General features: G+C 53.9%; 50 protein-coding genes (1 of these 50 running past the window's edge). 19 read left to right on the forward strand and 31 right to left on the reverse strand.

Translation table 11 applies throughout. The annotated features are described in order from the left end of the window. Positions 1-267: 267 nt before the first annotated feature. From JF44_RS19870 to JF44_RS19875, 3 genes are all read right to left on the reverse strand, one after another. Positions 268-1,050 carry a COG3904 family protein gene (locus JF44_RS19870; protein ID WP_156111607.1) on the reverse strand — a complete coding sequence of 261 codons (783 nt, stop codon included), beginning with the start codon at positions 1,048-1,050 and terminating at the stop codon, positions 268-270. Between the two features lie 290 nt (positions 1,051-1,340). Beyond that, positions 1,341-2,771, reverse strand: coding sequence for a hypothetical protein (locus JF44_RS0105440; protein ID WP_033067965.1), 1,431 nt, complete (start codon positions 2,769-2,771; stop codon positions 1,341-1,343). 251 nt (positions 2,772-3,022) lie between these two features. Beyond that, complete coding sequence (locus tag JF44_RS19875) at positions 3,023-5,014, reverse strand: methyl-accepting chemotaxis protein (protein WP_052065475.1); 1,992 nt, start codon at positions 5,012-5,014, stop codon at positions 3,023-3,025. 253 nt (positions 5,015-5,267) lie between these two features. Here JF44_RS19875 and JF44_RS0105450 point away from each other — a divergent pair, with 253 nt between their 5' ends. Beyond that, entirely contained in the window at positions 5,268-6,245 is a 978-nt protein-coding gene (locus JF44_RS0105450; RefSeq protein WP_033067966.1) for an MBL fold metallo-hydrolase, read from the forward strand. Between the two features lie 73 nt (positions 6,246-6,318). On the opposite strand, the gene JF44_RS0105455 is transcribed toward JF44_RS0105450, so the two are convergent. The 4 genes from JF44_RS0105455 to JF44_RS0105470 all read right to left on the reverse strand — a co-directional run bounded on the left by JF44_RS0105455 (position 6,319) and on the right by JF44_RS0105470 (position 11,573). Beyond that, a complete protein-coding gene (locus JF44_RS0105455; RefSeq protein ID WP_033067967.1) occupies positions 6,319-8,880 on the reverse strand; it encodes a GcvT family protein in 2,562 nt (853 codons plus the stop codon). A gap of 94 nt (positions 8,881-8,974) precedes the next feature. Next, positions 8,975-9,832 carry a formyltetrahydrofolate deformylase gene (gene purU / locus JF44_RS0105460; RefSeq protein WP_033067968.1) on the reverse strand — a complete coding sequence of 286 codons (858 nt, stop codon included), beginning with the start codon at positions 9,830-9,832 and terminating at the stop codon, positions 8,975-8,977. A 35-nt stretch (positions 9,833-9,867) separates the two neighbouring features. Continuing rightward, positions 9,868-10,803 (reverse strand): electron transfer flavoprotein subunit alpha/FixB family protein, encoded by a 936-nt coding sequence (locus tag JF44_RS0105465; protein WP_033067969.1) that lies wholly within the window; start codon positions 10,801-10,803, stop codon positions 9,868-9,870. Positions 10,804-10,823: 20 nt separating this feature from the next. Beyond that, entirely contained in the window at positions 10,824-11,573 is a 750-nt protein-coding gene (locus tag JF44_RS0105470; RefSeq protein ID WP_033067970.1) for an electron transfer flavoprotein subunit beta/FixA family protein, read from the reverse strand. Positions 11,574-11,986: 413 nt separating this feature from the next. Here JF44_RS0105470 and JF44_RS0105475 point away from each other — a divergent pair, with 413 nt between their 5' ends. Further along, a complete protein-coding gene (locus tag JF44_RS0105475; RefSeq protein WP_033067971.1) occupies positions 11,987-13,024 on the forward strand; it encodes a GlxA family transcriptional regulator in 1,038 nt (345 codons plus the stop codon). Positions 13,025-13,095: 71 nt separating this feature from the next. Here JF44_RS0105475 and JF44_RS0105480 read toward each other — a convergent pair whose 3' ends face one another. The 3 genes from JF44_RS0105480 to JF44_RS0105490 all read right to left on the reverse strand — a co-directional run bounded on the left by JF44_RS0105480 (position 13,096) and on the right by JF44_RS0105490 (position 17,107). Next, positions 13,096-14,229 (reverse strand): FAD-binding oxidoreductase, encoded by a 1,134-nt coding sequence (locus tag JF44_RS0105480; RefSeq protein ID WP_033067972.1) that lies wholly within the window; start codon positions 14,227-14,229, stop codon positions 13,096-13,098. After that, the gene (locus JF44_RS0105485; protein WP_033067973.1) at positions 14,226-15,500 is read right to left on the reverse strand and encodes an aromatic ring-hydroxylating oxygenase subunit alpha; all 1,275 of its coding nucleotides are present in this window, start codon (positions 15,498-15,500) and stop codon (positions 14,226-14,228) included. Before JF44_RS0105485 ends, JF44_RS0105480 begins: the two co-directional genes overlap by 4 nt. 605 nt (positions 15,501-16,105) lie before the next feature. Then, positions 16,106-17,107 carry a GlxA family transcriptional regulator gene (locus JF44_RS0105490; RefSeq protein ID WP_033067974.1) on the reverse strand — a complete coding sequence of 334 codons (1,002 nt, stop codon included), beginning with the start codon at positions 17,105-17,107 and terminating at the stop codon, positions 16,106-16,108. Positions 17,108-17,205: 98 nt separating this feature from the next. Here JF44_RS0105490 and bcoG point away from each other — a divergent pair, with 98 nt between their 5' ends. The 3 genes from bcoG (at position 17,206) to JF44_RS0105505 (ending at position 20,625) form a co-directional block, all read left to right on the forward strand. Continuing rightward, positions 17,206-18,117 carry a 3-dehydrocarnitine:acetyl-CoA trimethylamine transferase BcoG gene (gene bcoG, locus JF44_RS0105495; RefSeq protein ID WP_033067975.1) on the forward strand — a complete coding sequence of 304 codons (912 nt, stop codon included), beginning with the start codon at positions 17,206-17,208 and terminating at the stop codon, positions 18,115-18,117. Further along, positions 18,117-19,568: a carnitine 3-dehydrogenase gene (locus JF44_RS0105500; RefSeq protein ID WP_033067976.1), complete on the forward strand. Its 1,452-nt coding sequence runs from the start codon at positions 18,117-18,119 to the stop codon at positions 19,566-19,568. The genes bcoG and JF44_RS0105500 overlap by 1 nt, the downstream gene beginning before the upstream one ends. A 112-nt stretch (positions 19,569-19,680) precedes the next feature. Continuing rightward, positions 19,681-20,625 carry an alpha/beta hydrolase gene (locus JF44_RS0105505; protein ID WP_052065476.1) on the forward strand — a complete coding sequence of 315 codons (945 nt, stop codon included), beginning with the start codon at positions 19,681-19,683 and terminating at the stop codon, positions 20,623-20,625. A 38-nt stretch (positions 20,626-20,663) separates the two neighbouring features. Here the strand turns inward: JF44_RS0105505 and JF44_RS0105510 are convergent, their stop codons facing one another. From JF44_RS0105510 to JF44_RS0105530, 5 genes are all read right to left on the reverse strand, one after another. After that, on the reverse strand, positions 20,664-22,670 hold the full coding sequence (locus JF44_RS0105510; protein ID WP_033067977.1) for a CocE/NonD family hydrolase: 2,007 nt from the start codon (positions 22,668-22,670) through the stop codon (positions 20,664-20,666). Positions 22,671-22,769: 99 nt separating this feature from the next. Next, positions 22,770-24,401 carry an ABC transporter ATP-binding protein gene (locus tag JF44_RS0105515; protein WP_033067978.1) on the reverse strand — a complete coding sequence of 544 codons (1,632 nt, stop codon included), beginning with the start codon at positions 24,399-24,401 and terminating at the stop codon, positions 22,770-22,772. Next, positions 24,394-25,221: an ABC transporter permease gene (locus JF44_RS0105520; protein WP_033067979.1), complete on the reverse strand. Its 828-nt coding sequence runs from the start codon at positions 25,219-25,221 to the stop codon at positions 24,394-24,396. The genes JF44_RS0105515 and JF44_RS0105520 overlap by 8 nt, the downstream gene beginning before the upstream one ends. Continuing rightward, positions 25,218-26,225 carry an ABC transporter permease gene (locus JF44_RS0105525; protein WP_033067980.1) on the reverse strand — a complete coding sequence of 336 codons (1,008 nt, stop codon included), beginning with the start codon at positions 26,223-26,225 and terminating at the stop codon, positions 25,218-25,220. The genes JF44_RS0105520 and JF44_RS0105525 overlap by 4 nt, the downstream gene beginning before the upstream one ends. 194 nt (positions 26,226-26,419) lie before the next feature. Continuing rightward, positions 26,420-28,009 carry an ABC transporter substrate-binding protein gene (locus JF44_RS0105530; protein ID WP_033067981.1) on the reverse strand — a complete coding sequence of 530 codons (1,590 nt, stop codon included), beginning with the start codon at positions 28,007-28,009 and terminating at the stop codon, positions 26,420-26,422. An 835-nt stretch (positions 28,010-28,844) separates the two neighbouring features. Here JF44_RS0105530 and JF44_RS0105535 point away from each other — a divergent pair. Then, complete coding sequence (locus JF44_RS0105535) at positions 28,845-29,258, forward strand: universal stress protein (RefSeq protein WP_033067982.1); 414 nt, start codon at positions 28,845-28,847, stop codon at positions 29,256-29,258. Between the two features lie 64 nt (positions 29,259-29,322). Next, positions 29,323-30,987 (forward strand): BCCT family transporter, encoded by a 1,665-nt coding sequence (locus JF44_RS0105540; RefSeq protein WP_033067983.1) that lies wholly within the window; start codon positions 29,323-29,325, stop codon positions 30,985-30,987. 117 nt (positions 30,988-31,104) lie between these two features. Here the strand turns inward: JF44_RS0105540 and JF44_RS19880 are convergent, their stop codons facing one another. Then, the gene (locus tag JF44_RS19880; protein WP_052065478.1) at positions 31,105-31,560 is read right to left on the reverse strand and encodes an META domain-containing protein; all 456 of its coding nucleotides are present in this window, start codon (positions 31,558-31,560) and stop codon (positions 31,105-31,107) included. A 252-nt stretch (positions 31,561-31,812) separates the two neighbouring features. On the opposite strand from JF44_RS19880, the gene JF44_RS0105550 reads away from it, so the two are divergent. The 6 genes from JF44_RS0105550 to JF44_RS0105575 all read left to right on the forward strand — a co-directional run bounded on the left by JF44_RS0105550 (position 31,813) and on the right by JF44_RS0105575 (position 37,394). Further along, positions 31,813-32,808, forward strand: a complete 996-nt coding sequence (locus JF44_RS0105550; protein ID WP_033067984.1) for an Ldh family oxidoreductase — start codon at positions 31,813-31,815, stop codon at positions 32,806-32,808. A 301-nt stretch (positions 32,809-33,109) separates the two neighbouring features. Next, complete coding sequence (gene phnC, locus JF44_RS0105555) at positions 33,110-33,955, forward strand: phosphonate ABC transporter ATP-binding protein (RefSeq protein WP_033067985.1); 846 nt, start codon at positions 33,110-33,112, stop codon at positions 33,953-33,955. 71 nt (positions 33,956-34,026) lie between these two features. Beyond that, a complete protein-coding gene (gene phnD, locus JF44_RS0105560; protein WP_033067986.1) occupies positions 34,027-35,043 on the forward strand; it encodes a phosphonate ABC transporter substrate-binding protein in 1,017 nt (338 codons plus the stop codon). A gap of 69 nt (positions 35,044-35,112) precedes the next feature. Beyond that, a complete protein-coding gene (gene phnE / locus JF44_RS0105565; RefSeq protein ID WP_033067987.1) occupies positions 35,113-35,925 on the forward strand; it encodes a phosphonate ABC transporter, permease protein PhnE in 813 nt (270 codons plus the stop codon). Between the two features lie 3 nt (positions 35,926-35,928). Beyond that, on the forward strand, positions 35,929-36,576 hold the full coding sequence (locus JF44_RS0105570) for an LbetaH domain-containing protein (RefSeq protein WP_033067988.1): 648 nt from the start codon (positions 35,929-35,931) through the stop codon (positions 36,574-36,576). Between the two features lie 119 nt (positions 36,577-36,695). After that, positions 36,696-37,394: a DUF1045 domain-containing protein gene (locus JF44_RS0105575; protein WP_033068169.1), complete on the forward strand. Its 699-nt coding sequence runs from the start codon at positions 36,696-36,698 to the stop codon at positions 37,392-37,394. 69 nt (positions 37,395-37,463) lie between these two features. Here the strand turns inward: JF44_RS0105575 and phnN are convergent, their stop codons facing one another. Genes phnN through phnG form a run of 8 tightly spaced genes read right to left on the reverse strand, consistent with a single transcriptional unit; the run spans position 37,464 to position 43,874 of the window. Then, on the reverse strand, positions 37,464-38,069 hold the full coding sequence (gene phnN, locus JF44_RS0105580) for a phosphonate metabolism protein/1,5-bisphosphokinase (PRPP-forming) PhnN (RefSeq protein WP_052065479.1): 606 nt from the start codon (positions 38,067-38,069) through the stop codon (positions 37,464-37,466). After that, entirely contained in the window at positions 38,066-39,208 is a 1,143-nt protein-coding gene (locus JF44_RS0105585) for an alpha-D-ribose 1-methylphosphonate 5-triphosphate diphosphatase (RefSeq protein WP_033067989.1), read from the reverse strand. Before JF44_RS0105585 ends, phnN begins: the two co-directional genes overlap by 4 nt. Further along, a complete protein-coding gene (gene phnL / locus JF44_RS0105590; RefSeq protein ID WP_033067990.1) occupies positions 39,201-39,905 on the reverse strand; it encodes a phosphonate C-P lyase system protein PhnL in 705 nt (234 codons plus the stop codon). The genes JF44_RS0105585 and phnL overlap by 8 nt, the downstream gene beginning before the upstream one ends. 14 nt (positions 39,906-39,919) lie before the next feature. Continuing rightward, the gene (phnK, locus tag JF44_RS0105595) at positions 39,920-40,702 is read right to left on the reverse strand and encodes a phosphonate C-P lyase system protein PhnK (RefSeq protein WP_033067991.1); all 783 of its coding nucleotides are present in this window, start codon (positions 40,700-40,702) and stop codon (positions 39,920-39,922) included. Beyond that, positions 40,702-41,628 (reverse strand): alpha-D-ribose 1-methylphosphonate 5-phosphate C-P-lyase PhnJ, encoded by a 927-nt coding sequence (locus JF44_RS0105600; RefSeq protein ID WP_052065481.1) that lies wholly within the window; start codon positions 41,626-41,628, stop codon positions 40,702-40,704. The genes phnK and JF44_RS0105600 overlap by 1 nt, the downstream gene beginning before the upstream one ends. A 4-nt stretch (positions 41,629-41,632) precedes the next feature. Further along, positions 41,633-42,766, reverse strand: a complete 1,134-nt coding sequence (locus tag JF44_RS0105605) for a carbon-phosphorus lyase complex subunit (RefSeq protein WP_033067992.1) — start codon at positions 42,764-42,766, stop codon at positions 41,633-41,635. Between the two features lie 2 nt (positions 42,767-42,768). After that, positions 42,769-43,377: a phosphonate C-P lyase system protein PhnH gene (gene phnH, locus JF44_RS0105610; protein ID WP_033067993.1), complete on the reverse strand. Its 609-nt coding sequence runs from the start codon at positions 43,375-43,377 to the stop codon at positions 42,769-42,771. Then, positions 43,374-43,874: a phosphonate C-P lyase system protein PhnG gene (gene phnG / locus JF44_RS0105615; RefSeq protein ID WP_081944343.1), complete on the reverse strand. Its 501-nt coding sequence runs from the start codon at positions 43,872-43,874 to the stop codon at positions 43,374-43,376. Before phnG ends, phnH begins: the two co-directional genes overlap by 4 nt. Positions 43,875-44,006: 132 nt before the next feature. On the opposite strand from phnG, the gene phnF reads away from it, so the two are divergent. Next, complete coding sequence (phnF, locus tag JF44_RS0105620; RefSeq protein WP_033067994.1) at positions 44,007-44,720, forward strand: phosphonate metabolism transcriptional regulator PhnF; 714 nt, start codon at positions 44,007-44,009, stop codon at positions 44,718-44,720. 18 nt (positions 44,721-44,738) lie between these two features. Here phnF and JF44_RS0105625 read toward each other — a convergent pair whose 3' ends face one another. Continuing rightward, complete coding sequence (locus tag JF44_RS0105625; RefSeq protein WP_033067995.1) at positions 44,739-45,374, reverse strand: trimeric intracellular cation channel family protein; 636 nt, start codon at positions 45,372-45,374, stop codon at positions 44,739-44,741. 152 nt (positions 45,375-45,526) lie between these two features. Between JF44_RS0105625 and map the strand changes: the two genes are divergently transcribed. Next, the gene (gene map / locus JF44_RS0105630; RefSeq protein ID WP_033067996.1) at positions 45,527-46,276 is read left to right on the forward strand and encodes a type I methionyl aminopeptidase; all 750 of its coding nucleotides are present in this window, start codon (positions 45,527-45,529) and stop codon (positions 46,274-46,276) included. A 112-nt stretch (positions 46,277-46,388) separates the two neighbouring features. Here the strand turns inward: map and JF44_RS0105635 are convergent, their stop codons facing one another. The 3 genes from JF44_RS0105635 to JF44_RS20295 form a co-directional block, all read right to left on the reverse strand. Further along, the gene (locus JF44_RS0105635) at positions 46,389-48,581 is read right to left on the reverse strand and encodes a malate synthase G (protein ID WP_033067997.1); all 2,193 of its coding nucleotides are present in this window, start codon (positions 48,579-48,581) and stop codon (positions 46,389-46,391) included. 203 nt (positions 48,582-48,784) lie between these two features. After that, a complete protein-coding gene (locus tag JF44_RS0105640) occupies positions 48,785-50,215 on the reverse strand; it encodes an MFS transporter (protein WP_052065530.1) in 1,431 nt (476 codons plus the stop codon). A gap of 151 nt (positions 50,216-50,366) precedes the next feature. Next, a complete protein-coding gene (locus JF44_RS20295) occupies positions 50,367-50,555 on the reverse strand; it encodes a hypothetical protein (protein ID WP_156111608.1) in 189 nt (62 codons plus the stop codon). 114 nt (positions 50,556-50,669) lie between these two features. Here JF44_RS20295 and JF44_RS0105650 point away from each other — a divergent pair, with 114 nt between their 5' ends. After that, positions 50,670-51,632: a TAXI family TRAP transporter solute-binding subunit gene (locus JF44_RS0105650; protein ID WP_033067999.1), complete on the forward strand. Its 963-nt coding sequence runs from the start codon at positions 50,670-50,672 to the stop codon at positions 51,630-51,632. Between the two features lie 87 nt (positions 51,633-51,719). Further along, complete coding sequence (locus tag JF44_RS0105655; RefSeq protein ID WP_033068000.1) at positions 51,720-53,486, forward strand: TRAP transporter permease; 1,767 nt, start codon at positions 51,720-51,722, stop codon at positions 53,484-53,486. Between the two features lie 71 nt (positions 53,487-53,557). On the opposite strand, the gene JF44_RS0105660 is transcribed toward JF44_RS0105655, so the two are convergent. The 3 genes from JF44_RS0105660 to JF44_RS0105670 all read right to left on the reverse strand — a co-directional run bounded on the left by JF44_RS0105660 (position 53,558) and on the right by JF44_RS0105670 (position 55,844). Then, on the reverse strand, positions 53,558-53,749 hold the full coding sequence (locus tag JF44_RS0105660; RefSeq protein ID WP_033068001.1) for a PLD nuclease N-terminal domain-containing protein: 192 nt from the start codon (positions 53,747-53,749) through the stop codon (positions 53,558-53,560). A 94-nt stretch (positions 53,750-53,843) separates the two neighbouring features. Further along, entirely contained in the window at positions 53,844-55,028 is a 1,185-nt protein-coding gene (locus tag JF44_RS0105665; protein ID WP_033068002.1) for a BaiN/RdsA family NAD(P)/FAD-dependent oxidoreductase, read from the reverse strand. 138 nt (positions 55,029-55,166) lie between these two features. Then, complete coding sequence (locus tag JF44_RS0105670) at positions 55,167-55,844, reverse strand: D-lyxose/D-mannose family sugar isomerase (protein ID WP_033068003.1); 678 nt, start codon at positions 55,842-55,844, stop codon at positions 55,167-55,169. A gap of 258 nt (positions 55,845-56,102) precedes the next feature. Between JF44_RS0105670 and JF44_RS0105675 the strand changes: the two genes are divergently transcribed. Next, complete coding sequence (locus JF44_RS0105675) at positions 56,103-56,837, forward strand: SIMPL domain-containing protein (RefSeq protein ID WP_033068174.1); 735 nt, start codon at positions 56,103-56,105, stop codon at positions 56,835-56,837. 61 nt (positions 56,838-56,898) lie between these two features. Next, positions 56,899-57,671 carry the 5' portion of an rRNA large subunit pseudouridine synthase E gene (locus JF44_RS20130; protein ID WP_238318381.1) on the forward strand. It continues 103 nt past the right edge of the window, so only the first 773 of its 876 coding nucleotides appear in the window; the start codon lies at positions 56,899-56,901; its stop codon lies beyond the right edge, outside the window.

Genomic DNA, 57,671 nt, shown 5'->3' on the forward strand with positions numbered 1-57,671 from the left:
ACTTGAAGGCTGAAGACGTCAAGAAAACGTGCCTGTGGCACGTTTTTAGTCTGAAGGTCGAGCACGGCGAAGCCGCGCGCAGACTGCAGAGACCATCCAGCGGGCTCCACACTACCCAACATCTGCGGGCCCTTATGACGGGCTTTTTTAATGTCTGGTAGGTGGGAGCGGGCAGTTTGAGCCTCTTGTTCAAACCAAGAAAAGCATCGCTTTGCACAGGTTCAGCGAAGCACGCAGTGCGTAGGCTAATCCTCTCCCCGCAACTGCCTAATTTTCATCCTCAACAGTGCCATGCGCAACGCCCGCCTCTAGCAATTCAGGAAGGCCTGGAAACCAGATGTCTGAATAAGGTGTGTTGAAAACTTGCTTGAGAAAGCTGTTCGAGACGCCTTGTTGGCGATAGAAAGTGACTTCCTTGTCCTGTTCGCCTTTGATGTCGTAAAGAGGAACCGGGAATTCCAAATCGAGCTTATACTGATGAAATCCCAGTCTGGCGTGTGGACCGAGGTAGCGTTTTGTGCCGCCGATAAAGGCTGTTGTGCAGGCGGATTTGCAGATTTCAAAAACGTAGGTGTCGAGTTTCCGGTTTCTGATCAAATAAGCGACCCCGCGACCTTCATAGACATGACCACCCTCGCTGTGAAGCACGACCCCGGTGATGGTGGGATTTTGATCAAGCAAAGCGGCCAGCTTTCCCGTCATGCCAAGGGCAAAGGTTCCGTCAATATGAACGTGGTTTTTACTGGGATTGATGCTTAGCGCATACTGGTTGGCGCGCGCATCTTCAAGTTCTGTCGGATTTACCGGCACAAACCTTTCAGCCGTCAATGCCCGGAAAGAAGTGGCAATGCTTAGTGCGGTAAAGACCAGACAAAGCCCAACAGCACCATAGGTCGCCACGGTCCAGATGTTGGCGAGAATGCTTGTCTGATGTTGGGTTGCACGCAGTACCCCCACTACCTGCCAGACAAAGACAATGCCATGGAAGAGGATGATGAAGACGATACTGGCAATCAGTGCGTGGGTACGATCCGGGATAAAGGGGGGCAACGTGTATCTGTCAGCAAACAGTATGACTGTTCGCAGAAAAATCAGGTTGATAAGCAACGCATATAACAGTGCATGCTTTCCCCGCCAATGATCCCGGACATATCCCAAACGATCTTTCCCAGAGAAAATTCAAATCCTTTTTAAAATACAATTTTGTCGCTGTTCTCAAAACATCAATGTGTAACTTGTTTCCATACCGAGCGTTTGGTCGATTTGCACATTTTTTTAAGTCAAACGGAGCATCCCTGTGCGTGGACTCAGTCTATAACCACAAGCTTACATAAGGTTGTTTAGTCGTTTGGTTTGCGAACAGCATTGCTTTGCAAACTTTGGCTCTGTTCGAGCATATCTTCATCATGCAGGATTAGTTTAAACGCGACATCGGAGATATTATGTTTTGTCTGGGGAATTATTGACAAAGTGTAGCTGCCACCAAGCCCAAGTTCGTCAATGCTTTCGTCAATAGATTTAACGTAGGAATAGGCACCGATACCCCTGAAACAGCATTCATCGAACTGATTTAGGATTTGACGCTGGTGTCGATCTAATCCAACCGCAGCCAATACGTATAGTTTCAGGTAGCCTAGGTTTCTAAGTATAGGGTGGTTTTGCTCATAATCGCCAAGGCTGCCGTTAGGTGGTGCTAGAGCCAAATATTCAGGCAAGCTACCGGCAACCGGATAGCTGAAATCCACTCTGTCATCAAGTGCTGCATAAACTGTGGTCGTCCAGCCGCCACCAGAGATGCCAACCATCGACACGCGATGATATTCTTTCTGTGTCAGAGCGTAGTTGATTGCGACTGTCACAGGATGAAAGAACAGCTTTAGTGGAGAAAAATCAGTTCCCTCCAACGTGTGCAAACTATCGTGATGTTGTGCAGCGCTTTGTGTTTCCAGACGTTCCCAAGTGCCGCGTTTAGTTGAGATTTTCTCTGGCAGGGTGTTTTCTGCCGTTCCAAGCATTGAAAATGCGAGGACGGAATATCCTTCGTTCACCAGTTTGCGGATTGTGTCCATACCCCCAGCTAAGAAGCCACCGGGGTGGTGCCCCTGATGATAGATAAAGAGCCTGTTGTTATCGTTCTTGGGAACAAATTGATAAACTGTGGAGTGGAAGCCATGTTCCATGGATACCTTAATGGCATCAACCCGCAAAAGGTTGGTGAAGCTATCAGACCCTGCAAGATCAATGTTTTCCAAAATTTCGTTGGGCATTTCATCTAAAGGAAGTGCATCCTGTTTCCAGATAAAACGCACAAGTTCAGTGCGAGCTTGATTTGCTTCATCAATAGACTCAAAACGAGCCATTTCCTGTATCTGGCGCTGAGAGGTTTGAGTTTTAGGAACGGTTAGGTAGTTGGGGCTGCTTAAACTGTCCGAGCGCAGAACATTTCCCACCTCGATCTCTTCTAGTCGCGCTTCCCCCTTTTCATTGGCTTTGTGAAGCATAGTACCCGATATGGCGATGCCAAGGACAATGTACGCAACTAAAATTGTTGTTTTTGATTTAGAAAAAATTGCAAGGCAAATGATTAAAAGCGTGCTCAATCCAGCCAAGGCAGAGAACATCTGGCCCAGATGGGTTTTAGAGACAACAAAGCTATTAATAGAGATTATTTTTCCCTGAGACGCTTCAGGATAGTCAATGCTGAAAAATGTAACTGATAGGCTGGCAAACAAAAGGATGAGAAAGAAGGAAAGAGTAAATGGTTTCTTCACAACAAAAATCGAGCCTTGGCAAGGTGTGGAGCAGTTAAGCTCTAGAACGTGTTGGCGATGATTCAAGCTGCAATTTAATCAAGATCAGACCGTGAAATGTCAAGGAATATGAAGACGTACTCTCGAAGTTGCCCCTTCTGCGAGCTGAGGCTATTTCAAACTTCATGTAACAGATAAGTTTCCACAACGTTTTCCAGGACGTTGTGGAGGTTGTCATCACATAGCTGTCTTGTCTTCCCTGAAACTACTGTTTATCGACGCACCTCATCAAGGAACTTTGCGACCTCGTCCTGCAGGCTTGTGGATGTGGTTTCAAGCTTTTTGGCTGCTTCCAGAACGCTCTCCGAAATGGTGCCGACTTCTTCGGATGCGTTGTTCACACCAACAATGTTTGTGGTGACTTCCTGTGCTGCAGCTGCGGCCTGATCGATGTTGCGGGCGATTTCACGGGTGGCCGCGGTTTGTTCCTCGACGGCGGCGGCAACGGATGCGGCGATCTGATCAATTCGGGTGATGGTTTCACTGACATTGCGGATGGAAACCTCTGCCTCGCCGGTGGTGGTTTGAACGGCCTTGATCTGTGTTTCGATTTCTTCGGTTGCCTTGGCCGTTTGGCTTGCAAGGCCCTTTACCTCGTTGGCGACCACGGCAAACCCTTTGCCGGCATCGCCAGCACGGGCAGCTTCAATGGTGGCGTTAAGGGCCAGCAAGTTGGTTTGTTCGGCGATATCGGTGATCATTTTAACCACTTCACCGATGTGCCCGACAGCTGCGACCAATTCCTGAATGCTTTGTTCGGAGCCTTTGGCCTGTGTCACGGCTTCTGCTGCGACCTTGGCGGATTCGGAAACCTGATGGGAAATTTCCGAGCTTGAGGATGTCAGTTCCTCGGTCGCGGAGGCAACAGTCTGAACGTTGGTCGAGGCTTCTTCCGAAGCTGCCGCAACAGCTGTGGCCTTGTTGCGGGTATCTTCGGCAGTATTGGACATGGCAGTGGCCATGTCATTGAGCTCATGTGACGAGTCCCCGACCTGCCGGACAACGCCCCCAACGGAGGTTTCGAAGTTACTGGCCATTTCATGAAGCAAACGCCGCTGTTCTTCGCGATTGCGAATTTCTGTTTCACGTTGTTCGGCTTCGAGTTCTTTTTGACGCAGCAAGCCTTCGCGGAAGACGGCGACCGCCTTGACGATTTTGCCGACCTCATCCTGTCCGTTATGTTGCGGAATTGCGATATTGGTGTTGCCTGCGGCCAGTTCATTGATGACTTCAGTGATGCCGCGGATCGGACCGGAAATACGGGTGGCAACCAATGCAACAACAAGAATGGCGATGACAACAATGATCAGGGAAACAATGCCGGTCTGAAGGAAGGACGCATTGATCGGACCAAGGATGGTGTCTGCGGGTGCCTCGACCACCAGGAAGCACTGAATGATTGGCATCCAGGAGGAGCCAATGATCATTTCGCCATTCGGGCTTTCATAGCTCGTGATGTTAACCGGCGTATCTGCAGCATTTTGCAACAGCTGATCGGTTGGTCCTTCCATGCCGGGAAGTTCGCGCATATTGACCTGATCAACGAGAGCTGTGTCATTGTGAATGCGGATCAAGCCATCTGCACCAACAAGGTACGCCTGTCCCCCCGATTTTGCACCAAGTTGGGCGATCTGTTCGGCAAGCGCGCTTGCATCGACACCAACACCGGTTGAGGCAAGCTTGCCATCATGTTCGATGCGGTAATTTACAAACACGCTCCAGGCATCAAGCGCTTCGTCATGGTCGATGTTGAGTTCAAACGTATTGCCGCGTTCAAGGAATGGATCAAACCAATATTTCATGCCTGCAGCGGCTTTTTCGTTGGGGCCGTTAACGTCGTAATAGGTGCGCGTTGCATTGGATGCAAACGTGATCGACATGGCATCTGTCCAATCAAGAAGTGATTGGGCGTATTTCTTCCAGGTTGGAACCCATGCCGGGTCTTCGCCATTGGCAAACCAGTCCAGAACGATCGGGTTGTGGGCAACCGACCTGCTTGCGGTGACATAGAAGTTAAGCTGGTTTTCAAGCCCCTGGCGCATGGCGGTAACGGTTGCGGGAAGCTCGTTATTTTCAAGCCGGTCGGTCACCATGCCTTTGGTCTGGATAAAACTGATGGTACCGGTAATGGCAACGGTTGTTATCAGTAGAAAACTGACCACGAGCATCAGCTTCATACGAATGCTGAGATCCTGAATTTTCATCGTATTATTCCCCACTCTTCGACAGACCAATTATCGTTGGCCCCAAGCACCGACATCGGTTTGCGATCAATCATCTATATGTGGATAGCATGGTTTGTTTTTAAGTGGGTGCAATAGAACAATGAAGGTTGGTGTTTGGTGTTGTGCTAAAATCGCATCAATCGGGTTTTGGGTCATGAAACCAAACAGCATCTCGTACGTATTAAAAGCAGCGGATCGAAATTCAATGTGATGAAACAGTGGAGTACAGGTCATGAAGGCGAATGGAAAACTGTTGGGCTTGGCAGGCATTATCGTGGCCGCAAGCATGACATTTGGCGCAGCCTCTCAGGCGCAAACGGTTAAGGTAACGCCACTTGGTGCGGTCGACGGGGAGTTCTGCCCGCTGGATCGGGCGATGATTTTCGAAGACCCGGATGGTACCCGGATTCTGTATGACACCGGCCGAACGGTCGCGGGCCCGGATGATGCGCGGCTTGGCGATATTGATGCGGTACTTCTTAGTCACATGCATGGCGATCATTTGGGAGACCGTCATATCGAGGCAGTGAATGCCAGCGAATGCGGCAAACCTTCTTTCCCGGTTGATGTCCGTTCCGTCTCCAACACTGTTCAGATTGCGAACGCCAAGGATGCCCTGATTGTTACGGGCAGTGAAATGCCGGGTATTTTGGGCGGGAAGCTTAAAAGTATCGGTGGTGATCCAAAGAAATCCGTTCTGGTCCGTTTCGGGGCATCGCGCATGGTCGGAGGTGTCAAAATTACAACCGTCCCAGCCGTGCACAGTAATGGTGTGTCGGGCGATTTCCTTGGTGGGCCTTTGGGGGAGATGCTCAAGACAGCAGGTGTTACGGCCTATGCAGGCCCACCGACCGGTTATGTCCTGACGTTTTCGAACGGGCTTTCAGTCTATCTGTCCGGGGATACCGGCATCACTGCCGAGCAGGATACGGTCGTGCGTGGTCATTATGGTGCCAAGCTTGTGGTGATGAATATTGGCGATACCTACACCACCGGGCCGACTGAGGCTGCGTATGTCGTTAATGACCTGATCCAGCCCGCATCGGTTATCCCGTCGCATGCTAATGAGTGGGCGACCGATGGCGGGGTGGTTCGTTCCGGAACGCGGACCGAGGCATTTATCAATGCAGTGAATGTTGCGGCCCATGTGCCGCTGAGCGGTAAAACCATGGCGTTTGATGCCAGCGGCATGTGCGCCAGTGGGTGCTAGGCCTCAGGCAAAGAAAACGCAATGAAAAAGGGCGGGAGTGTTCCCGCCCTTTTGTTGTGCCGTGCAATGTTGATCAGCTGCGCGGTTTGAGGTTTTCCGGATCGTAAAGCGGCTTGTAACCAATGCCGACAACCTCAGCCGGATAGATCTCATCCATATAGGACACAGTCAGTTTGCGTCCTTCCTGGCAGTAATCCCATGGCAGGTAGGCCAATGCTATGTTCTTGCCGATGCTGGGGCCAAAGGCGATTGAGGTCGTATAGGACCGGCGACCCAGTTCATCGACCAAAGTGTTTCCGGTTTCAGGGTCCATCACCGGCAGGTTTCCAACCGGATAACGGGCAACACCGTTGGCATCAACATTTTCGGTCATGATCAGCGTGCAGAGCATGGCCGGTTGGTGGTCGCGTTCGCGGTATTCGACATGCTTTGCTTTGCCACGGAAATCCGCTTCCTTGACTTTTGGGCGGGCCAAGGCGGCTTCAAGCAGGTTGTATTGGGTGTGCAAATCAGCATTTTGCAGACGCAGGGATTTTTCCAGACGGCGTGAGTTTGCGTAGGTTTCAACACCAACAGCCAGAACACCGATCGCACGCAGCGCGTCCCAGACAGCAAGACCGTCTTCGTAACGCATGTGCAGTTCCCAACCCTGTTCGCCAACATAGGAAATGCGGAAGGCCGAGACGGTCTTGCCGGCAATCGTGACCGGGCGAATGGCTGCAAACGGGAAGTTTTCGACATTCAGGGCGTCCGGATCGGCCACAACCTTTTTCAGGTTTTCGCGTGCATTCGGACCCCAGATACCAATCGTGGTGAAATCTTCGGTCACATCGGTGATGGTGACATCCCAACCCTTGTCCTGTGCCATGCGGCGCATATAGGTCAGATCACGTGGGCCAGCATCGGCACCATTGACCAGACGGCAGCGGTCCTCCATGCGAAATACGGTGAAATCGGCGCGCACCATGCCTTCGTCATCAAGCATGTGGGTATAGATACCCTTGCCGATATTGCCATCCCCACCAATCTTGGCCGCACAGAGCCATTCCATCAGTTCAACATGGTCCGGGCCAGAAATGTCGGTCATGTGGAAGTGCGACAGGTTGATGATGCCGCAATCGTCACTCATGGCGAGCTGTTCGGCGTTCGAGACACGCCAGAAGTGGCGGGAATCCCATTCATTTTCACGAACCGGCACGCGATCAGCGTATTTTTCCAGAAGGTGCTCGTTGGCGGCGTAGCCATGGGCACGTTCCCAGCCGCCGAGTTCCATAAAGTACCCGCCCAGCTCAACTTCGCGCTCGTAGAACGGTGAGCGACGAATGCCACGGGCATTGGCAAAGGGTTCGCGCGGGTGAACTGGCGGGTTATAGATCTTTTTGGCCGTTTCGTAGCAACGATCGTAGATGTATTTCTCGTTGAGCTGAAACTCGTTGAAGCGCGAAAAATCAACCGAATTGTGATCGATATGGGTCCGGCCATGGGTCATCCAGTCGGCAATCAGCTTGCCCATGCCCGGCCCGTCTTTGATCCAGATGCCAACCGCGTACCACAGGCCGCGCAGCTTCTGACTTTCCCCCATGGACGGGCCACCATCGGCCGAAGATTGCAACAGGCCGTTGAACGAGTGGCTTTCGTTAAAGCCAAGCTCGGTCAGGATCGGGGTCAGTTCCATAGCGCGTTCAAGCGGCTCGATCACGTCTTCAAGTTCAAGATCGCGCTGGGATGGGGACAGGCGTGCCTGATCCTTTTCAAGGATATCGCGCGGATGGACCAGACGCGGGTTTTCTTCGTAGTAGTAGCCCCATTCGATCTGGCCACCCTCGGTGCTTTTGGGGTCGCCGGTGTCGCGCATATAGGCCGAGTTGCCCTGATCGCGCAGCAGCGGGTAACCGATTTCTACACCGGTGCCTTCGAACTGGTTATACGGACCAAAGAAGGTCAACGGGTGGTCGACCGGCATCACGGGAAGGTCTTCACCCGCCATTTCCGCGATCAAGCGGCCCCAAAGACCGGCACAGACAACAACATAGTCGGCGTGAATGGTGCCGCGTTCGGTGACAACACCCTTGATGCGGCCATTTTCGGTAATCAGTTCAAGGGCCGAAGTATTGGCAAAGACCTTGAGCTTGCCGGTTGCCTCTGCCTGATCAATCAGTTTGCCTGCAACGGTTTGCGAGCGCGGCGTGACAAGGCCTGCATCCGGATCCCACATCGCCCCCTGAATCTGGTCTTCTTCAAGAAGCGGGAATTTTTCCTTGGCCTCAGATGCCGAGATCATTTTGACGCGGGTGCCAAATGCCTTGCCGGAATCAACCCGGCGTTTGAGTTCGCCCATGCGTTCGTCATCACCGACACGCGCAACTTCCAGACCGCCGATGCGCGCGTAATGGCCCATCTTTTCATAGAAGTCCATGGAATACATGGTGGTCCAGCAGGTCAGAAGATCGTGGCTTGTCGCATAGCAGAAATCAGATGCGTGTGCGGTCGAACCGATGTCGGTCGGAATGCCCGATTTGTCGATGCCGACAATATCATCCCAGCCATTTTCGATCAGGTGATGTACCACCGAGGAGCCGACAATACCCCCAAGCCCGACGATGACGACTTTGGCCTTATCTGGAAATGCGCTCATTTGTCTCAATCCTTCTTTCCGAGGTGTTTGTCAGTACTCGGCGTGCAAAACGCGTTAGGGACCGGTCGATACCGGCCCCGTTTGCAGGGGTTTACTATATGGTGAAAACAACTGTTCGGTGATCGTTGAGCATCACCCTGCCTTCGAGGTGGTATTTCACCGCGCGGGCCAAAACCCGGGATTCAATATCGCGGCCCGCCGCCACGAAATCATCGGCCGACATGGCGTGGTTCACGCGTTCGGTTTCCTGTTCAATGATCGGACCTTCATCCAGATCGGGCGTGACATAATGTGCCGTTGCCCCAATCAGTTTTACACCGCGTTCATAGGCCTGATGATAGGGTTTTGCACCCTTGAAGCTTGGCAGGAAGGAGTGGTGAATATTGATGATCATGCCATAGAACTGGCTGGAAAGTTCGTTGGTCAGAACCTGCATGTAGCGCGCCAGGATCACCAGTTCGGACTTCGTTTCCTTGATCAGGTCTGCAAGCTTTGCTTCCTGTTCGGCCTTGTTTTCCTTGTTTACCGGCCAGTGATAGAAGGGAATGCCTTCCTGGTCGGCAATCTTGCGGGCATCTTCGTGGTTGGAAACGATGGCCGCGACTTCAGCGTCAAGCCAGCCCACCTTGATTTGATAAAGAAGGTGCAGCATCGCGTGGTCGAACTTCGACACCATGATGATGATCCGCGGGCGACGGGCGACCTCATCAATCTTGAGCTTCAGGTTAAAGCGGTCAACTGCAGGATTGAGCGACAGGGCAATGGATTCCTTGTCGACATCTTCCGGTGTTCTGATGGCGACCCGAAAGAAGAACTTGTTGGTTTGCCGATCCCAGAACTGGTTGGACTCAGCAATGTTGGCGCCGCGCGTTGCAAGGGCCGAGGTAACCGTCGCAACAATGCCCGGCTGATCGTCACAGGCAATACGCAAGATATAAGAGGTATCGTTCACTGGCTTGGTTCCGTTTCGATGTCTCTTGTTAAGGTTTAAAGCTGGTTTTCCAATTGCGGCAGAATGTCAAACAGATCGCCGACAATGCCGTAATCAGCGACCTGGAAGATCGGCGCGTCTTCGTCCGTATTGATGGCAACGATGATCTTTGAGTCTTTCATGCCTGCCAGATGCTGGATCGCACCGGAAATACCACACGCGATATATAGGTCCGGTGCGACAACTTTGCCGGTTTGGCCAACCTGAAGATCATTGGGGGCATAACCCGCATCAACAGCCGCGCGCGATGCCCCGACAGCAGCACCAAGCTTGTCGGCAAGCGGTGTGATGACAGATTTGAACTTTTCTTCGGAGCCAAGTGCACGTCCACCGGAAACAATAATTTTCGCAGATCCGAGTTCTGGTCGATCATTTTCCGACAAAATATTTTCAAGGAAGGAAGATTTCCCGAAATCAGCGTTGCTAACGTCGATTGTCGTAATGTCGGCAGTGCGATCTCCTTCGCCCGTTGCGCCAAAGCTTGAGGTCCGGATGGTCAGGACTTTTTTGGCATCTGTGCTTTGAAGAACTTCGATTGCATTGCCAGCATAGATCGGACGTTTAAAGGTATCGGCATCGACAACTTCCATCACTTCGGAGATCTGCATGACATCAAGCAGGGCAGCAACACGCGGCAGGATGTTTTTGCCGTTCGCCGTTGCCGCGGCGACAATGGTGTCATAATCGCCATCAAGCGTAACGATCAGGCTGGCAGCGTTTTCCGCAAGATGGTTTGCCAATACGTCACTTTCGGCAGTTAGCACGCTGCGCACACCCGCAAGCTTTGCGGCCTGATCGGCAACAGCACCAACATCCGCGCCAGCAACGAGAATATCAATATCCCCGCCGATCTGATTTGCGGCGCTTAGCGCCTTGGCGGTCTGTTCAGACAGGGCAAAATTGTCATGTTCGGCAAAAAGAAGGATAGCCATTGTTTCAGTCTCCGCCTGGGTCAGATGACGCCAGCTTCATTTTTGAGTTTATCGGTCAGTTCAGCAACATCGGCGACTTTGATGCCGGCCTGACGTTGGGCGGGTTCTTCAACGCGGATGATGCGCAGACGCGGTGCAATCGTGACGCCAAAGTCAGCCGCTGTTTTGCTATCAAGCGGCTTTTTCTTGGCCTTCATGATGTTGGGCAGTGACGCATAGCGTGGTTCGTTCAAGCGCAGGTCTGCGGTGACAATTGCGGGCAGGCTGACGCTGATGGCCTGAAGGCCGCCATCGACTTCGCGGGTGACCTTTGCGTGGTCAGACGACAGTTCCAGCTTGGAGGCAAAGGTTGCCTGTGACCAGCCAAGCAGTGCGGCCAGCATCTGACCGGTCTGGTTTGAGTCATCATCAATCGCCTGTTTGCCCAGAATGACAAGACCGGGGTCTTCGGCATCGACAACGCCCTTGAGGATTTTTGCGACGTCAAGCGGTTCGACCGGGCCGTCGGTCGTGACCAGAATGGCGCGGTCAGCCCCCATGGCAAGGGCGGTGCGCAGGGTTTCCTGGGCCTGTGCCGGGCCGATGGAAACAGCAACGATTTCGTCAGCCTGGCCTGCTTCCTTGAGGCGAATGGCTTCTTCAACTGCGATTTCGTCGAAGGGATTCATCGACATTTTGACATTGGCAAGGTCGACACCGGAACCGTCCGCCTTGACGCGGATTTTCACGTTGTAGTCAACGACCCGTTTGACCGGTACGAGAACCTTCATCTTTTCCCTTTCTGACGAAACCCGGATCAATTTTGGGTGTTCCGGGGGGCGCAGGTAAAATTGCAGCCCGTATCTGGTGTTTTGAAAACTGGTAGCGTTACATGGTGTGACACGACCGGTGGCAACATTTAACTTGGTGCATTCGCAATAGTGACGTCCGGAAACGGGGTAATTACGCACGTGAAAGCAAATCGTGCAGGGCGCGAATGTACTGTTTGCCAATTTTTATACCGGCTTCGCGATCCGATTGTTGATTATGCCAACACCCTGTGTTTCTCTTGCTTACCCGATGTATCCGTCGGTATCATGAAATTTAATCTGGCGACTTTTTGCGCCAAAAAATAGAATGATTGCGTCAAAGTGAGATTACCGCTACGACAAACCCAATAACCTTGTCTGTATCGGAGGAACCGATGCTCAAGAAGTTTGACTCCCGTGCCCAAACAGCGCCGCGCCTGAACGTCGGTTTTATTCTCGCAAAACGCTTTACGTTGTGCGCCTTTGCGAATTTTGTCGACGTGTTGCGGCTGGCCGCAGACGAAGGTGATCGCAGTCGTCCGATCTTGTGTAAATGGACGGTTCTGTCCGATACGATGGACCCGATTTCATCAAGTAGCGGGATCGCGGTACAGCCCAAGGAACGGTTGGGGGATCCACGGCGGTTTAACTATATCGTTGTCGTCGGTGGACTGATGGATGATGCCGAAAAACTCAGCCCTGCCTACCAGAAATTCCTGCATGATGCTGCTGATGCGGGGGTGCCGCTTGTCGGCGTTTGTACTGGTGTGTTCATGCTCCATGAAGCCGGTCTTCTGGACGGGTATCGCTGCTGTGTAAGTTGGTTCCACCATTCCGAAGTTGTTGAACAATTCGAAGGCCTTGATCCGGTCACGGAGCAGATATTTGTCGTTGATCGGGACCGGTTGACCTGTTCGGGCGGGGTCAGTTCGGCCCATCTTGCGGCCTATCTTGTCGATAAGCATGTTGGGCGCGCGCAAGCGAACAAAAGTCTGCATATCATGATCATTGATGATGCGCTTCAGGCCGAAAAGCCGCAGCCGGGGATTCCGCTTGATCTGAAAACCCAGGATCAGATCGTTCAGCGTGCGCTTTTGATCATGCAGCAAAATATCGACATGCCGATTTCGGTACAGGAAATTGCCCGTCGTATGGGCAACAGCAAACGCCAGATCGAACGTCATTTCCGGCTTGCGCTTGATACCTCGCCACAGGTGGCGTTCCTTAATATCCGTCTTGATCTGGCGCAGCACCTGATCCAGAAAAGCGACAAGTCGGTTGCTCAGATTGCGGTTGATTGCGGATTTTGTGACTCGTCACATCTCAGCCGTATGTTCCGCCGCCGATATGGCTGTACGCCACAAGCCCTGCGCCGTCCAATTCAGGATTCCTTGACTGTTGCTGCGGTCGCAGAAGAACAAATAGGCGCCTGAAAACAAAAAGGGTGACCTGCCCAGTAAGGTGCAGGTCACCCTTAATCGTGTGGTGGATGGTGCAGGCCGTTTTAAAGATCGACCTCTACATCGGATAGCGGGGTGGAACAGCAAATCAGGATTTTGCCCTGATCAACTTCTCGCTGACGGATACCGCCGCCATGCTGCATGTCAACTTCGCCTGAATTCAGTTTGGATTTGCAGGTGCCGCAAATGCCGCGCTGACATGATGACATTGGCAGAAGGCCTGCTTCCTTGGCAGCTGAAAGGATCGTCATCCCCGGGTTGCATTCCACCACATGGCCGCTTTTGACAAAGTTCACGCGGAATTTCTGATCGCTGATTTCCGGTGCGACAGAACCGTGTTCTTCAAGCGTGCCAGCGGTTTCTGCTCCGAAGTCGAAGCTTTCCTCATAGTATTTTTCCATGTCAAAGCCTGCTTCTTCGAGCATGTTGCGCACGCCCTCCATGAAGCGGCCAGGGCCACAGCAAAAGACTTTGCGGTCCTTGAAGTCCGGCGTCATCAGGCTCAGCATCGGCAGGTTAAGGCGTCCGGTATAGCCTGCCCATTTGTGACTGGCCGAGCTGCTGTCACAGGTCAAGGAAACCTTAAGGCCCGGATTTTGCGCGGTCAGAAGGGCCAATTCGTCGCGGAAAATAAGATCTGACGGTGTGCGTGCGGCATGAACAAAATGCAGATCGGTCGGTTCTGACAGGTCGCTTGCAGTGCGCGTCATCGACATCATCGGTGTGATGCCGCTGCCTGCGGAAATGAACAGCAGTTTGTCTTCTGATGTTGCATCGGTTGTAAAATCACCGGCAGGACCGGTGACATTCACTTCCTTGCCCGGAACCATGTAATCATGCAGCCAGTTCGATCCCGGGCCGCCCGGAACACGTTTGACCGTGATTTCAATCCGGTATGGGCGCGCCGCAGAAGCCGAGATTGTATAGCTTCGTGTGACCATGCCCTCGACCGGCAGTTCAAACGTCATGAATTGCCCAGGGTAGAAGCGGAACGCACGGGGTTCACGCGCGGAAAAGACAAATGTCTTTACGTCATGTGTTTCCTGACGAACTTGTCGGCAAACAAGGACATCGTCGTATTCAGGATCCCAGAGCGGGACACGATTGACTTCGGTCAGAAACTGCTCTGCCGGTTCACCGTTGCTCTTGTTGCCCTCGCTTGTCTTCGTATCATTCATTCTGCGGCAATCCCGGCTTTATTCGTTTCGAAGTGATCTTCCAGACGCTTGATGTACCAATCACAGAACGCCTCGACATGGGGTTCTGTGAATTGGGAATAAGGACCGGGTTCGTAAGCGGGTTGTTCGCTGCCGATCTGGGCAAGACGGACAAGGTCTGCATCCTGCTGGTTGGTCATGTTCCACACATGGGTGAGGTTATCGAGTGTGTAATCCTCGTTTTCATGTGCATCCTTATGCACCAGCCAGGTTGTGCGGACCAAAGTCCTGGTCGGCGACAGCGGCACGACAGAGAACGTCACGATATGGTCGGCCATGAGATGGTGCCAGGAATTCGGATGCGTCCAGAAGCTTAAGCCGCCCAGTTTGGCATCGGTGAAATTGCCCAGCAGTTTTTTTGATGCCGATTTGGTATCAAGGGTGTGCGATTCCCCTTCGCGCATCAGCGGCAGCCGCATGGTACGAAAACCGGTCACATTCGACAGGTGATCTGCCTCGGCAGAGGGCAGGCCGCAGGATTCCCACCGTGCGTGGTCGCGGTGCAGGGTTTCGGTATATTGCGCAACATCGTCGGTGCGACGGTCGTCCAGCTCATCTGGCGAGAAACCAAAACCGAACGCAGAGAGCGGAACCGTTAGCTGAGGATGGTTGCCATCACAGTGATAGCATTCGCGATTGTTTTCCATGGTCAGCTTCCAGTTTCCTTCCTCGATCAGTTCGGAAACATGGGCGACCTTGCAGTTCGTAATATCATGCGGCGCGAGATAGGGCTCCATGACCTTGGCCATTTCGTCGATATCAGTCGGGGCATCCTTGGCAAGGCAAATAAAGATCAAGCCCGCGATAGAGCGGACATGCACGGTCTTGAGCCCGTGACATGTCTTGTCGAAACCCGAGCCCATATGTTCGGCCAGGATCAGATCGCCGTCTTCGTTATAGGTCCAGCCGTGATAGCGACAGACAATGTTGCCAATGGTCGTCTGTCGTTCATCAATCAGCTTGGCACCACGGTGGCGGCACACATTGTGAAAGGCGCGAATGTTCATGTCGTCGCCACGCAGGATCAGGACTGATGCGCTGCCAATTTCAACAGTGACACAGTCGCCCGGCTCGGGAAGTTCCGGTTCGACAGCCACGAAAATCCAGTTCTGTCCAAAGATGACATCAAGATCGAGATCAAGAATATCCTGGGCCTGGTAAAACGGGGCTTCAAGGCTTTTGAATTTCTCGCGGCGTGCAACGAGCTGTTGAATATTTGATGAGGAATGCATGGTCGGATACCTCGGCTTCTCTCAATGGTATCTTGATGGGATCCTGTGCATGGCTGACCGTGTGCATCAGGGCGTAAGCATATCACCGAATATGTGGTTCGGCGTACGAGCAAATAAAACCGGTTGTTTCCGGCCTTTGGCTTATTTCCTGGACGTCTTCAGTAGCTACCTGCGCACGAGAGAGCTGGTATAGCCGAGGAGTCTGACAGTTTTTCGCGTACAGATCATGTGAAAAACATGCACGCGACAGGCCATTTCCCATGCCGATACGGTCACGGGTATCCTTGGCATTCGCCACAAAGAACGAATGCGCCGGAACATCCATGCGCGATGCGCATGCTGGCTTGCGGGCTGTCAGTTGCACCCAAAGTCTCCCTCTTCTCCGTCGGCAGGTAACCTGCTCTTGGTGTCGCCCACGGCAATAGAGTGAACGATCCGAAAATCTATTTCTAAATGAGGTCGCTAAGGGAGAAAACTTAAGTCAATTGGGCAGTAGGTTTGCGACGTAGATACCCTGTTGTGCGAAAAGTCACCCCAAACCCACCGATCTGTTGGGTGTTAAAGCCGATCTCATGTGTGAGATCGGTGCTGGGAAAGTGATGGTTTCAATACTGGCGCGGTTGTTTTCGGGATTTGCTGCGCATACTGCGCAAGGTGACGCGATAATTTTGGGAAAATGCCCGACTGAGTGCCGCATGGCTTTTAAACCCGGTTTGCAAGGCAATATCGGCAAAGGTTAAATCGGTAGACCGTGCAAGATCGCGGGCCCGCCCAAGGCGCAGCATCTGATAATACTTGCCCGGTGCCATTCTGAGATTTTCCTGAAAGACGCGATCGAGACTGCGCAAAGAACATCCTGTGCGGGTAGCAATGGTTTTCAAGCCAACCGGCGTTTCGATATGGACGATCATTTCATTTACCGCACGGCGTACCACATCCGCGCCCGGCCCATGCAACCGATCTGCCCCGCGGGCATGGCGGTGCGGTGGGTCACTTGTTTGGTTTTGTGTTTGATGGCGGGCGTCATAGACAAAAAGATTGCTGACATCAAAGGCGACAGCCGGACCAAATTGCTGTGCAAGGATATGCAGCATCAATTCCATAACGGTCGCGGCACCGCCCGATGTGATGATCTTGCCATCCTCAACAAAGCGATCCGTCAGGACATCGACATAAGGGAAATGTTCACGAAACTGATCAAGCTCCTGCCAGTGAATAGTGGCCGATTTTCCCACCAACATTCCACAAGAAGCCAGCATCCAGGCGGCGGTATCAACGCCGATCACGGTGTGTGCATGTTGCGCAGCATTTTGCAGCCGCGCACGTGTGCGCGATGACAGGTGATCACGCATGCCATAGCCCGATATCACCACCAGATAATCAGTCTTTGCGGGATCTGGGATGCTATTCAGTGCGGCTTTTGGGCTGATGACAAGATCGCTGGAACTTGTGGTCGGTGTGCCATCCACCGTGCAAATGTCCCACCGGATGTCTGGTCCGTTGGGCAGTCCGGCTGCGGCGCGCAGGGGTTCAAGAGCACTGGCCAGCACAAGGTTTGAAAACCCGTCAAACAGAACGAAGACAAATCGGTGATGTACGTTTGGCATAAATTGCAAATTAAATGACGGGTTATGTAAAATCAATACACCTCAATGCCGGTAGGCTGGCGACAGATCAATGGACCGCAAAAGCCAGAGAGGCCGTCATGCCGCTTTCGATGAACAAGGAAGTCTTTATTACCGCAGCCGTTACCGGATCAGGTGGAACAGAGGATAAATCCCCGCATGTGCCGCGTTCCCCCGAACAAATTGCCAACAGCGCGATTGATGCCGCCAAGGCAGGGGCGGCGGTGGTGCATTGCCATGTACGTGATCCGAAGACCGGTGCGCCGTCACGTGATCTTCGCTATTACCGCGAACTCACCGAACGGGTGCGTGCCGCTGATGTTGACGTGGTTCTGAACCTGACGGCGGGTATGGGCGGCGATATCGTCTTTGGCTCAACCGAAGCACCCCTTCCGGTCGATGAAGTGGCAACCGACATGATCGGGGCGTCTGAACGCTTGGCTCATATCGCCGATTGTTTGCCGGAAATCTGTACGCTTGACTGCGGCACGATGAATTTCGCCGAAGCCGACTATGTCATGACCAACACGCCGGGCATGCTGCGCGCCATGGGGCAGATGATGACAGATCTCGGCGTGAAGCCCGAAATCGAAGCATTCGATACCGGGCATCTGTGGTTCGCCAAGCAGCTTGTGTCTGAAGGCATTCTGAAAAGCCCGGCACTTGTGCAGCTTTGCATGGGCATTCCGTGGGGCGCGCCCAATGATCTCAATACTTTTATGGCGATGGTCAATAACGTGCCATCTGATTGGGATTGGTCGGCATTTTCCATTGGGCGCGATCAGATGCCCTATGTTGCAGCGTCGGTTCTGGCGGGAGGAAATGTCCGCGTTGGGTTGGAAGACAATATCTATCTGTCCAAAGGGGTGCTTGCGACCAATGCCCAACTGGTTGAACGTGCAGTCGGGATCATCGAAGGAATGGGTGCCAGTGTGATTGGCCCGGATGCCGTGCGCAAAAAGCTTGGCCTGACCAAGCGGGAGCCACGCTAATGCCTGTGAGCAAAAACAAAAAAGCCGCGATTATTGGTGGCGGTGTCATTGGGGGTGGCTGGGCAGCCCGTTTTTTGCTGAACGGTTGGGATGTTGCCGTGTTTGACCCGGACCCGCAGGCTGAGCGCAAGATAGGCGAGGTGCTTGAAAATGCCCGTCGCAGTCTTCCGGCCCTTTATGATCGGGCTTTGCCACCTGAAGGGGAACTGACATTCCATGATGACATGGCAACGGCGGTAAAAGGGGCCACGTGGATTCAGGAAAGTGTTCCCGAACAGCTTGCGCTTAAGCACAAGATCCTTGCACAAATTCAAACCCATGCCCCCGGTGATTGCATGATCGGATCATCAACGTCCGGGTTTAAGCCAAGTGAACTTCAGCAAGGTTCGATCAACCCCGGTCAGATCGTGGTCGTCCATCCGTTCAATCCGGTTTATCTGCTGCCGCTGATCGAGGTCGTGCCGTCGGATGTGACCGATGCGGCGGTGCTTGAGGCGGGGTGTGATGTGCTGCGTGCGGTTGGGCTTAAGCCGCTTGTGGTGCATAAGGAAATTGATGCGCATATCGCAGACCGCCTTCTTGAAGCCGTTTGGCGCGAAGGGCTTTGGCTTGTCCATGACGAGGTGGCAACGACTGCGGAAATTGATGATGCCATCCGATATGGCTTTGGTCTGCGTTGGGCGCAGATGGGGCTGTTTGAAACCTACCGGATTGCCGGGGGCGAAGCCGGGATGGAACATTTCATTGGTCAGTTTGGCCCGGCATTGAAATGGCCCTGGACCAAGCTGATGGATGTGCCGGAACTGACCCCGGAACTGACAGCACGCATTGCGCAGCAATCTGATGATCAGTCCGGGCATATGACGATCCGCGAACTGGAACGTCTGCGCGATGACAACCTTGTTGGCATGATGCGTGCGCTTAAGAAATCGGGCAGTGGCGCGGGCGGTACGATCAACGATCATGAGGTGACTTTGCCGGCCCCGGCCCCGCGCAATGATTTGCCCGTCACGGTAGATCGTCAGGTCCCGCAAAGCTGGACGGATTACAACGGGCATATGAATGAAGCCCATTATGTTGAAGTCAGCGGGCAGGCAAGCGATCGCTTCATGGAAATGATTGGTGCCGATGCTGATTATATCGCGGCTGGGGGCAGCTATTTTACGGTAGAGAACCATGTTTGCTACTTGCAGGAAATCAAGGCAGGCGATCAAATACGTGTCACGACGCAATTGATCAGTGCCAAGGGCAAGAAGCTGCATTTGTTCCATCGTCTGATCGGGGCTGATGGCGAAACCGCAGCAACGGTCGAAACGTTTTTGCTGCATGTTGATCTGAAAACGCGCCGGACGTCAGAGCCGGGTGGCGTGGTCGCAGGCAATCTTGCCAATATGGCCGCACGTCATGCCGCGATGCCAAAACCCGAACAGCTTGGCCGGGCAATCGGGTAATCTGTTCGTTTAGGGCAAATTTACAATAACGCGTGCAATTGCCCTTGCAGTCTTTAACTGCGGGGGCTTCCGCGTTAGGCTGAGGTATCATGTCTTTATTGAGGACCCGTTGATGGCCAATTCCGATCAGGTTTCCGCCGATGTTGCCTATGACCCGATGCCTGAGGAAGAAGGCATTCGTGCGTTTATCGCCAAATGTGATGGTTTTTATCCGCCAGATGCCGTTGCCGCGGGCATTGCGCAGCAACGTGCGTGGTATGACGCGCTTTGTGCGGAATTTGCCTTTGCGCATCCGGACGGCATGCAGGTTGAAGACGATGTCATTGCTGATGTCCCGGTACGCCACTACCGCCCGGCCAATCGCACCTCAAACCACAAGATCGTCTATATGCATGGCGGTGGCTTTGTCGTCGGATCACGCGATAGCCATGACGCAATTTGCGCTGAAATCGCCGAGGCGGCAAAAGCTGAACTGGTGGCAATCGATTATCGCCTGGCGCCGGAACATGTCTGGCCTGCACAGCATGAAGATTGTCATCGGGTGACGCAAAGCCTTCTGTCATCGGGCAGGAAGGTCGTGCTTGTGGGTGATAGTGCCGGGGGCATGTTGGCCGCCGGAATTGCCGTGCGCGCCCGCGAGGAGGGCTTTGGCGACCGTGTTCTCGGGCAGGTGTTGATCTATCCGGCCCTTGGCGGGGACTTGAATTGGCCAAGCTATGGTCAAATGGCGAATGCACCGGGCCTTAGCACCGATGACGTTATTTACTATCGCGATGTCCTGAAGGCACCGATGGATGATCCGTTCGCCCATGCATTATCCGTCGATGATTTGCGTGGATTGCCCGACACCTTCATCACTGCGGCCTATTTTGATCCGCTGCGTGATGACGGGCGCGAATATACCGCGCGCCTTGCCCGTGCAGGCATTTCGGTCCAATACCGCGAAGAACCGCAAATGATCCATGGCTGGCTGCGTGCCCGGCATATGAGCCCGGGTGCCAAAACCGCGTTCGGGCATCTGTGCGATGCGATCACAACCATGGCCGGACAGGAATAACACCAAAAGGGCCGGATGACCGGCCCTTTTGTGTTGGGTTACATGAAGTTTCGCGGAATGGTTTTTTCCCACTTCTTTTCAAAGACCTGTTCGGCCCCCTCATAACCGATGACCCAGGCCGAGACATACCAATTGTCACGATCACACCGCAGTTCGGCATGGCAATCGGTACGCACGGACCAGTCATCACGTTCAAGATCACAGGTCCATGCCGCTTCACCGCATACCGTGTTTGGATCAAGCGGATTGATCGTCCATGTTTCGCTGCGCACTTGACGTGTCGCAAGCCGCGAACCGGGATGTTCATTAAGACCGGTATCTTCATAAATCCGATAGCGCGTTTCGTTCTGCGTCAGGTTGCGGTGAACGCTGCGTTCCGTCCGGCTGGGTTTATGTTCGATATATTTTGGCAGGGGATCGGGATTGTCCGGTTCCTTGACCTCAATGACCTCATGTTCGCCCAGCAGCGGCAGATCAAAGCGGATCGATGACGGCGCAATGGTAAGGCCCGCATCAAAGGGCGGTGGCAGGATCATCGGCCAATAGGATGTCGACAAGGCCAGACGCATGCGATGGCCGGCGTTAAAGCGATAGCCGCACGCATCAAGCACCAGCTTGATCGTGACCTTCTGCCCGCGCGGCATTGGTTGCGGGTCGTTATAGTTGGCGTCCGGATCGCGATGGGCAAGGTTTAAGACACCAAACGATACCCGTGTTGCTGTCCCGTCCGGATGGACATCGACAAGCCGCGCGCACAGGTTTGACCAGTCTGCATCACATTCAAGATCAACAGTCAGAACCGGACGGCCCAGCAGGTCAACTTCGGCCTCCAACGGTGCGGTTTCAAACACCAGCGATCCGGCATCATCGCCACGCTGATCAATCGCCATTTCCGCATCGGGTTTCAGGGTAAAATATTCCCCGGCGGATGTTCCGGTATCAAGCGGTGACTTCAGATAGATGTCTGCTGCCGGTTCGTCGCTTTTTCCGGCGTCAAAGGACAATTCCCCTGCGTTGACGACCATGGTTTTGGTTTCGGGCCGGGTCCAGGTGTCCTTGGCGATCCAGAAGCCCGGATCAAAATCGCGGCGCAGGGCCGGTTTGATGCCATCAAGGATATAGGCGCGCACCTGCGGCAGGTCTTCCATGCCGTTATCATCACCCCGCAGCCATTTGTTCCACCATTTGATGGCTTCGCCGGTGAAATCTGCACGCGGCTTGGGCCATGAGAAATGCGGGTATTTGTGCACCCATGGGCCAATCAATGCCTTGGAACGATCTGGCATGCCTTCGATGGCACGCATAGGCGTGTTGCGGTATCCATCGGCCCAACCGGCCAAAACCATGGACGGGATTTTGACTGCATCAAAATCCTCGCAGATAGAGGCATGTTTCCAGAAATCGTCCCGGGTTTGATGCTGTAGCCATTCTTCCAAAAAGAACGGTTCTTCTTTTAGGCGGTGCAACCACATCGCACGCCAGTCATCCCCAACCAGTGCCGGATCCGGTGTGCGCGACTGATAGGCCAGCATGGTTGCCGCCCATGACAGTTGTGCCGCCAGCTGACAGCCATTTTTATAATGGATATCGTCGTTATAGCGATCCACGGTGGATGCGATGGAAATCACCGCCTTAAGGGCGGGTGGGTTAAGTGCGGCAACCTGCAGGCAGTTAAATCCGCCCCAGGAAATCCCCATCATGCCGACCGATCCGTTGCACCATGGCTGATCTGCGATCCAGGCAATCAGTTCGCATGCATTGGCCAGTTCAAGTTCGCTATATTCACCGTCAATGACGCCGTCAGACTCACCCGATCCGCGAATATCCACACGCACCCCGGCGATGCCGGCCTTGGCAAACTCGGGATAGGTTGCCTCATCGCGCACGCAGGTGCCATCCCCCTTGCGATAGGGCAGAAATTCGAAAACTGCCGGCACCGGATCATTTTCGGCATTTCCGGGCATCCACATGCGGGCTGCCAGACGGGTGCCGTCGGCAAGGGTGATAAAGGTGTTTTCAATAACGGTGAAGTTTCGTTCGGACATGGTGGGGCGTCGTTCTTCTGGATGGCTGTTCAGGTCTTGTGGGGCTTATCCAAAAAGGCGGCCCATGATCCGGGCCGCCTTTTTGTGTTTTGCACGGTTTTAGTGCCCGGCACTTTCCATTTTGCGCGTGGCCAGAACTTTCTCCAGCCAGCCCAATTCCATTTCCGGCACCGACTTCAAAAGAAGGTCGGTGTAATCGTCAAATGGCGGGTTGAGCACTTCGGATCGTGGGCCGAAATCAACCAGTTTGCCTTGGAGCATCACGGCCACGGAATCCGCGATTGCACGGACAATCGCGATATCATGGGTGATGAACAGATAGGACACCTGACGTTCCTTTTGCAGGCGCAGCAAAAGATCAAGGATGCCTTCGGCCACCAGCGGATCAAGGGCCGAGGTTGGCTCGTCACACAGGATCAGTTCCGGCTTTGCAGCCAAGGCGCGGGCGATGGCAACGCGCTGTTTCTGACCGCCGGAAAGCTCCGCCGGATAGCGGTCATAGAAAGCTTCGCCCATCTCGATTTCATCAAGAAGTTTGATGACTTCCTTTTTGCGCTCCGAACCACGTATGCCAAAATAGAACTGCAACGGACGGCCGATGATCTGCCCGACCGTCTGGCGCGGGTTCATCGCCGTATCCGCCATTTGATAGATCAGCTGAATGCGGCGCAAATGATCGCGTGAGCGGTCCTTTTGTGCGTTTGACAGTTCTTCGCCGTTAAAGGTCACCTGACCTGCAAACGGCGGCAGAAGGCCGGTAATGACACGTGCCAATGTTGACTTGCCCGAACCGGACTCCCCCACAACGGCCAGTGTCTGACCGCGCGGGACATGCAGTGACACGTCATGAAGAACCTGAACCCCGTTGCCATAGGCCGCCGAGATGTTTTCGACTTTCAGCAACGCATCGGACTGATCACGTGCCTCGGTCTGTTTGGTCTGACGGACATTGACGAGTGCCTTGGTATATTCCTGACGTGGGGCTTCAATGATCTGCTGAACCGGACCATATTCAACCGTTTCACCGTTGCGCAGCACCATGATGTCATCGGAAATCTGCGCAACAACCGCCAGATCGTGGGTGATATAGAGCGCGGCTGTGCCGGTCTTTTCAATCGCGTTCTTGATCGCGGCCAGAACGTCGATCTGGGTCGTGACATCAAGAGCGGTGGTCGGTTCATCAAAGACGATCAGTTCCGGTTTGGAACACAGCGCCATGGCAGTCATTGCGCGTTGTAATTGCCCGCCTGATACCTGATGCGGATAGCGTTTGCCAAAATTCTTCGGGTCAGGAAGACCCAGAATTTCAAACAGGTAATCGGCCCTTTTCCGGGCTTCATCACGGGTCATCAGGCCATGTTCAACCGTGGCTTCGATCACCTGATCACCCAGTTTGTGAGCCGGGTTAAATGATGCGGCGGCCGATTGGGCGACGTAACAGACCCTTGCACCGCGAATGCTGCGGATGCCGGTTTTTCCCAGATCAAGGATGTCCTTGCCTTCAAGAAGGACTTCGCCGCCGGTGATGCGCACACCACCCCGGCCATAGGCAAGAGCAGCAAGGCCGATGGTGGACTTGCCCGCACCGGATTCCCCGATCAGGCCAAGCACCTTGCCTTTTTGCAGATCAAAGGAAATGCCGTGGACAATCTCGATGTCCTGCGGTGCTTCGCCCGGTGGAAAGATGGTCGCGCCAATGCGCAAATCGCGTACCGATAAAAGATCAGACATCGCCGCGGCCTCCTTTCAGGCTGGATGTGCGTTTGAGCAACCAGTCGACAACCATGTTCACACAGACCGCAAGGGCGGCAATCGCCCCGCCCGGGATAAGGGCGGCCTGAACACCAAAGATGATGCCATCCTTGTTGTCCTTGACCATGCCGCCCCAGTCGGCAGCCGGTGGCTGAATGCCAAGGCCCAGGAACGACAGGGTCGACAGGAATAGGATCGAAAAGGCAAAACGCAGACCGAATTCCGCCAGAAGCGGCGAAAGCGTGTTGGGCAGGATTTCGCGGAAGATAATCCACATTCTGCCTTCACCGCGCAGTTTGGCGGCCTCGACAAACTCCATCACCGCAACGTCAAGTGCAACGGCACGGCCCAGACGGTAAACGCGTGTCGAGTCCAAAATAGCCATTACCGCAATCAGGATGAAGATATTTTGCGGCAAAACCGCAAGGACGACGAGGGCGAAAATCAAAGTCGGGATCGACATCATCAAATCATTCAGGCGCGACAGCCCCTGATCAATCGGACCGCCGGAAACCGCGGCCGTAAAGCTCAGGAAAATACCAATCGAAAATGACAGGATCGATGCCGCAAGCGACACAAACAGCGTTGTCTGTGCACCGTAAATCAGGCGAGACAAAAGATCGCGCCCCAGATTGTCAGTGCCCAGAAGATAAAGATCATTGGCCGGTTCCCAAACGCCAGCCACAATCTCGCGTTCCCCATAGGGGGCAAGAAGCGGGGCGAAAACCGCACAGCCAAAAGCAAACAGGATGCCCAGAATTCCGATCCAGGCGGTCAGCGGGATTTCACGTAATCTCATCGCGGATGCCTCAGTCTCGGATTGGCGATAATGGCGACGAGATCGGCCACCATGTTAAGCAGGATATACACTGCAGCAAAGATCAGACCACAGGCCTGAACGACGGGCATGTCACGCACCGTCACCGCATCAACCATGTATTGTCCCATGCCGGGATAGACAAAGACCACCTCGACGACAACCACGCCCACCACAAGATAGGCAAGGTTGAGCGCAACCACATTGACAATCGGTGCAATGGCATTGGGGGCAGCATGTTTGACGATTGCCTTGAACGCCCCAAGGCCCTTAAGTTCAGCTGTTTCCATATAGGCCGATGACATCACGCTGATGATGGCAGCGCGCGTCATGCGCATCATATGCGCCAGCACGACCAGAACCAGTGTCGCGGTGGGCAGGGCGATGGCCGACATCCGTTCCGAGAGGCTCATGCTGTCATAAACGGTGGATGGGAACGTCGCCACACCCATCTGAACCGCAAAGAACACAATCAGGATGTAACCGATAAAGAATTCCGGCAGCGAAATCGCTGCAAGCGAAATGATGTTGATCACGCGATCTGGAATACGATTGCGGTAGTGCACGGCAATCATGCCAAGACCAACCGCAAGCGGCACCGAAATGGCCGCAGCAAAAAACGCAAGGAACAGCGAATTGCCCAGACGTTTGGTGATTTGTTCGGTCACAGGGGCCCCGCTGGCCCAGCTATTGCCGAAATCACCTTGAACAACGCCGCCAAGCCATTCGAAATAGCGGGTGGTGATCGGTCGGTCCAGACCAAGGTCGGCCCGGATATTGGCAATTGCCTGTGGGGTGGCGGATTGACCAAGATAGGTTTGGGCAAAGTCGCCCGGCAGGGCTTCGACCCCGGCAAAAATCAGGACTGAAACAGCCCAAAGCAACAACACACTCAGGCCCAGACGTTCGGCAATCAGAACCGATAACGGATGGGTTTCTTTTAGTCTGTGTCGCGCGGCTCGCACGCCGGCCAAGGGATTGGCCATGAACACATACTCCCCCTTAGTGGCCTGAACGGAAATTCAAGACGGGTGGGACGACAAAGGGATGCTTTGCCTCCATCTGGAATTTTCGGTCAGACCATTGATCAAACAACAGGTGGTGAACAAGACGGGGACCACGACCAAAAGGCCGTGATCCCGCCATTTTCAATCAACGGGGTGGCTTGCACCCCATTTGATTAGCTGTTCAGCCAAAGACGCGTAGCAACATATCCGTTCGACATGTCGTTGCCGATGTCCTGAACGAAGCCAGAAACATTGGTGGTTGTTGCGTTCACGAAGTCATTGAACATCGGCAGGATCAAACCGCCAGTGTCACGAACCATGAGCGCCATGTCGTGGTACATTTCCTTACGTTTGGCCTGGTCAAGTTCAGCACGCGCTTCGAGAAGGATCTTGTCGAAGTCGGTGTTGAAGAAGCGGGTGTCGTTCCAGTCCGCAGAAGACAGGTAGGCCGTGGAATACATCTGGTCCTGGGTCGGGCGACCGCCCCAGTAAGAGGTCGAGAACGGCTGAACGTTCCAGACGTTCGACCAGTAACCATCACCCGGCTCACGTTTGATTTCGATATCAATGCCCGCTTTCTTGGCGGTTTCCTGATACAGAACGGCGGCATCAACAGCGCCGGGGAAGGCGACGTCAGATGTGCGCAGCAGAACCGAACCATCATGACCGGATTTCTTGAAGTGGAAGGCTGCCTTGTCCGGGTCATAGGCGCGCTGTTCGATGCCTTCCGGGAACAGGGCATAGGTTTCGTTGATCGGAAAATCGTTGCCAACTTTACCGTAACCGCCAAGGATTTTCTCGACCATAGTTTCACGGTCCATCGCGTATTTCAGCGCCAGACGCAGGTCGTTGTTATCAAACGGTGCGGTGTTGCAATGCATGATGAAGACATAGTGACCACGGCCCGAAGTGGTCTGGATTTCAACATTCGGCGCACGCTTGAGAAGGCCAACGGTTTTCGGATCAACACGGTTGATGAAATGTACCTGACCCGATGACAAGGCCGCCATACGTGCGGTTGCATCGTTCATGACGATCATTTCAACGGAATCAACAAAGCCACGATCGTTGCGCCAGTCGTTTTCGTTTTTCACGAATGTTGCGCGAACACCGGCTTCGAAATTGTCGATCTTGAACGGGCCGGTACCGATACCGGCATTCGGGTTGTCATACCCGCCGCCCGGCTGGATGACGAGGTGATAGTCACTCAGCAACAGCGGAAGGTCGGCATTGCCTTCAGACAAGGTCAGGACAAGGTCGCCGCCCTTGTTCTCAATGCCCTTGATCGAGCCCAGAACGCCCAGTGCACCGGACTCGGATTTTTCATCCGTGTGGCGGTTCAGGGTTTTGACAACGTCATCAATGGTCAATTCAGAACCATCATGGAACTCAACGCCCTTGCGGATTTTGAACGTCCAGACGGATGCATCGGCATTCGGTTCCCAGGACTCTGCCAGTGCCGGAACGGCAAGGCCGCTGGTCGGGTGCGATTCAACAAGCGTGTCGCCCCAGTTGCGGTTCATGGCAAAGGTGAACTGCGATGCCGATTTGGCCGGATCAATCACGTCGGTCGAAGCGCCGCCCTGCAGGCCAAGCTTCAAGTGGCCACCACGTTTTGGTTCCTGTGCCATCGCGGCCGTGCCATACAGGCTGGTGGCGGCTGCCAACGTCAGTCCTGCTGCCATGGAGCGGCCGATAAACTCACGACGGTTCATTTCATGAGCACTGACGCGTGACGCGAAATACTTGATAGGGTCAGTCATCCCTGTTCCTTCTCTGATGCATTTGGTCTTGTTGAATTATTTAAATGTTGCGGCAGTTGGCCTGCGATTTTTGTGTTTGATGGTGCAGGTTTGGATGCCATTCCGACATATGCGGGCATGCAGCATTCAGAAATGCTGTTTTCATGTCGCCGACGTTACGCAGTGAATGACCCCCCGTTTACCGCAATAATTTTCCCTTTGGGTATGCGCACTGCCATGGACATCCTCCCGACAGGAAAGCATCCGTCAAAATGTGTCCGTTCAGAACCAATGTTGTTCTGTTCGGAAAGCACATGTTGTGTGGGACAGACAGTGCACAAATCACGCATATGGTGACACGAGTATGATGCCTTCTTCAAGCCAAGTGCGCCGATGTCATGCTTTTCGACCACCTCAGGGTGGATTTTTCCTTAGTTATATTCCCTGAAAAGTCGAATAGAAGTTCGATTGATTTTCATGCGAAACACCTTGGCAGATAAGGGTTTTATGCGCGGTAAAAAAGACTTTTCAAATATGCATGTTTCCAGTCAAAAAAAATTGGAATTTTCGACTTCGAACATTGCAAAAGGCACCCTTAGTTCGTGATTTTCCATTTATTCCGCCGGAAAAAGTGCGCAACGCGATTCGGTGTCATCTGCAATTTGATGGACGAGTTTTGTCGTCTTGCGGGATTATTGTTTGATAAGAATATGGCTTACGGTTGAGAGTGGTTCTGCCAAAAATTACAAAGTGCGCTTTTTTGATTTTGTAGATGGTCGATGTTACGCTTCCCAAGCTGCCCTGAAATTTGCGGTATTCGTCGACTTCAGGGGTGGTGCATATAACGGAGGAATGAATGTATCAGAAGATGCTCGTACCTGTCGATTTGGCCCACGTTGACAAATTGGAAAAAGTAATTCAAACAGCGACCGATCTTGCCAAGCACTACAAGGCTGAGATCAGCATTCTTGGTGTGAGTACCAACACGCCATCATCGGTTGCACATTCGCCGAAGGAATTCGAACAAAAGCTTGATGCTTTTGCAAAAGAATTGGCGTCAAAGCACGGTGTCAGCACCAAGGCCGTTGCTCATATTTCGCATGATCCTGCAGTGGATCTTAGCAAAGAGCTTGTCGCCAAGGCAGATGAGCTTGGTGTGGATGTCATCGTAATGGCGTCGCACGTGCCCGGTGTCGCCGATCATATCTTCTCGTCTCATGGCGGATATGTGGCGTCTCACTCGGAACTTTCCGTGTTTTTGGTGCGTTAAGGAATGCGAACGAACACCTACAGCCAGGGTCGGCTGTATTTTCTTTTAACCTAGGGAGTCTCAAATGGGGTCTGAAGCTGACACGGGCATTGAAAGCCCGGACGGTGCAGCGAACCCGATTGATACAGAATATCAAATCGGACAAGACAATATCCAGAAAGAGATCGGGCCGTTTGGGCTAGACGTCCATAACCCGGTCTTTCTGATTTCGGGTCTTGCAATTGTTGCTTTCGTCTTTCTCACTCTGGCCTTTCAGGAAAGCGTCGGGCCGATGTTTAACGACCTGCGCGGTTGGTTAACATCGACATTCGATTGGTTCTTCCTGTCTGTGGCCAACGTATTTGTTGTGTTGTGCCTGTTTCTGATTGTTTCGCCATTGGGCCGTGTGCGCCTTGGTGGTGCAGATGCGACACCGGACTATTCCTATGCTGGCTGGTTTGCCATGCTGTTTGCAGCGGGCATGGGCATTGGCCTTATGTTCTATGGCGTATCAGAACCAATTTCGCACTTCTCATCTTCGATTGGTGGGGTTGCATTTGGCGACGATGGCATGCGTACCGACTGGGCCCCGCTGGGCGCAGCAGCAGGGGACGCCGATGCTGCGTTTGACCTTGGCATGGCGGCAACGATTTTCCATTGGGGTCTGCATCCATGGGCGATTTATGCCACGGTAGCACTGGCGCTGGCGCTGTTTTCCTTTAATAAGGGCCTGCCACTGACCATTCGCTCGATCTTTTATCCGATCTTTGGCGAGCGCGTCTGGGGCTGGACCGGTCACATCATTGATATTCTGGCTGTGTTTGCGACCCTGTTTGGTCTGGCGACCTCGCTTGGTTTCGGTGCAGAACAGGCCAATGCCGGTCTTGAATACCTGTTTGGTATTCCGGTGTCTGATGGGTCCAAGGTTGTTCTGATCGTTGCGATTACCGGTGTTGCGCTTGTTTCGGTTCTGGCGGGTCTGGATGCCGGCGTGAAGCGTCTTTCGGAAATCAACATGGTTCTTGCAGCTATTTTGCTGCTGTTTGTTGTTCTGGTTGGTCCGACCATGGATATCATCACGGGCTTCTTTACAAGCCTGGTGTCCTATGTGGAATATCTTCCGGCATTGTCGAACCCGGTTGGGCGTGAAGACGCCAACTTCAGCCAGGGCTGGACGTCCTTCTATTGGGCGTGGTGGATTTCCTGGTCACCGTTCGTTGGTATGTTCATCGCGCGCGTTTCGCGTGGCCGTACCGTCCGTGAATTCATCACCTGTGTTCTGATCATTCCGTCGCTGGTGTGTGTTCTGTGGATGACCGCCTTTGGTGGCACTGCTGTTCATATGGTCAGCGAAGGTGTTTCGGCCATCGCCGAGGCAGGTCTTCCGATTAAGCTGTTCACCATGCTTGATCAGTTGCCAATGCAGGCCATTACATCCTTTGTCGGCATTGTTCTGGTGATCGTATTCTTCGTGACGTCATCGGATTCCGGGTCGCTTGTGATTGATACAATCACGGCAGGCGGCAAGGTTGACGCACCTGTTCCGCAGCGCGTCTTCTGGTGCACCTTCGAAGGTCTGGTTGCCATTGCATTGTTGCTTGGCGGTGGACTTGGATCTTTGCAGGCCATGGCCGTCTCGACGGGCTTCCCGTTTGCGATCGTGCTGCTATTTGCGTGTTACTCGATCATTCAGGGGCTGCGAAGCGAACCCAAGGCGGTTGGCGCAGGCTCAGAAGCCACGAATGACTAGTAAATAGTTTCTGACCTATCTTTCATCTTTATCGGGATGAAAAACGAAGAAGGGCGCCAGATGGTGCCCTTCTTTTTTGTTTGGTATTTTGCGTGGATACTCTGGATCGCAAAGCGTTCAGGGCTTGGGCGCAGTAAATGTCATGATGGCCTTGCCCGATGCATCGATCAAAACAAGGTTGCTTTTGTTCATCGTCCAGCCCGCTACACGCAATGTTGCCCGGTTAAAGGCATCTTCGATTTCCATGGCGTCACCCATGCACATCATGCGCGTTCCGACCAGTGGTGAAAACGTCAGGTTCTCAGCATTTTGGGTATAGCCGCCAACGTAACTGTTGCACCCTGACGATCCGCTGACTTTGCCGTCTGTGGCAAAATTGGCGCTGGCTTCTATCGGCGCATCAGGTGTCAGGGTTCTGGTGCCATCCATCACCGAGGCTAACCGCCAATCCCTGTTGGTAACATCCGACCAGTCCTTGGCCACCTGTGTGTCACCTGTTGTATTGCACGCGGTCAAAAGCAGGCCTGATGCAAAGATCATGGATAAAAACAAAACCGGTTTTCTGCGGAGCATGGCCAAGATCCTGTTGTAATGGTTGCCTTTGTGCGTAGCAGCACGTTTGGATTGCGATGGGGGCAGAGTATATCACGGATTCAGGTGTTTATAAGGTGCGGCTATATCCGGGCTGGTTGATGCCCGATAGGCTAAGAATGCGAAAACGGCTTTGCGTGAATGGCGATCTTATGGCTATTTGGTCGAGTTTTGACCCTAAGCCGGTCTTCCCGCCCGGGGGTCTCTGTCCTTCACCTTACAGGTTGCCGTCCCATGAAAATCTCTCTGACTGATGCCCATACGCTTGTTTGCGACACTTTGATGCGCTGCAAGGTAAGCCGGACGAATGCGTCTTCGGTTGCGACTGCATTGGTTGCAGCAGAAGCATCGGGACAAGGCGGGCATGGTTTTCGCCGGGTTCCGGCCTATTCAGCGCAGGCACGTGTTGGCAAAGTCGATGGCATGACAAGTCCGGTGATGGAAAAAACAGCACCCGGCGTCATGCGGATTGATGCGCAACATGGTTTTGCCTATCCGGCGCTTGATCTGATGATGGATCATTTGCCGGACATGGCGCGCAGCCAAGGGGTTGCGATCGCGTCAATCCACAGATCACACCATGCCGGTGTTATGGGACTCACCGTTGAACGTCTGGCCGCGCAGGGGCTGGCCGCCATGATGTTTGCCAATGCACCGGCTGCCATGGCGGCATGGGGCGGCAAGCGACCGATGTTTGGCACCAACCCGATTGCCTTTGGTGTGCCGGCCGGGGGCGCCGGCGATCCAATTGTTATTGACCTTGCGCTATCGAAAGTGGCCCGTGGCAAGATCATGGCTGCCAAGCAAAAAGGTGTCAAAATTCCTGATGACTGGGCGTTTGACCCGGATGGCAACCCGACGACTGATCCGGTCAAGGCCATGGACGGCACCATGGTTCCGGCAGGCGGGGTCAAGGGAGCTGCCCTTGCCATGATGGTCGAATTTCTGGCTGCGGGTCTAACCGGTGCACAGTTTGGGCATCAGTCCTCGTCACTGTTTGATGACAAGGGGGCGCCGCCTGCATTGGGGCAATTCATCATCGCAATTGATCCGCAGGCAACCGGTGGGGCCGGTGCAATGGGGCATCTGGCCCAGCTCGCCAACGAAATTGCATCCGAGGATGGCGTGCGGTTGCCGGGGCGTCGCGGGAAGCAGGCGCGACAGATCGCCGAAACGGATGGCCTCGAAATAGAAGACGACGTCATGAGCGCGATTGACGCCATAAAATAAAAATTCAAGAAAGATGCATGATTTGGGAATTTTTGATACTGAAAGCGCGTATGATAAGTCAAAATGCATTTTAGTTTTTATAAAATGCATTAAATATGATGATTAATTCTGATTTTGTTACAGTATTTACTTCGTGCGTTTATCAGTCTGTTTTTGTAAATACTTCATGTATAGACAAGTTTGATTGTTGTCTGGCAAATATGGTCCCCGTAATCATGGAACTGTAACACGAGTGTCACCGTAGAGTCGCGGTTTGTGCGTAGCTTCTTCCTCCAGCGAAACACATTCAGGCGATACTTTGATGCTGGTTGTAGATATCCTCGGACTGAACAAAAGCTTTACCCGTGACAAACGTGCGCTCAGCGACGTTACTCTGCAGGTCCGGGAAGGCGAAATGGTGGCGCTGATTGGTGCGTCCGGTTCAGGTAAATCAACACTTATTCGTCATATTGCCGGTTTGCTGCGCGGGGATCGCGATGGCGGCAAAATCGTCGTGTTTGGTGAAACCATTCAGGAAAACGGCAAGATATCACGCGGGGCACGCAAGGTGCGCGCCGAAATCGGCGTTGTTTTTCAGCAATTCAACCTTGTAAGTCGGCTTTCGGTTTTGACCAACGTGCTGATGGGGTTGCTGGGGCGCGTTCCGGCCTGGCGCGGTTCGCTTGGGCTTTTTACCAAAGCTGAGAAAACCCGCGCCATGAACGCACTTAACCGTGTCGGGATTGGTTCTCATGCGGTGAAAAAGGCGCGCAACCTTTCTGGTGGTCAGCAACAGCGCGCGGCAATTGCACGCACGATTACGCAAGGCGCCCGTCTTATTCTTGCCGACGAGCCGATTGCATCGCTTGATCCGGCATCATCGCGCAAGGTGATGAACACACTTGATCGTGTGAACCGCGAAGACAATGTCACCGTGATTGTATCGCTTCATCAGGTTGATTACGCAAAAGATTACTGCAAACGCACCATCGCCATGCGCGATGGTGAAGTTGTTTTTGACGGACCTTCAAGCGAACTGACACCGCAGTTTCTTCAGGAACTGTACGGCGAACATTCTTCCGAACTTTTTGCCGATGGCGCCAAGGAGGCCATAGCGCCTGCTTCAAGACCCGTCGCAGAAAAGGACCTGGCTGTCGCAACAAGCTAGCCGGGCCAGTTGTCATGACTGCCTTACCTTCTTCGAAACATGTCCAAATCAAATCTGACAGGGGACTTTTTATGAACGTTAAGACAATTGCATCCGCAGCATTTGCGGCCACGATGCTGGCATCCGTTGCAGCCAAGGCCGATGTTGAATTCAAACCGCTCGAACAGGATCCTGAATCCCTCGTTTTCGGTATCATTTCCACGGAATCGACTTCGAACCTGAAAGCTCAGTGGCAGCCGATGATCGATGACATGTCCGAAGCTCTGGACATGGAAGTTGAGGCATTCTTCGCACCGGATTATGCCGGCATCATCGAAGGCATGCGTTTTGGCAAGGTTCATGTTGCATGGTTTGGCAACAAATCCGCCATGGAAGCTGTTGACCGTGCAGGTGGCGAAGTCTTCGTTCAGACCACCAAAGGCGACGGTTCGGACGGTTACTATTCCCACATCATCACGCAGGTCGACAACGACAAGGTCAAAACCCTTGAAGATATGCTGAAATGTGATGGTTCGCTGAACTTCGGTATTGGTGACCCGAACTCGACGTCGGGCTTCTTGGTGCCGTCCTACTATGTGTTCGCACAGAACGGTGTTGATCCGAAGGATTGCTTCAAAACCGTGCGTAATGCGAACCACGAAACCAACCTGATGGCGACCGCCAATGCGCAGGTTGACGTTGCTGCCAACAACTCCGAGCAGCTTGCACGTACCAAAATGAAAAAGCCGGAAGTGACTGAAAAGGTCAAAGTCATCTGGACGTCGCCGCTGATCCCGTCTGACCCGATGGTCTATCGCAAAGATCTGTCCCGTGACCTGAAATCCGAAATCAAGGCCTTCTTCCTTGGTTATGGTCGTTTCGGTGATGTTGAAGCTGCCAAAGAAGTTCTTGCCAACAACTCCGATGGCATGGGGCTGTTCATGGAAAGCAGCAACGCACAGCTTTACCCGATCCGTCAGTTGGCCCTGTTCAAGGACAAGCTGAAAATTCAGAACACCGAAGAGCTTTCTGCGGAAGAGAAAGCAGAGCGTGTTGCTGAAATCGACAAGAAGCTTGCTGAACTCGACATTCTGGTTGCTTACCAGTAATCGGCCTTTTCGCAGGGAGCGCACCCTAGGTGTGCTCCCTGTTTGTATTTACCATCCGGGATTAACACGATGAACAGCAGCATTTCTTCCGCATCATCTGTCGCAACTGCACTTCCGCCACGTGACCTGAAACGGTCGGCCTCAAGCTTCCTGCTATGGGCTTTTATCCTTGGCCTTCTGGCATGGTCCTGGGAAGGGGCGGATATGCGTCCGATGGCGCTGATTGAAAACAGCGGCAACATGGTCGATTTTGCCGACGGGTTCTTTCCGCCGGACTTCCTGATGTGGAAGATGTATGTCGAAGAAATGTGGATCACCATCCAGATCGCGATCTGGGGTACGGCATTGTCCATCGTTTGTTCCATTCCGTTTGGCATTCTGTCATCTGAAAACATTGTGCCGGTCTGGGTTTATCAGCCGGTGCGCCGCCTGATGGATTCCTTCCGTGCGATCAACGAAATGGTCTTTGCCATGTTGTTTGTGGTGGCGGTTGGGCTTGGTCCGTTTGCCGGTGTTTTGGCCCTTTGGATTCACACCACAGGCGTTCTGGCCAAACTGTTTTCCGAGGCGGTTGAGGCGATTGATCCCGAACCGGTCGAAGGTATTCGCGCCACCGGGGCCAATGCGCTTCAGGAAGTGATCTTTGGCGTGATCCCGCAAGTTTTACCGCTGTGGATTTCCTATTCGCTGTATCGCTTTGAATCGAACGTTCGTTCAGCAACAGTTCTGGGCATCGTTGGGGCCGGTGGTATTGGCATGGTGTTGTGGGAATATATTCGCGGGTTCTATTACGCGGAAACCGCCGCCGTCATGATCATCATCATCATCTCGGTCAGCCTGCTTGATATGGTGTCACAGCGCCTGCGCAAACTGGTGACCTGATCGATGGGGGTCACGGTTACACAGGTCAAACCGGCAATGAAGGCATTGTCGGAACAGCCAACGATTGATGAAAGTGCGACTGTCGTCGACTGCGAAATGGGGGTCTGGACCGAAGTTGGTGCCAGAACCGCCATGCGCGAAAGCATAATGGATGATTATTCCTATGTCGTGAATGACAGCGAGATCATCTATTCCGACATCGGCAAGTTCGTAAATATCGCCGCCCATACCCGTATCAATCCCGGACAACATCCAATGGACCGGGCGTCGATGCATCACTTTCAGTATCGATCCAGCGCCTATGAACTGGGTGATGATGACCCGGCCTTTTTTGACTGGCGTCGCGAAAAGCGTGTGCGTCTTGAACATGATGTCTGGATCGGGCACGGGGCGATTGTACAGGGCGGTGTTACCATTGGTATCGGTTCCGTTGTTGGATCGGGGGCGGTGGTGACCAAGGATGTCGCGCCCTACACGATTGTGACGGGCATTCCGGCAAGCCCGCTGCGCCCGCGGTTTGAGGCTGATATCGTTGATGCCCTTTTGCGCATCCGCTGGTGGGATTGGTCCCATGAAATGCTGCGCGAAAGCTTGCAGGATTTTCGGAGTTTGCCGGTGCGCGAATTCTGTCTGAAATACGATACGGTTTGACCGCTTGTTGTTTTCATCAATGATAAGATCATCGCCGGAGGTTAAAAAAGACCACCGGCGCTTTTTTACATCTCGCATGTGATCCTGGCGTTCATATCCCGCTCGTGCAAAGTGAAACCATGACCGACTATAAACGTTACGCCATCTACTATGCCCCGCCCGCGCAAAGTGACTTGGGGCTGGTTGGTAATGGCTGGTTGGCACGTGATCCTGCCAGCGTCGATGCATTGCCGCGACCAGACACCATTGGGCTGACCAAAGACGAAATCACTGCTGCAACGTCATCACCGGCGCGCTATGGCTTTCATGGGACGTTAAAGCCGCCCTTTTCACTGCGCGACGGGAAAACCCGATCAAAACTTGAATCCGCCGTTGCGGAGCTATCTACGCAGACCGCGCCAGTTTCCTGTGGTCCCTTGATGTTGAAATCCATTGGCCGGTTTCTTGCCCTTGTGCCAACGGATCCGCTGCGTCCGCTTGAAACGCTTGCGGCATCGCTTGTGCGTGAACTGGACGGGTTTCGCCGGCCCGAAGATGAGACAGCGATGAACAAGCGTCGTGCAGTCGGACTAACCGCCCGTCAGGAAGAAAATCTGATGGCGTGGGGGTATCCTTATGTCATGGAGGAATTCCGGTTCCACCTGACCCTGACCAACAAGCTTGACGAAGATCAGCTTGCCCGGTTTGAAAAAGCACTGGCACCAATTGTCGCGCCTGTGTGCCGACAGTCATTCGTGATTAACGATATCTGTCTTTTTGGCGATCCCGGCGGCGGCAAGCCGTTCCGGATTTTACAGAGATTTGAACTGGAAGGTTAAAAATGCTGCAGCAAAAACCGCAGCATTTTGGTGGCAGGTTGAAGCTACGCCGTAACAGAATTCAGTTGCTCAGGCCCGGTTTGCCATGTTCAGGGGCATTTTAATTGCGTTTATAAAACGGGCAATGCCGGTTTCAAGATCTGCGTCGTTATCGACGTGGACGATATTGTCGCCTTCTACCTGATAGGCCGATGCACGTGCCAAACGCCGTTCAATATCAAGGGCACCTTCACGGCCGCGGGCATGAAGGCGTTTGCGCAGTGCGTCATTGCTGGCACGGATGTTTAGAACCCGAACATTTTCGCGTCCCACCAGGGCATAGGCATCTTCAATGACGCTGCGCGATACATTGACAATCACGGTTTTGCCAGACGCCAGATCGTCCAGAACATGGCGTGGGACGCCATAGGCCAGGTTATGCGCCCGCCAACTTAGAAGAAACGCGCCCTGAAGTGCCATCTGGCCGTAATCCTCGGGCCGGATGGGGATATGGTTTTCGCCAACCGACCCGACCGGGCGGGTGATGCAGCGGCGTGGAAAGCAGAATTGTGTGTCATCTGCCAGCCTGTCACGCGCACCATCAAGAAGAGTGTCCTTGCCAACGCCACTGGGGCCGACGACAAGGACAAGAAGTCCCGGTCTGCAGCGGCCATTATGTGCATGGCCCAAAGTCATGATACGCGCTGACCTTCACGCCAGACGCCCCGCACGATCGGGTGATGGGGGGAATGATGCACACGGATCAAGTCACCGCGTTTACCGGTGGCAATTTCACCGCGGTCAGATAGCCCGACATGGGCCGCAGGATTAAGCGAAACCGTGCGAATGGCGCGCGGCAGATCATATTCATCAAAATCATCAAACAGCTTCATTGCACCATGCAGCAGACTGTGCGGGACATAGTCACTTGAAATGATGTCGAGGTAACCTTGCTTTGCCAGATCGCTGGCCGCGACATTGCCGCTATGAGATCCGCCGCGCACAAGGTTTGGCCCCCCCATCATCACGCCAAGCCCACCTTCGTGCGATGCCTTGGCAGCTTCCAGCGTGGTGGGGAATTCCGCAACGGTCATCTTGTCTTCGACGGCCTCGTCTACATGGGCCTTGGTGGCGTCATCATGGCTGGCAAGGGCAAGCCCCTTGGCGTGGGCCTGTTCGACCACATGGCGGCGATGTTTGACGGAATAGAGCTCGGCATCGCGTTTGCGTGACGCGATGAATTTGCGCATTTCTTCGTCGCTGAGGCCATATTTCCCCTGATAGTAGGTGTAATAGGCATCAAGACTGACAAACTGGCGTTGACCGGGGGTGTGATCCATCACCGACAGCATGCGCACCAGCGGCAAGTCGATCAGTTTTGCCAGTGCTTCGACCATGCCCGGAAACGATGTTTCGCAGCGTAGGTGCAGTTTGTGGTCTGCACGCAACAGGTTGTTTTCCAGCGCATGTCCAAGGGCCTCAACCGATTCAATCAGTCGAACAATCCGTTCCGATCCTTCGTTAACGTCGCCGATGGAAACCGCATCAAACACGGTTGTGATGCCTGCACTCGCAACCTGATTGTCATGGGCGATGACGGCTGCCGTGGCGGGCCAACGGGTTTTGGGACGCGGGGTGAGGTGCTTGTCGAGATTGTCGGTATGAAGTTCAACCAGGCCCGGCATCAGGTAATCACCCCCCATGTCCTCGGCACCTGGCAGGTTTGATGGACGGTCGGAAATGTCGGTGATCAGGCCATCCTTGACCTGAACTGCGCCCTCGATAACGTCGTTTGCCAGAATAATTTTGGCATTGGTAAAAATCTGTTCAGTCATTGGCCCCAACTTTATACGACGTCACGTCAAATGACCCGGTGCAGACGGCATCACGGGTTTCATGGTCATGGAAAATACCGGCGATGGCCGCACCACGGCTTTTGGCTTCTTCAATCAGCTCCAGAACCGTGGCGCGATTTTGTGCGTCAAGGGATGCGGTCGGTTCATCGAGCAGCATGATTGGATAATCGGCAATGAAACCGCGTGCGATGTTCACGCGTTGCTGTTCACCGCCCGAAAAGGTCAGCGGCGAAAGCTGCCAAAGACGTTCGGGAATGCGCAGACGCGTCAAAAGGTCACGTGCCTTATCCATTGCCGTTTCGCGGCTGGTGCCAAGGGCCACAAGTGGCTCGGCGACAATTTCAAGGGTTGGCACACGCGGGATCACCCGCAGGAACTGCGACACATAGCCCAGTGTGCGCTTGCGAATCTCAAGGATAGAATGCGGACTGGCGGTGGTGATATCAAGCCAGTCACCATCGTGGAATACCTTGATGGATCCCTTTGAGCAGGTGTAGTTGGCATAAAGCATGCGCATGAAGGTACTTTTCCCGGAACCGGATTCACCGGTCAGCGCAATACATTCGCCAGATGAAAGCGCGAACTCGACACCTTCGAAAACCGGGATGGTCACGCTGCCCTGAGTATGCAGGGTAAAGCTTTTGGCGACATTTTGTGCATGAAGCATTTCAGACATTTTCTTCGCCCCGATCAGTTCTGCAAAATGGAAGAAACAAGCAACTGGGTATAGGGATGCTGCGGGTCATCAAGAACCTGATCGGTCAGACCATGTTCAATCACCTTGCCCTGTTGCATCACCATCAGCCGGTGCGAAAGAAGACGTGCGACGGCAAGATCATGGGTAACGATGATCACTGCAAGATTAAGATCGTGAACCAGCCCGCGCAGCAGATCGAGCAATCTGGCCTGAACGGAAACATCAAGCCCACCCGTGGGTTCGTCCATAAAGACGAGGCGCGGGCTGGTTACGAGGTTGCGGGCAATCTGCAAACGTTGCTGCATGCCGCCCGAAAAGGTTGATGGCAGGTCATCCAGTCGCTCGGATGCGATTTCAACCTTGCCAAGCCAACTGTCCGCATTGCTGCGAATATTGCCGTAATGACGATCACCAATCGCCATCAAACGTTCGCCGATATTGGCCCCGGCACTGACATTCATGCGAAGCCCGTCACGCGGGTTTTGATGCACAAAGGCCCAGTCGGTCCGCATCAGAAGACGGCGCTGGGCTTCGGACATCTGATAAACATCGCGCACACCATCAATGCGGGTCTGGTATTCGACAACGCCGTTGGTCGGTTCCTGTTGTGCAGAAATGCTGCGCAGCAAAGTGGATTTACCCGATCCGGATTCACCAACGATGCCAAGGACTTCACCGGGGCGGAGTTCAAAACTGACATCCTTGCAACCCACCCGGTCGCCATACATCATGGTCAAGTTGTCAACGCGCAGAAGCGGTTCGTTCGTCTGGGTCATTATTCTGCTGCCTCTTCACGCTTTGAGGTGCCAAGTGGCTGGTCATGGTGTTGCGGACCGCGATGGCCGGCTTCTTGTCGTTCTGCGCAATAATCGGTGTCCGAACAGACAAACATCCGGTTGCCCTTGTCATCGAGAATGACTTCATCAAGGTAACTGTCGCGCGCACCACACATGCCGCATTCGTCTTCCCATGTCTGGACCTCGAACGGGTGGTCTTCGAAATCAAGGCTTTTGACCTTGGTGTAAGGCGGCAGGGCATAGATGCGTTTTTCACGACCGGCCCCGAAAAGCTGCAGGGCAGCCATATCGTTCATTTTCGGATTGTCGAATTTGGGCGTCGGTGACGGGTCCATGACATAGCGATCATCAACCATCACCGGATAGGCATAGGTGGTGGCAATATGGCCGTGACGGGCAATGTCTTCATACAGCTTCACATGCATCAGGCCGTATTCTTCAAGCGCGTGCATCTTCCGGGTTTCGGTTTCGCGGGGCTCAAGGAAGCGAAGCGGTTCGGGGATTGGCACCTGATAGACAAGAACCTGATCTTCGCGCAGTTCCTTTTCGGGGATGCGGTGACGGGTCTGAATGATCGATGCCTCGGCGGTTTTTTCCGTGGTTGCAACCTTGGCGGTCTTGGCAAAGAACTGACGGATGGAAACCGCGTTGGTGGTGTCATCGGCGCCCTGGTCAATGACCTTCAAAGTATCATTTGGGCCGATTACGGCTGCGGTGACCTGAACGCCGCCTGTGCCCCAGCCATAAGGCATCGGCATTTCGCGCCCGGCAAATGGCACCTGATAGCCCGGAATGGCGACGGCCTTAAGCAAGGCGCGCCGGATCATGCGTTTGGTCTGTTCATCAAGATAGGCGAAATTATAGGCGCTGGCCCCATCCGCCGGATTTTTAACAATCTGTTCCATGGGATTACTCCGCGGCCTCGGGTTGGGATGTGTCATCTTCGGCGTCGCGCTTTGCCAGACGTTCTTCGACCTCTGTCCGCATGCGGCGCACCAGCTCAAGTTCGCCTTGGAAATCGACGTAGTGTGGCAGCTTGATATGTTCAACAAAGCCGGTGGACTGGACATTGTCGCTATGTTCCATCACGAACTCGCTGTCCTGTGCCGGGCCCATGATTTGTTCGCCCATCTCATTGGCGCGCATGGCGCGATCCACCAGTGCCATCGAAATTGCCTTGCGCTCGTTCTGTCCAAACACAAGGCCATAGCCGCGGGTGAACTGCGGCAGTTTGGTTTTCGATCCCTTGAACTTGTTGACCGTTTCGCATTCGGTCAGTTCGATGTCGCCGATATCAATGGCAAAGCCGAGTTCTTCGGGTTCGATTTCGACCGAAACGGTGCCATAGCGAATTTCACCGACAAAGGCGTGACTGTTGGCATAGCCGCGCTGGGTCGAATAACCCAGTGCCAGAACAAATCCCTCATCCCCGCGCGACAGGTTTTGCAGGCGCAGGTCACGACCGGCCGGGAACTTGACCGGCTCACGCGTCAAATCGGCGACCGGGGCATTTTCATTGACCGGGGTGGGTTCATCCTGAATAAGACCTTCATAGTTCAGGATATCATCGAGAACGCGCGGCATATTTTCATCAACCGGCTGTTCACCATGGGGTGCCTCGGTGGGCTGTTCGCCATTGGCCATCAGGGTGAAGTCAAGCAGGCGGTGGGTATAGTCAAAGGTCGGGCCCAATATCTGCCCGCCGGGCAGGTCCTTGAAGGTTGCCGAAATGCGGCGTGATACATCCATCTCGGCGGTTTTGATCGGCTTGGAAAAGGCAAAACGCGGCAGCGTCGTGCGATAGGCCCGCATTAAAAAGATCGCCTCGATCAAATCACCACGGGCCTGCTTGATGGCAAGGGCGGCCAGATCACGGTCGTAAAGCGATCCTTCGGCCATCACACGGGTGACAGACAGCGACAATTGCTGTTCGATCTGATCGGTTTCGATTTCGGCAATGTCGGTATCGCCCCGGCGTTGTTCGGCCAGAAGCTTGTGGGCGTTGTTGATGGCACGTTCGCCACCTTTAACGGCTACATACATGATTAATTGACCTCGATCCGGGTGGTGCGCGACAGGGCGGCGATCTGGGTTGGGCTTGCGAAAATCACATCAACGCCGCACGGAAACAGGTGATGGTTTTCCGCTCGCCACGCATGGAAGCTTTGCGGCAGGTCCTTGATCGCAAGGCTGTGGGTGTCCTTGATGCCGGGCCCCGACAGGGTCATTGCCGGGCCATTTTCGATTTTCTCGACGATTAAGATCAGGGTCGCTGATTGATCTGGATATTCCGCATTGCCAACAGCAAGGTCGGTGACGAAGGACAGGTCATCTTCGATGCGGGCCACAGCAAAGTCTGCCTGTGTAACGTCAGTGGTGATTGGGCACCCGCAATGAAACTTCAGATGGTCACTGGCCGCCTTGGTCGCACAAGTTGGTGACAGCCAGATAGTTGTATCCATATCGGTCATGGCAAGAAGGGTTGCCGTCGCGGTTGCGTTTAGCCCGTCTGGCGATACGGTCTGAACCGGAAGGTCATAGATGCGACCCGGGCGGGACATGGCATCCAAAAGCACGCGGAATACCGCATTTGAATCAAATGCTGCATGGTCAAAGCCGGGCAGCAAATCACTTGTCTGGGGGGTGGCGGTCATTCGTCTTCTCCGCGGACAAGGGTAAAGAAATCTACCTTGGTGGCCGCAACCTTGCGCGCATGTTTGCGCTTGCGGGCGGCTTGCTCATCGGCAAGGTCATTGATGAAAGTTTCAGCTGATCCGTCGCGCAGCATGATCGCATCGAAAAGGGCGGCATATTGCGCCTGAACCCGGTCACGCCCTTTGACGTATGAATGACCAACCGTGCCATCGGAAAGTGTCACCGCGCAGCGGGTTACCGTCATTTCACCAAGATTGAAGCGCTGCCCTGCGCCGCCAGCACGTCCGCGCACCATCACCATGCCGATTTGTGGTTCGCGAAGGTGGGTCCACTTTTCGGCGCTGTATGTATCCGACCATTTGGCTTCCAGTCGCTTGCGCGGCGTGCGGGCCAGAACCGACATCCATTTCTGGCGTGCTGCTGTCTTGGCATCGGTCGGGGAGCTGGCGTTTTGATCCTGATCGGTCTTGGCATTCGGGGCGGGATGCGCCGTCATCAATCTGATCCTCTTTTCTTCATGTCGACAAATTCAAAATTTGTCTAGACGTCTATACCTATTGACGTTATAAGACGATCCAGCACCCTTGGCAAAGGTCTTGCGGTGAAAGTTTTGTGAACGGGGGAAGTTATGGATTGGGAGCCGGGGCTATCTATCTGGAAGCAAATAGAAAAGAAGTTGCTTTCTGACATATCCGATGGTGTGTTTTCCCCCGGTGACAAGATGCCGACCGAGATGGAATTGGTCCGTCGGTTCGGGGTCAACCGCCATACAGTACGACGTGCGATGGCCGCACTTGTCGATTCCAATGTTGTACGGGTTGAGCAGGGCCGAGGTGCATTTGTTCAGGAACAAATTCTTGATTACCCGCTGGGCTCAAAAACCCGGTTCTCGCAGATCGTTACGGGCCGTCATCGTTTGCCCGACAAGCGCCTGATTTCATCAGAAGTGCTCAAGGCCAGTTCGACAGTCGCGCAGTTTCTTGATGTCAAACCCGGCACGCGTGTGATTGAACTGTATTCAGTTTCCGAAGCCGATGGCGTGCCGCTTGCTGTTGCGACAAGTTATCTGCCAGCAGCGCGTTTTGACGGCATTGTCGAGATTTTCATTCAGACCAAATCCCTGACCGAGGCTTTCAAACGTTTTGGCATTGATGATTATAGCCGCAAAACCACCCGTATTTCGGCAACTTTGCCCTCGACGCGGGCAGCATCGCTGCTAAAGCAGGCCAAAAACCGACCGGTAATTTCCACTGAAAGTATCGATGTCGATTCAGCAGGTGTGCCGATTGAATACGGCGTAACCGCCTTTTCAAGCGATCGGGTCCAACTGATTGTCGAATAGTTTGGAACTCGCTGGGGATTAATATTCTCTGCCCGGTCGTCCCTTATAGATCGGAAAGCTCAGGCCGAACTTGATTGCACATGCGCGCAGGATGAAGGCCGCGAAGAAACCAACAACCGCAATTGGTCCGCGTGGCAGGTCGAGAATGGCGGTGCCGACGACATAAATGCCAGCCCCCAAAGCTGCGCACGTAATGTAAATTTCGGGCCGCAAGATCAGCGGAATTTCATTACAGACCACATCACGTACCATCCCGCCAAAAGTTGCCGTGATCATGCCAAGAATAACCGCAACCAAGGGCGATACACCGATGTTAAGTCCGATCGCGGCCCCGGTGACGCCAAACATCGCCAATCCCAGCGCGTCAAGCCACAGCAACGCAACATAGCGCCGTTCAACAAGGTGGGCGGTGAAATAGGTGATCACGGCCGCCCCGATGCAGGTCACAATCCATGTTGTGTCGCGGATCCAGAAAACCGGCGTCGCCCCGGTAATCACATCGCGCACGGTTCCGCCGCCAATGCCGGTGAATGTGGCAATCAGAACAAAGCCGACAACATCCATCTGGCGTCGGGATGCCTCAAGGGCGCCGGTAATGGCAAACACCGCCACGCCCGCCAATTCAAGCCAATAGATAATCTGGGTAATTGTCATGGTAACCGTTTCAGACCCTGGGATGTTGTTGGGGCGGATGAGTGCCCAATGGAGTTTCTTTACGCGGATGTTATCACGTCTTCAAGGAGATAGCACAGCGTCAGGAAGCGGGTTTTCTTGACAGCATCACAGTGCAGCGCAATAAGCATCGCATGACAATTTCATCTGAAAAAGAACTCGACCACTTGCGCAAAATCGGGCGCATTTGTGCCCGTGCGCGTGATGTCATTGGGGCGGCTGTCGTTCCGGGCATCACGACTGCCGAACTCGATCACATCGGGCGCAAGGTCCTTGAAGATGCCGGTGCCGTCTCCGCGCCGGAAAGTGAATACAAGTTTCCCGGCGCGACCTGCATTAGTGTGAATGACGCTGTTGCACATGGTATTCCCGGCGATCAGGTTCTGGCGGATGGTGATCTGGTCAATATTGATGTCTCCGCATCGCTGGATGGTTACTTCTCCGACACAGGGGCAAGTTTTATCTGTGGCACGGCAAAGCCGGAGATCGCCAAGCTGTGCGAAGACGGCAAAAAGGCCATGTGGGCGGGGATCAAGGTGGTGCGCGACAAGGCCCCGATCCGCGAGATCGGCCTTAAGGTTGAAAATTTTGCCCGCAAGGGTGGCTATACCCTGATCCGCAATCTTGCCAGCCACGGCATTGGCAAGTCGTTGCATGAGCATCCCCACACCATCCCGACATGGGATGATCCCAAGGAACGCCGGGCGCTGAAAAAAGGACAGGTGATCACCATCGAACCATTCCTGTCACGCGGCGCAAAATGGGCCCTTGATAGCGAAGATGGATGGACGCTGTATGCCGATACCGGCGATGCCACGGTGCAGTACGAACATACCCTTGTTGTGACAGCCAAGGGTTATGAGATCATGACGCTTGGCAACTGATTGCATCTGAAAATGCTGCGCTTTATGCTGCAGCATTTTTTGCAATATAAAAGCCGCCCGAACATAACGGGCGGCTTTTGTTTTAGGTGTTCTTTGCGGGGCTGTGTTGCGATTACGCGCCGTATTTTGCCTTGGCTTCGCGGCGGCGCGCATGCAAGACGGGTTCGGTGTAACCGTTTGGCTGTTCACGCCCCTTGAAGACCAGATCGCAGGCCGCGGCAAAGGCGATGCTATCATCAAAGTTCGGCGCCATGTTGCGATAGGTCGGGTCGCCTTCATTCTGTTTGTCGACGACGGCGGCCATGCGCTTCATGGTTTCCATTACCTGTTCTTCGCTGCACAGGCCGTGATGGAGCCAATTGGCGATATGCTGGCTTGAAATACGAAGCGTCGCACGGTCTTCCATCAGGCCGACATCATTGATGTCAGGCACCTTGGAACACCCGATCCCGCTATCGATCCAGCGGACAACATATCCCAAAATACCCTGGGCATTGTTATCAAGTTCTTCCTGGATTTCGCTTGGCATCGGGTTGATGTCGCCCAAACGCGGAATCGCAAGGATGTCATCAAGGCTTGCGCGTTCGCGCTTGCCGATTTCATCCTGAACCGCGCGGACATCCACCTGATGGTAATGCATGGCATGCAGGGTTGCTGCCGTTGGCGAAGGAACCCATGCGCATTTTGCACCGGCCTTGGGGTGGCCGATCTTGGCTTCCATCATTTCGGCCATGCGATCAGGCTTGGCCCACATGCCCTTGCCGATCTGGGCAACGCCCTTCATGCCGCATTCAAGACCGATATCAACGTTCCAGTTTTCATAGGCCGCGATCCAGTACTGGTCCTTCATCGCTTCCTTGCGGACCATCGGGCCTGCTTCCATGCTGGTATGGATTTCATCACCAGTACGATCAAGGAAGCCGGTATTGATAAAGACAACGCGGTCCTTGGCAGCGCGAATGCATTCCTTGAGGTTGACCGTCGTGCGGCGTTCCTCATCCATGATGCCGACCTTAAGGGTATGTTCGGGCAGATCAATCGCCTGTTCGACAAAGGCAAACAGATCGTTGGTCAGTTCGACTTCCTCGGGTCCGTGCATTTTCGGTTTCACAATATAGACGCTACCATGTCGTGAATTTGAAAGCTCGTTATTGCCAATCACGTCATGCTTGGCGATCAGGCTGGTGACCATGGCATCAAGGAAGCCTTCGGGCACTTCGTTGCCATTGGCATCAAGCACTGCGTCAGTGGTCATCAGGTGACCCACGTTACGGATCAGCATCAAGCTGCGCCCGGGCAGAACAACTTCTTGGCCGTCAAAGCCCTGATATGTCCGGTCCGGATTCAGGCGGCGCGTAATCGTCTTGCCGCCCTTTTCAAATTTTTCTTCAAGCGTGCCTTTCATCAGGCCAAGCCAGTTGCGATAGGCAATGGTCTTGTCATCGGCATCTACAGCCGCAATCGAATCTTCGCAGTCCTGAATGGTGCTCACCGCAGATTCCATAACCACGTCGCACACACCCGCAGCATGTTCTTTGCCGATCGGGTGGGTCGGATCAATATGGATCTCGATATGCAGGCTATGGCGGCGCAACAGGATGTCGGTCAGTTCACCATCCTTTTCATTGTAGCCAATGAACTGCGATGGCAATTCCAGTGCGGTTTCGCTGCCATCCGAAAGGGTGACCACCAGCGTCCACCAGCCAGAGCTGTCTTCACGGACTTCGTATTTGGTGGCATCGGCATGTTTGCCGGTTGCAAGCGGGGCAGCTTCATCAAGGAACTCTGCGGCATAAGCCACTACCGCGGCACCACGTTTCGGGTTGAACGCCTTGGTCTTTTCCTTGCCGTCTGCCTCATCAATGACGTCGGTGCCATATAGGGCATCATACAGGCTACCCCAACGTGCATTGGCGGCGTTCAGGGCATAGCGCGCATTCATCACCGGCACGACAAGCTGCGGACCTGCGACCCGACCAATCTCCGGATCAACATTGGTCGTCGACACATAGAAATCGTCGCCTTCTGGCAGAAGATATCCGATCTCGGTCAGGAAGTCCTTATAGGCGGCCGGGTCACGCGGCTGATCTGCACGCGAAACATGCCATTCGTCGATCTTGGCTTGCAGTTCATCGCGCTTGGCAAGCAATGCCTTGTTGCGCGGTCCAAGCTCGGTGACGAGCTTTTCAAATGAAGCCCAGAACTGGTCAGAGCTGATCCCCGTTCCCGGAATGACTTCGTTGGCCACCAGATCATGCAGAACTTTTGCGATCTGAAGGCCGCCTTCTTGAATACGTTGGGTCATGTTTTCCTCACCAGACTTGGAGCTTCGCGGGCCCAGGGTCGAGCTATCCCCGACACATGCCAAATGTTTGGCAAACGCGTCCCGCCTATCGTTGGTTCACAACATATGGGTTGAGGATGGTTTGGGTCCACAGCCTGTTTCAAAATTTCGGGATGTTTTCCATATTATGGAAGTGTACCCGGTCTGTGCGGAGCTGTCGCAGTTTAAGGCTTTTTGTCCAAATCACTGGTATTGGCTGCAGTCGGGTCTGTTGCGGTGCTGTCATCCTCGGTTGACGTGACCTCGCCGTAATCATCCGGATGAGGGGTGCCATCCGGCGTCAGAACGTCTGCCACATCTTGGGGGGCTGCGGGCGTTGTGTTTTCATCATAGTGATTTGTTGTTTCATCCTCTGTGACCTCATCGGTGATCGGGGACAATTCAAATGCCATGGGCGTGGTGCGTGGCACGGCAACGAACTGACCTTGCTCCTCGATCGAGATCCGACGACCAAAGCCTGCACGATACATGGCAAAGCTGGCAACGCTGATGCCGATAATGGAAAACAGAACCGGCAGCGCCCAAGGACCAAAATACCCGATGGCACTGGACCCCAAAAGCGGGCCGGACGCAGCGGAACCGCCATAGACAATCAGCAAACCACCCGATGCCGGTACGATATCTTCGGGTTCGAGATAGTCATTCACATATGCCACGGCCAAACCATACACCGGCATGATAAACACGCCGGTAATGCCGCCCCAGATGGTCAGGTTGTTGCTTACCATTTCCGGGGCGACTAGCGGGAACAACCCGCAAAGGGCAAGTCCGACCAGAACAAAGATCATGACATATTGGCGCGGCACCATGTCCGAAATCTTGCCGATCGGGAACTGCATGATCATGCCGCCCAGAATGACAAAGAACATGAAATAGGCGATGTCGTTGGTGGCAAGACCAAGCTCAGCGGCAAATACCGGGCCCACACCATAAATCGCCCCGGACAGGACACCGGCACCGGATGCCGCAACAAAACCAAGCGGTGAAATCTTGTACAGGCGGCGGAACGTCATGCGTTCCCCACTAACGGCTGCGGGCGGTGGCTGACGGGTCAGGGCAAGCGGGACAAGCGACAGGGACAGCAGAACAGATGCAATGGTAAACAGCTCAAAGCTGCTGACCGATGCACCATTAAGCAACAGTTGACCAATGGCAAGACCACCAAGTGAAACTGTCATGTAAATGGCAATGGTACTGCCACGTGATGTGTTGTCGGCTTGTGCATTCAGCCAGCTTTCCACCACAAGATACAAACCCGAAAGACACAAGCCGGTCAGTGCGCGGAAAAGCGACCACGTGATTGGATCAACAAACACCGCATGCAAAAGCGTGATCGCCGATCCGGTGGACGCAAGGGCGGCAAAGGTTCGAATATGCCCAACCCGGTTTACAAGGCTTGCTCCCCAGATGATCCCGGCAACAAAGCCGACATAGTAGGACGCCATGATGATACCGGTATAGACCGGTGCAAATCCTTCTGCCGAGGCACGCAGCGCCAACAACGAAGATTGCAGGGAAGAACCACTGTTTAGCGCAAAGGCGGCAAACAGCGTTGCTGAAAGTGCAATGATCAAGGCAACCGGCGAACGCGGCATGGCATCCTCTGAGAGTTTTGCGAAGGCAATGATACCCTGCGGCAATGGCGTGAAACCTGTCAATCCTGTCAACGTACTGAGTTTAAAGGATCAGGGGCAGGTCCTGTTAATGCATCTTGGCCTTAACGCCGCCTTGCATAAGAAGTTCCATTCAAATTTGCGCTTCGTTTAGACGTGAAGCCATTGTGCGAATAGTGCCGGTTTCGCGCAACTGGCATGTGAAAATCGATGCACTTGAAACCAGCGTGATTTTGCGGGGAACGTCATAAATGATGACAAGCTGCTTGACCTTCACCCGATTGATGCTTTCTATGGCCGGGAAATTGGATGTTTTTGCCAAAATCCGCCATCCGAGCGGGTGGGATTTTGCGCAAACGCGCCACCTGCGAATCGGCTCGCCCCAAAATCTGGCACCAAAGCCATTGGGCGAACCACCATACAAGGGGAGGAAACCTTGAAAATCTTGCGTACTCTTGGCGTGATTGCCGCCGGTGCTATGGCTGTGTCTTTGGCAACCGCCGCACAGGCCGAAACCCGCGTGACCCTGAAATCGGCCAAGGCGGCCTCATCCTATTATCAGATGGCAGCCCAATTCGCCGAAGCGATCAAAACCGGCACCGACGGCGATGTTATCGTCACCGTCGAGGAAAGTCAGGGTTCGGTTCAAAACGTCATGGAATCCATGGTCCGTCCGGGCAACTATGTATTTACGTCGCCCCCCGGTCTGGTTGGTCTGGCCCAAAAAGCCAAAGGCCCGTTCAAGGATCGTCCTGCGGAAAAGTTCCAAGCCGTCCGCGCCTTGTTCCCGATCCCGTCGCTTACGATGCATTTCGTGATGCGTGCTGATTCCGGTGTAACCGATTTTGCCGACCTTGAAGGCAAAACCGTTTTGCTGGGCAAAGGGTCCTTTGGCGCACGTGAAGGTGCCAAATATCTCAATCTGTTTGGCCTTGAAGGCAAGGTCGATCTTGCAGATGCCGAACTTTCCAATGCGGTTTCCGCCCTTAAAAACGGTCAGATTGACGGGTTTGTTACGGCTGGTTCCTGGCCTGCACCCAACGTGATTGAAGCCGCAGCTGGTACGGATGTGACGGTTCTTTCGCTTTCCGAAGATCAGCTTGCCCAGACCAAGCGTGACAAGACCGTGATCCCGGCCGGGACCTATAGTGGTCAGGACAGCGATATCACGACCGCATCGCTGACGGTTGCCGCCTTCACCACGACCCAGATGGATGATGACACGGCGTACCTTTTGACCAAGACCTTCTGGGAACAGAAAGCAAAGATGGGTGAAAGCTCTTCTTGGTGGAATGGTGTTGCGCCGGACATGCTGGCGAATATCGGTGGTAAAATCCACGCTGGTGCTCTGCACTATTACCTCGAAACGGGCTTCCCGGTTCGTGATGATCAGCGCTGATCGCTGATACAGATTTCATATGACAGGCCCGGCCGTTTTGCCGGGCCGTTCTTCGTTGATTAACTTGCATAGGTCCTGACCCCGAAAATGTCGGCCATTCCTCGCCCTTTCTGGATTATTCTTGGCGCCGTTTCGATTGCATTTCACCTGTGGCTGATTTTCTCAGGACTGGTGCCAAACCTTGTCAGCCGCCCGATCCATATGGCGCTTGCCCTGCCATGGGCATTGGTCTTTGTTGCCAAAACCCGTGCCCAGTTTGTATCGGGTCTGATCTTGACTGTGATCGGCCTGATTGGCTGTGGATGGATCGTCTGGAACCATTCGGATCTTGCCGATCAGTACGGTTTTTTGATCGGCAATCATCAAATCCTGATCGCCAGTGCGCTGTTGCTTGTTGTTCTTGAAATGGCGCGGCGCGCCATTGGCTGGCCACTGCCGATGGTCGCGGGCATCGCACTTCTTTATGCGTTGTTGGGGCAACATGTTCCGGGCGAATTTGGTCATGCCGGATTGCCTGTCGAAAGCATGCTTGGCACCTTGACGATTGCCGAAGGCGGGCTTTGGGGCAGTCTGACCGGGGTCTCGGTAAGCATTGTCGCCATCTTTGTGATTTTTGGCGCGGTTTTGAATGGCGGTGAAGCCGGTCAGGGTTTCATGAATGTTGCAGGTGCCGCTGCCGGTCGCCTGAAAGGCGGGGCCGCAAAGGTATCGGTGATTTCATCGGCCCTGTTTGGGTCGATCTCGGGATCGGCATCAGCCAATGTTGCATCGACCGGGGCCATTACCCTGCCGGCGATGACGCGCCTTGGATATCCCAAACGGCTTGCCGCAGCGGTCGAGTCGGTTGCGTCTTCGGGCGGGCAGATCATGCCTCCTCTGATGGGGGCAGGTGCCTTTGTGATGGTGGAGCTGACCGGTCGCCCCTATGTCGACATCATGGTCGCGGCCATGGTTCCTGCAATTCTTTATTTTCTGGCGGTCTGGGTCGGCATCAATGCCTTTGCCCAGCGATTTGATCTTCCCGGTGTGCCCGAGGAAGATCGACCAACCATGCGTGCGGTTGTCATAACGTCGTGCTTTTTCCTTGTGCCGTTTACCATCCTGCTTTGGGGCATGTTTGGCGGTGGGTACACGCCACAATATGCAGCTTGCCTTGCGCTTCTGGCTGGTGCGGTGTTGCTGTTTTTTGATGCCAAGCTGGATTTCAGTCTGTTGCGTGCCAAGGACCGCTTCATCAATGTCTGCCTGAATGCCGGGCGCCAGGTGGCGATGATCGGGTCGATCATTTTGTGTGCCTCCATCGTTATTGGTGTATTGGGGCTGACCGGACTTGGGGTGAAAATCACATCTTTGCTGTTGTCCGGCTCTGGAGGGATGCTGTGGCCCGCCTTGTTGTTGACGGCCCTTGCCTGTCTGATTCTTGGTATGGAAGTTCCGACAACAGCGGCCTATGTCATTTGTGTTTCCGTTGCCGGACCGGCCTTGATCGAACTGGGCCTTGATCCGCTGCAGGCCCACCTGTTTGTTTTCTGGTTTGCGTTGCTGTCGACCATTACCCCGCCGGTGTGCGGGGCGGTGTTTATTGCCGCTGGCATGGTCGAGGAAAACTGGCTGAAAGTTGCCGTTACGGCGATGGCCCTTGGCATCGGGCTTTATATCGTCCCGCTTGCAATGGTGGCCAATGGATCACTGATTGATCTGGGGGCTGAGCCACTTTGGGCAATCGCGGCGGGGGCCAAGGTCGCGGTTGGCCTGACGGCGATTTCCTTTGGCCTGATATCGCCCCGTCCCGCGTGGATGCGGATCGGATTGGTGGCAATCGGCGCAGCAGTGGTTTTTGTTGCAGGGATTTAGGTGCAATAGCAAAAGGCCGACAGAAAACTGTCGGCCTTTTGGGTATCTGAGGGCGTCGATGATGTCTGCATTTATGCGGTTGCACGTCCGCTGCGTGGTCCGGCAAAGAACCAGATGATCAGGCCCAGAATTGGAAGAACGATCACCAGAACGGTCCAAAGTACTTTTGAACCGGTGCTTGCGCCGCTTCCCATGATATTCACAATGGCCCAGATATCTGCGATCAGAATCAGTAGCCCAATAATTCCGCCATACTCAAACATAGTCCAACCTCGTAATTGTTGCAGCGGCACTGTGCACCGCGCTTACAACTCAAACGGTTGGCTCGGCATCTTGTTCCCGCGATGGGAAATGGGGCTATACAAATTGTCCGGCAGACCAGCCCGAAGACCAGGCCCATTGGAAATTGAAACCGCCCAGATGGCCGGTGACATCAACCACCTCACCAATGAAATAAAGGCCCGGAACATCGCGGGCTTCCATGGTTTTTGACGACAGGGCATTGGTATCTACCCCGCCTATCGTGACTTCAGCCGTCCGGTATCCTTCTGTGCCGCTTGGCTTTAGCGACCACTGATTGACATCCATGGCAAGTTTGCGCAGGGCCTTGTCACCGGTTTCACCAATCGGGCGGTCAAGGCCGTGGTTGGTCGTGATCATCTGTGCCAGACGGTTGGGCAGGATGCGTGACAAAACAGTATGAACCGCCTGTTTCGGGTTCTCGCCCTTGGCGGATTTCAAAAGTTCAAAGGCGTCTTCTTCCGGGTTCAGGTTCACCGTGATGTTGTTGCCTTCGTCCCAATACGATGAAATCTGCAGGATTGATGGTCCCGAAAGGCCGCGGTGGGTAAACAGCAATCCTTCGCGGAACTGCTTTTTGTTGCACTGGACAATGGCATCAACAGAGATGCCGGAAAGCGCGCCGGTGCGGGCACGAAGATCGGTGTCAAAAACGAACGGGACCAGGGCTGCACGGGTCGGGATGACATCAATGCCGAACTGGCGCGCGATCTGATAGCCAAAACCGGTTGCGCCGATTTTCGGGATCGACAGGCCACCACAGGCAACAACAAGCGACTGGCAGGTCCATTGTGCGCCGGTGCGCGTCATGACATCAAACCCGCCATCATCGCGGCGGATGATATTGGATATCTCGGTGTTGAGCTTGATTGTCACATCGGCCGCATCACATTCATCAAGCAACATATCGATGATCTGAAAGGACGATTCATCGCAAAACAATTGGCCAAGCGTTTTTTCGTGCCAGCCAATGTTGTATCGGTTCACCAGATCAAGGAAATCATGCTGCGTATAGCGTTTCAGCGCAGAAACACAGAACCGCTTGTTTTGTGAAATGAAGTTTTCCGGGCTGGTGTGGATGTTGGTGAAATTGCATCGTCCGCCACCGGAAATGCGGATTTTCTCTGCCGGTTTGGCGGAATGATCCACCAGCACGACAGACCGTCCGCGTTTGCCCGCTTCGATCGCGCACATCAGGCCAGCTGCGCCAGCACCAATGACAAGGACATCAATATTTTTCACGTAAGCCAGACCCGTTCGAATTGGAAAACCCTGACGGCCTTATACGAATAAACAGCAACACTGTCAGCGTTTGTCGACGGGATGCTGCCATGATCTGCAGTCCGCAGGGTTTTCCTGTTCGGTGTGGGGGCGTAAAATTCAGGTGCCCGGCAGTTCGTTCCAAAGCGGATGGATCGGTGCGACATCTTCTTCGATTTTGGTAAAGCGTGCATCGCAGTCAAAGAAGTAGTTATCGGCCAAATCGTCATTGACCTGCGATACTTCGCCGACAATGACCGGGCCTTTGCCCTCTTGCCCATAAAAGCGATGTACAAGGGTGCGCGGCAGCGTAACACTTTGCCCCGGCTCCAGCACGACCTTGCCACCGGCAGGCAGGATGTTGAGCTTTCCATCCGTGCGCACACGTACGTCATTTACCCGGTCCATCTGACCATCTTCGGTCAGATTGCAAAGCTCAATCACCAGATTGCCGCCACCGCGCACGATGATGTCTTCCATTTTGACCTTGTGGTAATGCCACGGGCATTCCTGATTTTCGCCAACGATCATGATCTTTTCTGCATAGGGCACTTCGCCCGGTTGCCGCAAAATGCCATTGCGCAGGCAAAACAGGATCAAGCCACGCTTGTCAAAATTGCCCTCGCCGTAATCGGTCACGTCCCAGCCCATCTGATGACCACGGCACCATTTGGCCAGATCCGGGTCTGCTTCCCACTGGGCCGGGCTGTAATGGGCCCATTCCGGCAGTTTGAATGCGATGGATGCATAAAGTTCCTTGGCGTGCTCGATGCAGGCATTGATTTCAGAACGCAGCATGGGGGACCTCTTGTAGCGTTTGGGGATGGCCCAACCTTGTGGGCCCAATCAAGTTGGCAGGGTTTTAACACGGTCCGTACCCGATTGCGACCATTTTTGAATGCATTCAATAAAGGGGTTTTGAACGTCACCAACCGGCAATGAGAATTTTCAGTTTGCCTCTTAAACGCCGTTTTTTGTGTTGATACCGGAAAATCAAAGATATGATTTGATCTATGAAATTTCATCTTTCGGGTGTCGGGCAAAGGACGCAAAGGCATGACGCAATCATCGGGGTTTTCAAAAATCGTTGCAGCAATTGTCGTCGCAGGCGGGCTTGCGGCATCGGGTTGGCTGGTCGGGACCGGTATTGAAAACATGCGCGCCCTTGATCGTTACGTGACGGTCAAGGGACTGGCCGAACGCGATGTAAAGGCCGACAAGGCAGTCTGGCCGATCACCTTTGTTGCGACCGATGACGTCTTGCAAAATGCACAAGCCAAGATTGATGCCGATACCAAGACACTTTTTGAATTCCTCGGCAATCATGGCATCGGCCGTGACAGCACCGAATTGCAAAACCTTCAGGTTACCGATCAGCTGGCGCAATCATACCGTTCCGGTCCGATTGAAAGCCGTTATATCGTAAATCAAACCATTCAGGTCCGTACAGATGATGTCGATGCGGTGGTTGCCGCGTCGCAGGATATCGGCAAGTTGCTTCAGGGTGGGGTCGTTCTGGGCGGGCAGGGCTATAACCCGGGGCCGAGTTATCTGTTTACCGGCCTTAACGACATCAAACCCGAAATGATCGCAGCGGCAACCGCCAACGCCCGCGAAGCAGCCCAGCAGTTTGCAGCCGATTCTGGTGGGCAACTGGGTGGTATTCGCCGCGCGACCCAGGGCCTGTTTCAGATACTGGCCGCTGATGGTGCCCCCAATACCATGCAAGCCAACCAGATCAATAAAACCGTGCGCGTGGTCACAACCATGGAATATCTGATCAAGGATTAATCAGGACCAATCCTGTCAGTGACAAGTTGACAGCCGCGTCAAAGCTGGTTTTATGCGCGCCATGGCGCAATTGATCCTGTTTAACAAGCCCTACGGCGTTCTGACCCAGTTCACCGACCGTGAAAACGGCCGGGCGACGCTGGCGGATTATATCAATCTGCCCGGTGTTTATGCCGCCGGCAGGCTGGATCGTGATAGCGAAGGGCTTTTATTGCTGACCGATCACGGGCCACTGAATGCCCAGATCGCCCATCCGAAATACAAGAAAGCCAAAACCTATCTGGTGCAGGTCGATGGGGAACCGACTGACCAAGCACTTGAAGCCCTGCGCAATGGTGTCGAACTTAAAGATGGTATGACGTTACCCGCCCGCGTGCGTCGGATCGAAGAGCCCGCCAATCTGTGGGAGCGTGACCCCCCGGTACGCTATCGCAAGGCCATCCCGACGAGCTGGATTGAACTAAGCATTACCGAAGGCAAAAATCGTCAGGTCAGGCGTATGACTGCCGCTGTCGGTTTTCCAACCTTGCGTCTGATCCGGCATGCCATTGGCGACTGGACCCTTGACGGTCTGGCACCGGGCGAATGGAAGGTGATCGAGGTGGATGCACCCCTGGCAACACACCGGCGTTTGTCCGCGGGTTCTTCCAGGCCACCAAGCCGCGATGAGCTTCTGGTTGCAGACGCTGCGGCCTCCGGCCAAGCAGACACTGCCCAGCCAAAAAGCGCACGACGCAAGGGTGGCTATAAACCCGCCCTTCAGCGCAGCAAGGCACAAAATGCCAAAGAGCCCAGCCACAATGATGGTGGCAAGCCTGTTGCAAAGGGCCGGTC

The sequence above is a fragment of the Thalassospira australica genome (genome assembly GCF_000763295.1).
In the GTDB taxonomy this organism is placed as follows: Bacteria; Pseudomonadota; Alphaproteobacteria; order Rhodospirillales; family Thalassospiraceae; genus Thalassospira; species Thalassospira australica.

Excerpts from the sequence above, each read along its gene's own strand:
- JF44_RS19875 (WP_052065475.1), bottom strand. The coding sequence starts at position 5,014 with ATGAAAATTCAGGATCTCAGCATTCGTATGAAGCTGATGCTCGTGGTC.
- JF44_RS0105450 (WP_033067966.1), top strand. The coding sequence starts at position 5,268 with ATGAAGGCGAATGGAAAACTGTTGGGCTTGGCAGGCATTATCGTGGCC.
- JF44_RS0105455 (WP_033067967.1), bottom strand. The coding sequence starts at position 8,880 with ATGAGCGCATTTCCAGATAAGGCCAAAGTCGTCATCGTCGGGCTTGGG.
- JF44_RS0105465 (WP_033067969.1), bottom strand. The coding sequence starts at position 10,803 with ATGGCTATCCTTCTTTTTGCCGAACATGACAATTTTGCCCTGTCTGAA.
- JF44_RS0105470 (WP_033067970.1), bottom strand. The coding sequence starts at position 11,573 with ATGAAGGTTCTCGTACCGGTCAAACGGGTCGTTGACTACAACGTGAAA.
- JF44_RS0105475 (WP_033067971.1), top strand. The coding sequence starts at position 11,987 with ATGCTCAAGAAGTTTGACTCCCGTGCCCAAACAGCGCCGCGCCTGAAC.
- JF44_RS0105480 (WP_033067972.1), bottom strand. The coding sequence starts at position 14,229 with ATGAATGATACGAAGACAAGCGAGGGCAACAAGAGCAACGGTGAACCG.
- JF44_RS0105485 (WP_033067973.1), bottom strand. The coding sequence starts at position 15,500 with ATGCATTCCTCATCAAATATTCAACAGCTCGTTGCACGCCGCGAGAAA.
- JF44_RS0105490 (WP_033067974.1), bottom strand. The coding sequence starts at position 17,107 with ATGCCAAACGTACATCACCGATTTGTCTTCGTTCTGTTTGACGGGTTT.
- bcoG (WP_033067975.1), top strand. The coding sequence starts at position 17,206 with ATGCCGCTTTCGATGAACAAGGAAGTCTTTATTACCGCAGCCGTTACC.
- JF44_RS0105500 (WP_033067976.1), top strand. The coding sequence starts at position 18,117 with ATGCCTGTGAGCAAAAACAAAAAAGCCGCGATTATTGGTGGCGGTGTC.
- JF44_RS0105505 (WP_052065476.1), top strand. The coding sequence starts at position 19,681 with ATGGCCAATTCCGATCAGGTTTCCGCCGATGTTGCCTATGACCCGATG.
- JF44_RS0105510 (WP_033067977.1), bottom strand. The coding sequence starts at position 22,670 with ATGTCCGAACGAAACTTCACCGTTATTGAAAACACCTTTATCACCCTT.
- JF44_RS0105515 (WP_033067978.1), bottom strand. The coding sequence starts at position 24,401 with ATGTCTGATCTTTTATCGGTACGCGATTTGCGCATTGGCGCGACCATC.
- JF44_RS0105520 (WP_033067979.1), bottom strand. The coding sequence starts at position 25,221 with ATGAGATTACGTGAAATCCCGCTGACCGCCTGGATCGGAATTCTGGGC.
- JF44_RS0105525 (WP_033067980.1), bottom strand. The coding sequence starts at position 26,225 with ATGGCCAATCCCTTGGCCGGCGTGCGAGCCGCGCGACACAGACTAAAA.
- JF44_RS0105530 (WP_033067981.1), bottom strand. The coding sequence starts at position 28,009 with ATGACTGACCCTATCAAGTATTTCGCGTCACGCGTCAGTGCTCATGAA.
- JF44_RS0105535 (WP_033067982.1), top strand. The coding sequence starts at position 28,845 with ATGTATCAGAAGATGCTCGTACCTGTCGATTTGGCCCACGTTGACAAA.
- JF44_RS0105540 (WP_033067983.1), top strand. The coding sequence starts at position 29,323 with ATGGGGTCTGAAGCTGACACGGGCATTGAAAGCCCGGACGGTGCAGCG.
- JF44_RS19880 (WP_052065478.1), bottom strand. The coding sequence starts at position 31,560 with ATGCTCCGCAGAAAACCGGTTTTGTTTTTATCCATGATCTTTGCATCA.
- JF44_RS0105550 (WP_033067984.1), top strand. The coding sequence starts at position 31,813 with ATGAAAATCTCTCTGACTGATGCCCATACGCTTGTTTGCGACACTTTG.
- phnC (WP_033067985.1), top strand. The coding sequence starts at position 33,110 with ATGCTGGTTGTAGATATCCTCGGACTGAACAAAAGCTTTACCCGTGAC.
- phnD (WP_033067986.1), top strand. The coding sequence starts at position 34,027 with ATGAACGTTAAGACAATTGCATCCGCAGCATTTGCGGCCACGATGCTG.
- phnE (WP_033067987.1), top strand. The coding sequence starts at position 35,113 with ATGAACAGCAGCATTTCTTCCGCATCATCTGTCGCAACTGCACTTCCG.
- JF44_RS0105570 (WP_033067988.1), top strand. The coding sequence starts at position 35,929 with ATGGGGGTCACGGTTACACAGGTCAAACCGGCAATGAAGGCATTGTCG.
- JF44_RS0105575 (WP_033068169.1), top strand. The coding sequence starts at position 36,696 with ATGACCGACTATAAACGTTACGCCATCTACTATGCCCCGCCCGCGCAA.
- phnN (WP_052065479.1), bottom strand. The coding sequence starts at position 38,069 with ATGACTTTGGGCCATGCACATAATGGCCGCTGCAGACCGGGACTTCTT.
- JF44_RS0105585 (WP_033067989.1), bottom strand. The coding sequence starts at position 39,208 with ATGACTGAACAGATTTTTACCAATGCCAAAATTATTCTGGCAAACGAC.
- phnL (WP_033067990.1), bottom strand. The coding sequence starts at position 39,905 with ATGTCTGAAATGCTTCATGCACAAAATGTCGCCAAAAGCTTTACCCTG.
- phnK (WP_033067991.1), bottom strand. The coding sequence starts at position 40,702 with ATGACCCAGACGAACGAACCGCTTCTGCGCGTTGACAACTTGACCATG.
- JF44_RS0105600 (WP_052065481.1), bottom strand. The coding sequence starts at position 41,628 with ATGGAACAGATTGTTAAAAATCCGGCGGATGGGGCCAGCGCCTATAAT.
- JF44_RS0105605 (WP_033067992.1), bottom strand. The coding sequence starts at position 42,766 with ATGTATGTAGCCGTTAAAGGTGGCGAACGTGCCATCAACAACGCCCAC.
- phnH (WP_033067993.1), bottom strand. The coding sequence starts at position 43,377 with ATGACCGCCACCCCCCAGACAAGTGATTTGCTGCCCGGCTTTGACCAT.
- phnG (WP_081944343.1), bottom strand. The coding sequence starts at position 43,874 with ATGACGGCGCATCCCGCCCCGAATGCCAAGACCGATCAGGATCAAAAC.
- phnF (WP_033067994.1), top strand. The coding sequence starts at position 44,007 with ATGGATTGGGAGCCGGGGCTATCTATCTGGAAGCAAATAGAAAAGAAG.
- JF44_RS0105625 (WP_033067995.1), bottom strand. The coding sequence starts at position 45,374 with ATGACAATTACCCAGATTATCTATTGGCTTGAATTGGCGGGCGTGGCG.
- map (WP_033067996.1), top strand. The coding sequence starts at position 45,527 with ATGACAATTTCATCTGAAAAAGAACTCGACCACTTGCGCAAAATCGGG.
- JF44_RS0105635 (WP_033067997.1), bottom strand. The coding sequence starts at position 48,581 with ATGACCCAACGTATTCAAGAAGGCGGCCTTCAGATCGCAAAAGTTCTG.
- JF44_RS0105640 (WP_052065530.1), bottom strand. The coding sequence starts at position 50,215 with ATGCCGCGTTCGCCGGTTGCCTTGATCATTGCACTTTCAGCAACGCTG.
- JF44_RS0105655 (WP_033068000.1), top strand. The coding sequence starts at position 51,720 with ATGTCGGCCATTCCTCGCCCTTTCTGGATTATTCTTGGCGCCGTTTCG.
- JF44_RS0105660 (WP_033068001.1), bottom strand. The coding sequence starts at position 53,749 with ATGTTTGAGTATGGCGGAATTATTGGGCTACTGATTCTGATCGCAGAT.
- JF44_RS0105670 (WP_033068003.1), bottom strand. The coding sequence starts at position 55,844 with ATGCTGCGTTCTGAAATCAATGCCTGCATCGAGCACGCCAAGGAACTT.
- JF44_RS0105675 (WP_033068174.1), top strand. The coding sequence starts at position 56,103 with ATGACGCAATCATCGGGGTTTTCAAAAATCGTTGCAGCAATTGTCGTC.